The sequence below is a fragment of the Roseovarius salincola genome (assembly GCF_026891095.1).
Classification (GTDB): domain Bacteria; phylum Pseudomonadota; class Alphaproteobacteria; order Rhodobacterales; family Rhodobacteraceae; genus Roseovarius; species Roseovarius salincola.
Genome location: NZ_JAPTNL010000013.1, coordinates 56,664 through 111,271, shown reverse-complemented (window position 1 = coordinate 111,271; position 54,608 = coordinate 56,664). Strand labels below are relative to the sequence as shown.

54 protein-coding genes, 3 tRNA genes and 1 riboswitch (1 of these 58 only partly in view) are annotated in these 54,608 nt (G+C 64.9%); of the genes, 29 read left to right on the top strand and 28 right to left on the bottom strand.

Annotation, left to right across the window (positions count from 1 at the left end; all coding sequences use genetic code 11):
* The first annotated feature begins 503 nt into the window (after nt 1-503).
* Nucleotides 504-971 (top strand): MmcB family DNA repair protein, encoded by a 468-nt coding sequence (locus N5A93_RS14285; protein WP_268955773.1) that lies wholly within the window; start codon nt 504-506, stop codon nt 969-971.
* On the opposite strand, the gene N5A93_RS14280 is transcribed toward N5A93_RS14285, so the two are convergent.
* The gene (locus N5A93_RS14280; protein WP_085818256.1) at nt 943-1,131 is read right to left on the bottom strand and encodes a DUF6324 family protein; all 189 of its coding nucleotides are present in this window, start codon (nt 1,129-1,131) and stop codon (nt 943-945) included. The genes N5A93_RS14285 and N5A93_RS14280 overlap by 29 nt on opposite strands.
* A 169-nt stretch (nt 1,132-1,300) precedes the next feature.
* Between N5A93_RS14280 and N5A93_RS14275 the strand changes: the two genes are divergently transcribed.
* Nucleotides 1,301-1,377: transfer RNA gene (locus tag N5A93_RS14275), tRNA-His, on the top strand.
* A gap of 5 nt (nt 1,378-1,382) precedes the next feature.
* Here N5A93_RS14275 and N5A93_RS14270 read toward each other — a convergent pair.
* Nucleotides 1,383-1,694 (bottom strand): DUF6476 family protein, encoded by a 312-nt coding sequence (locus N5A93_RS14270; protein WP_268955772.1) that lies wholly within the window; start codon nt 1,692-1,694, stop codon nt 1,383-1,385.
* Here N5A93_RS14270 and N5A93_RS14265 point away from each other — a divergent pair.
* The 3 genes from N5A93_RS14265 (at nt 1,693) to N5A93_RS14255 (ending at nt 4,964) form a co-directional block, all read left to right on the top strand.
* Entirely contained in the window at nt 1,693-2,739 is a 1,047-nt protein-coding gene (locus N5A93_RS14265; RefSeq protein WP_268955771.1) for a pseudouridine synthase, read from the top strand. The two genes, N5A93_RS14270 and N5A93_RS14265, sit on opposite strands and share 2 nt — an antisense overlap.
* Before the next feature lie 137 nt (nt 2,740-2,876).
* On the top strand, nt 2,877-3,773 hold the full coding sequence (rpoH, locus tag N5A93_RS14260) for an RNA polymerase sigma factor RpoH (protein WP_268955770.1): 897 nt from the start codon (nt 2,877-2,879) through the stop codon (nt 3,771-3,773).
* A gap of 207 nt (nt 3,774-3,980) precedes the next feature.
* The gene (locus N5A93_RS14255; RefSeq protein ID WP_268955769.1) at nt 3,981-4,964 is read left to right on the top strand and encodes an alpha/beta hydrolase; all 984 of its coding nucleotides are present in this window, start codon (nt 3,981-3,983) and stop codon (nt 4,962-4,964) included.
* Here N5A93_RS14255 and N5A93_RS14250 read toward each other — a convergent pair.
* Complete coding sequence (locus tag N5A93_RS14250; protein WP_268955768.1) at nt 4,961-6,781, bottom strand: M3 family oligoendopeptidase; 1,821 nt, start codon at nt 6,779-6,781, stop codon at nt 4,961-4,963. The genes N5A93_RS14255 and N5A93_RS14250 overlap by 4 nt on opposite strands.
* A 149-nt stretch (nt 6,782-6,930) precedes the next feature.
* On the opposite strand from N5A93_RS14250, the gene N5A93_RS14245 reads away from it, so the two are divergent.
* A complete protein-coding gene (locus N5A93_RS14245; protein ID WP_268955767.1) occupies nt 6,931-7,761 on the top strand; it encodes a fumarylacetoacetate hydrolase family protein in 831 nt (276 codons plus the stop codon).
* On the opposite strand, the gene N5A93_RS14240 is transcribed toward N5A93_RS14245, so the two are convergent.
* Nucleotides 7,709-8,719: an alpha/beta hydrolase gene (locus N5A93_RS14240; RefSeq protein WP_268955766.1), complete on the bottom strand. Its 1,011-nt coding sequence runs from the start codon at nt 8,717-8,719 to the stop codon at nt 7,709-7,711. The two genes, N5A93_RS14245 and N5A93_RS14240, sit on opposite strands and share 53 nt — an antisense overlap.
* Nucleotides 8,719-9,006, bottom strand: coding sequence for an SCP2 sterol-binding domain-containing protein (locus tag N5A93_RS14235; protein ID WP_268955765.1), 288 nt, complete (start codon nt 9,004-9,006; stop codon nt 8,719-8,721). Before N5A93_RS14235 ends, N5A93_RS14240 begins: the two co-directional genes overlap by 1 nt.
* A 140-nt stretch (nt 9,007-9,146) precedes the next feature.
* Here N5A93_RS14235 and N5A93_RS14230 point away from each other — a divergent pair, with 140 nt between their 5' ends.
* The 5 genes from N5A93_RS14230 to N5A93_RS14210 all read left to right on the top strand — a co-directional run bounded on the left by N5A93_RS14230 (nt 9,147) and on the right by N5A93_RS14210 (nt 14,130).
* Nucleotides 9,147-9,656 (top strand): tetratricopeptide repeat protein, encoded by a 510-nt coding sequence (locus tag N5A93_RS14230; protein WP_268955764.1) that lies wholly within the window; start codon nt 9,147-9,149, stop codon nt 9,654-9,656.
* Between the two features lie 18 nt (nt 9,657-9,674).
* Entirely contained in the window at nt 9,675-12,524 is a 2,850-nt protein-coding gene (locus N5A93_RS14225; RefSeq protein ID WP_268955763.1) for a helicase-related protein, read from the top strand.
* Nucleotides 12,525-12,535: 11 nt separating this feature from the next.
* Nucleotides 12,536-12,928, top strand: coding sequence for an RNA-binding S4 domain-containing protein (locus N5A93_RS14220; RefSeq protein WP_268955762.1), 393 nt, complete (start codon nt 12,536-12,538; stop codon nt 12,926-12,928).
* Nucleotides 12,929-12,983: 55 nt separating this feature from the next.
* Nucleotides 12,984-13,322 (top strand): ferredoxin FdxA, encoded by a 339-nt coding sequence (fdxA, locus tag N5A93_RS14215; protein ID WP_268955761.1) that lies wholly within the window; start codon nt 12,984-12,986, stop codon nt 13,320-13,322.
* 298 nt (nt 13,323-13,620) lie between these two features.
* A complete protein-coding gene (locus N5A93_RS14210) occupies nt 13,621-14,130 on the top strand; it encodes a CarD family transcriptional regulator (RefSeq protein ID WP_268955778.1) in 510 nt (169 codons plus the stop codon).
* Between the two features lie 57 nt (nt 14,131-14,187).
* Here the strand turns inward: N5A93_RS14210 and cobS are convergent, their stop codons facing one another.
* Entirely contained in the window at nt 14,188-14,943 is a 756-nt protein-coding gene (gene cobS, locus N5A93_RS14205; RefSeq protein ID WP_502263983.1) for an adenosylcobinamide-GDP ribazoletransferase, read from the bottom strand.
* Nucleotides 14,944-15,024: 81 nt separating this feature from the next.
* On the opposite strand from cobS, the gene cobT reads away from it, so the two are divergent.
* On the top strand, nt 15,025-16,041 hold the full coding sequence (gene cobT, locus N5A93_RS14200) for a nicotinate-nucleotide--dimethylbenzimidazole phosphoribosyltransferase (protein WP_268955759.1): 1,017 nt from the start codon (nt 15,025-15,027) through the stop codon (nt 16,039-16,041).
* A 100-nt stretch (nt 16,042-16,141) separates the two neighbouring features.
* Here the strand turns inward: cobT and N5A93_RS14195 are convergent, their stop codons facing one another.
* The 4 genes from N5A93_RS14195 to N5A93_RS14180 form a co-directional block, all read right to left on the bottom strand.
* Entirely contained in the window at nt 16,142-18,604 is a 2,463-nt protein-coding gene (locus tag N5A93_RS14195) for a hypothetical protein (protein ID WP_268955758.1), read from the bottom strand.
* A gap of 157 nt (nt 18,605-18,761) precedes the next feature.
* Nucleotides 18,762-20,042, bottom strand: coding sequence for an O-acetylhomoserine aminocarboxypropyltransferase/cysteine synthase family protein (locus N5A93_RS14190; RefSeq protein ID WP_268955757.1), 1,281 nt, complete (start codon nt 20,040-20,042; stop codon nt 18,762-18,764).
* Nucleotides 20,043-20,210: 168 nt separating this feature from the next.
* A complete protein-coding gene (locus tag N5A93_RS14185; protein WP_268955756.1) occupies nt 20,211-21,227 on the bottom strand; it encodes a GT-B fold glycosyltransferase domain-containing protein in 1,017 nt (338 codons plus the stop codon).
* 136 nt (nt 21,228-21,363) lie between these two features.
* Nucleotides 21,364-21,447 (bottom strand) — tRNA-Tyr (locus N5A93_RS14180).
* 134 nt (nt 21,448-21,581) lie between these two features.
* Between N5A93_RS14180 and rlmB the strand changes: the two genes are divergently transcribed.
* The 3 genes from rlmB to N5A93_RS14165 all read left to right on the top strand — a co-directional run bounded on the left by rlmB (nt 21,582) and on the right by N5A93_RS14165 (nt 23,375).
* Nucleotides 21,582-22,361: a 23S rRNA (guanosine(2251)-2'-O)-methyltransferase RlmB gene (rlmB, locus tag N5A93_RS14175; RefSeq protein WP_268955777.1), complete on the top strand. Its 780-nt coding sequence runs from the start codon at nt 21,582-21,584 to the stop codon at nt 22,359-22,361.
* An 18-nt stretch (nt 22,362-22,379) separates the two neighbouring features.
* Nucleotides 22,380-22,703 carry a hypothetical protein gene (locus tag N5A93_RS14170; protein WP_268955755.1) on the top strand — a complete coding sequence of 108 codons (324 nt, stop codon included), beginning with the start codon at nt 22,380-22,382 and terminating at the stop codon, nt 22,701-22,703.
* 198 nt (nt 22,704-22,901) lie between these two features.
* Nucleotides 22,902-23,375, top strand: a complete 474-nt coding sequence (locus N5A93_RS14165) for a CoA-binding protein (RefSeq protein ID WP_268955754.1) — start codon at nt 22,902-22,904, stop codon at nt 23,373-23,375.
* A gap of 77 nt (nt 23,376-23,452) precedes the next feature.
* On the opposite strand, the gene N5A93_RS14160 is transcribed toward N5A93_RS14165, so the two are convergent.
* The 3 genes from N5A93_RS14160 to hisF are packed head-to-tail and all read right to left on the bottom strand — an operon-like array spanning nt 23,453 to nt 24,812.
* Nucleotides 23,453-23,743, bottom strand: coding sequence for a Dabb family protein (locus N5A93_RS14160; RefSeq protein ID WP_268955753.1), 291 nt, complete (start codon nt 23,741-23,743; stop codon nt 23,453-23,455).
* Nucleotides 23,740-24,051, bottom strand: a complete 312-nt coding sequence (locus N5A93_RS14155; protein WP_268955752.1) for a phosphoribosyl-ATP diphosphatase — start codon at nt 24,049-24,051, stop codon at nt 23,740-23,742. The genes N5A93_RS14160 and N5A93_RS14155 overlap by 4 nt, the downstream gene beginning before the upstream one ends.
* Complete coding sequence (gene hisF / locus N5A93_RS14150) at nt 24,048-24,812, bottom strand: imidazole glycerol phosphate synthase subunit HisF (protein ID WP_268955751.1); 765 nt, start codon at nt 24,810-24,812, stop codon at nt 24,048-24,050. The genes N5A93_RS14155 and hisF overlap by 4 nt, the downstream gene beginning before the upstream one ends.
* A 102-nt stretch (nt 24,813-24,914) precedes the next feature.
* Here hisF and N5A93_RS14145 point away from each other — a divergent pair, with 102 nt between their 5' ends.
* Complete coding sequence (locus N5A93_RS14145; RefSeq protein ID WP_268955750.1) at nt 24,915-25,370, top strand: DUF302 domain-containing protein; 456 nt, start codon at nt 24,915-24,917, stop codon at nt 25,368-25,370.
* Here N5A93_RS14145 and hisA read toward each other — a convergent pair.
* Nucleotides 25,367-26,089 (bottom strand): 1-(5-phosphoribosyl)-5-[(5-phosphoribosylamino)methylideneamino]imidazole-4-carboxamide isomerase, encoded by a 723-nt coding sequence (gene hisA, locus N5A93_RS14140; RefSeq protein ID WP_268955749.1) that lies wholly within the window; start codon nt 26,087-26,089, stop codon nt 25,367-25,369. The two genes, N5A93_RS14145 and hisA, sit on opposite strands and share 4 nt — an antisense overlap.
* 138 nt (nt 26,090-26,227) lie before the next feature.
* On the opposite strand from hisA, the gene N5A93_RS14135 reads away from it, so the two are divergent.
* Nucleotides 26,228-26,614, top strand: coding sequence for a DUF2147 domain-containing protein (locus N5A93_RS14135; RefSeq protein ID WP_268955748.1), 387 nt, complete (start codon nt 26,228-26,230; stop codon nt 26,612-26,614).
* A gap of 57 nt (nt 26,615-26,671) precedes the next feature.
* Here the strand turns inward: N5A93_RS14135 and hisH are convergent, their stop codons facing one another.
* From hisH to N5A93_RS14100, 7 genes are all read right to left on the bottom strand, one after another.
* Nucleotides 26,672-27,310, bottom strand: coding sequence for an imidazole glycerol phosphate synthase subunit HisH (gene hisH, locus N5A93_RS14130; protein WP_268955747.1), 639 nt, complete (start codon nt 27,308-27,310; stop codon nt 26,672-26,674).
* Between the two features lie 5 nt (nt 27,311-27,315).
* Nucleotides 27,316-27,903, bottom strand: a complete 588-nt coding sequence (gene hisB / locus N5A93_RS14125) for an imidazoleglycerol-phosphate dehydratase HisB (protein WP_268955746.1) — start codon at nt 27,901-27,903, stop codon at nt 27,316-27,318.
* A gap of 182 nt (nt 27,904-28,085) precedes the next feature.
* A tRNA-Gly gene (locus tag N5A93_RS14120) sits at nt 28,086-28,160 on the bottom strand.
* 98 nt (nt 28,161-28,258) lie between these two features.
* The gene (locus tag N5A93_RS14115) at nt 28,259-28,393 is read right to left on the bottom strand and encodes a hypothetical protein (RefSeq protein WP_268955745.1); all 135 of its coding nucleotides are present in this window, start codon (nt 28,391-28,393) and stop codon (nt 28,259-28,261) included.
* A 149-nt stretch (nt 28,394-28,542) separates the two neighbouring features.
* The gene (locus N5A93_RS14110) at nt 28,543-29,346 is read right to left on the bottom strand and encodes a phosphodiesterase (RefSeq protein ID WP_268955744.1); all 804 of its coding nucleotides are present in this window, start codon (nt 29,344-29,346) and stop codon (nt 28,543-28,545) included.
* A gap of 39 nt (nt 29,347-29,385) precedes the next feature.
* A complete protein-coding gene (locus tag N5A93_RS14105) occupies nt 29,386-32,823 on the bottom strand; it encodes a pyruvate carboxylase (protein WP_268955743.1) in 3,438 nt (1,145 codons plus the stop codon).
* Between the two features lie 205 nt (nt 32,824-33,028).
* Nucleotides 33,029-34,177, bottom strand: a complete 1,149-nt coding sequence (locus N5A93_RS14100) for an alpha-hydroxy acid oxidase (RefSeq protein ID WP_268955742.1) — start codon at nt 34,175-34,177, stop codon at nt 33,029-33,031.
* Nucleotides 34,178-34,326: 149 nt separating this feature from the next.
* Between N5A93_RS14100 and N5A93_RS14095 the strand changes: the two genes are divergently transcribed.
* Complete coding sequence (locus N5A93_RS14095; RefSeq protein ID WP_268955741.1) at nt 34,327-34,794, top strand: hypothetical protein; 468 nt, start codon at nt 34,327-34,329, stop codon at nt 34,792-34,794.
* Nucleotides 34,795-34,879: 85 nt separating this feature from the next.
* A complete protein-coding gene (locus N5A93_RS14090) occupies nt 34,880-37,231 on the top strand; it encodes an ATP-dependent helicase (protein ID WP_268955740.1) in 2,352 nt (783 codons plus the stop codon).
* A 72-nt stretch (nt 37,232-37,303) separates the two neighbouring features.
* On the opposite strand, the gene N5A93_RS14085 is transcribed toward N5A93_RS14090, so the two are convergent.
* Complete coding sequence (locus tag N5A93_RS14085; protein WP_268955739.1) at nt 37,304-37,780, bottom strand: Lrp/AsnC family transcriptional regulator; 477 nt, start codon at nt 37,778-37,780, stop codon at nt 37,304-37,306.
* Between the two features lie 138 nt (nt 37,781-37,918).
* Here N5A93_RS14085 and N5A93_RS14080 point away from each other — a divergent pair, with 138 nt between their 5' ends.
* The 3 genes from N5A93_RS14080 (at nt 37,919) to N5A93_RS14070 (ending at nt 42,040) form a co-directional block, all read left to right on the top strand.
* Nucleotides 37,919-38,938 carry a 1-aminocyclopropane-1-carboxylate deaminase gene (locus tag N5A93_RS14080; protein WP_268955738.1) on the top strand — a complete coding sequence of 340 codons (1,020 nt, stop codon included), beginning with the start codon at nt 37,919-37,921 and terminating at the stop codon, nt 38,936-38,938.
* 79 nt (nt 38,939-39,017) lie between these two features.
* A complete protein-coding gene (locus tag N5A93_RS14075; RefSeq protein WP_268955737.1) occupies nt 39,018-41,393 on the top strand; it encodes a thiamine pyrophosphate-binding protein in 2,376 nt (791 codons plus the stop codon).
* Nucleotides 41,394-41,470: 77 nt separating this feature from the next.
* Nucleotides 41,471-41,657: riboswitch (cobalamin riboswitch) on the top strand.
* Between the two features lie 143 nt (nt 41,658-41,800).
* Complete coding sequence (locus N5A93_RS14070; RefSeq protein WP_268955736.1) at nt 41,801-42,040, top strand: hypothetical protein; 240 nt, start codon at nt 41,801-41,803, stop codon at nt 42,038-42,040.
* Here the strand turns inward: N5A93_RS14070 and N5A93_RS14065 are convergent.
* From N5A93_RS14065 to N5A93_RS14055, 3 genes are all read right to left on the bottom strand, one after another.
* Nucleotides 42,037-43,350: an ArgE/DapE family deacylase gene (locus tag N5A93_RS14065; RefSeq protein ID WP_268955735.1), complete on the bottom strand. Its 1,314-nt coding sequence runs from the start codon at nt 43,348-43,350 to the stop codon at nt 42,037-42,039. The genes N5A93_RS14070 and N5A93_RS14065 overlap by 4 nt on opposite strands.
* Before the next feature lie 279 nt (nt 43,351-43,629).
* Nucleotides 43,630-44,184 carry a DUF1127 domain-containing protein gene (locus tag N5A93_RS19510; protein WP_328406776.1) on the bottom strand — a complete coding sequence of 185 codons (555 nt, stop codon included), beginning with the start codon at nt 44,182-44,184 and terminating at the stop codon, nt 43,630-43,632.
* Nucleotides 44,185-44,574: 390 nt separating this feature from the next.
* Nucleotides 44,575-45,096: a peptidoglycan-binding domain-containing protein gene (locus N5A93_RS14055; protein WP_268955734.1), complete on the bottom strand. Its 522-nt coding sequence runs from the start codon at nt 45,094-45,096 to the stop codon at nt 44,575-44,577.
* Nucleotides 45,097-45,325: 229 nt separating this feature from the next.
* Between N5A93_RS14055 and N5A93_RS14050 the strand changes: the two genes are divergently transcribed.
* Nucleotides 45,326-45,649, top strand: coding sequence for a 2Fe-2S iron-sulfur cluster-binding protein (locus tag N5A93_RS14050; protein WP_268955733.1), 324 nt, complete (start codon nt 45,326-45,328; stop codon nt 45,647-45,649).
* A 44-nt stretch (nt 45,650-45,693) separates the two neighbouring features.
* Nucleotides 45,694-46,359: an FG-GAP repeat domain-containing protein gene (locus N5A93_RS14045; RefSeq protein ID WP_268955732.1), complete on the top strand. Its 666-nt coding sequence runs from the start codon at nt 45,694-45,696 to the stop codon at nt 46,357-46,359.
* 90 nt (nt 46,360-46,449) lie between these two features.
* Here the strand turns inward: N5A93_RS14045 and purD are convergent, their stop codons facing one another.
* Nucleotides 46,450-47,712, bottom strand: a complete 1,263-nt coding sequence (purD, locus tag N5A93_RS14040) for a phosphoribosylamine--glycine ligase (protein ID WP_268955731.1) — start codon at nt 47,710-47,712, stop codon at nt 46,450-46,452.
* A 75-nt stretch (nt 47,713-47,787) separates the two neighbouring features.
* Here purD and xseA point away from each other — a divergent pair, with 75 nt between their 5' ends.
* On the top strand, nt 47,788-49,395 hold the full coding sequence (xseA, locus tag N5A93_RS14035) for an exodeoxyribonuclease VII large subunit (RefSeq protein ID WP_268955730.1): 1,608 nt from the start codon (nt 47,788-47,790) through the stop codon (nt 49,393-49,395).
* Between the two features lie 15 nt (nt 49,396-49,410).
* Here the strand turns inward: xseA and N5A93_RS14030 are convergent, their stop codons facing one another.
* The gene (locus N5A93_RS14030) at nt 49,411-49,815 is read right to left on the bottom strand and encodes a hypothetical protein (protein WP_268955729.1); all 405 of its coding nucleotides are present in this window, start codon (nt 49,813-49,815) and stop codon (nt 49,411-49,413) included.
* A gap of 158 nt (nt 49,816-49,973) precedes the next feature.
* Here N5A93_RS14030 and N5A93_RS14025 point away from each other — a divergent pair, with 158 nt between their 5' ends.
* Together N5A93_RS14025 and ftsY are read left to right on the top strand one after the other, a co-directional pair.
* The gene (locus N5A93_RS14025) at nt 49,974-51,659 is read left to right on the top strand and encodes an NAD(P)H-dependent oxidoreductase subunit E (protein WP_268955728.1); all 1,686 of its coding nucleotides are present in this window, start codon (nt 49,974-49,976) and stop codon (nt 51,657-51,659) included.
* A gap of 71 nt (nt 51,660-51,730) precedes the next feature.
* Complete coding sequence (gene ftsY, locus N5A93_RS14020) at nt 51,731-53,053, top strand: signal recognition particle-docking protein FtsY (RefSeq protein ID WP_268955727.1); 1,323 nt, start codon at nt 51,731-51,733, stop codon at nt 53,051-53,053.
* Between the two features lies 1 nt (nt 53,054).
* On the opposite strand, the gene N5A93_RS14015 is transcribed toward ftsY, so the two are convergent.
* On the bottom strand, nt 53,055-53,567 hold the full coding sequence (locus N5A93_RS14015; protein ID WP_268955726.1) for an MgtC/SapB family protein: 513 nt from the start codon (nt 53,565-53,567) through the stop codon (nt 53,055-53,057).
* A 74-nt stretch (nt 53,568-53,641) separates the two neighbouring features.
* Here N5A93_RS14015 and N5A93_RS14010 point away from each other — a divergent pair, with 74 nt between their 5' ends.
* Both N5A93_RS14010 and N5A93_RS14005 read left to right on the top strand, forming a co-directional pair.
* Nucleotides 53,642-54,544 (top strand): EamA family transporter, encoded by a 903-nt coding sequence (locus N5A93_RS14010; RefSeq protein WP_268955775.1) that lies wholly within the window; start codon nt 53,642-53,644, stop codon nt 54,542-54,544.
* Between the two features lie 15 nt (nt 54,545-54,559).
* Nucleotides 54,560-54,608, top strand: partial view of an inner membrane-spanning protein YciB gene (locus N5A93_RS14005; protein ID WP_268955725.1) — the start only. 554 nt of this gene lie beyond the right edge of the window; only the first 49 of its 603 coding nucleotides appear in the window; it begins with the start codon at nt 54,560-54,562; the stop codon falls past the right edge of the window.

Sequence of the window (54,608 nt, the reverse complement as noted above, 5' to 3'; positions counted from 1 at the left end):
GTGCATCGCTGTATCGTCCGTTCTTCATCGTAAATCTCCTCAGATATCTTGCCGAGAAAATTCTACTTTTGAACACCACTGATTTTCGGGGGGATTACCCGGGCGCTCGGTTTTCCGCCGCGCGCCACGCGTGATGCGGTCACTTTTCGGGGCTGTTCTGAGGGGTTTTCGGCGTTTTGTACCAAACTTTCCGGGCACATGCCGATTTTGGTACGAAACCCGCGTACAAAACAGACGTTTTGTACGCGGGATCAAGTGGCGGGCCCGCACGCAACCGTTTGGTTCTCTCATTCCCGAGGACCTGTATATACAGGTGGGCGCCGGAGGTAACCAGACCACGGCCTGATCAGAGCCAGCTCCCTCGGAATTGCTTAAGGCCACCGGAATGCAACCGTTCACGAGAAGGGCAGCACCCGCCAATCCTCTAATTAGGGCTTAAAGGACAACGCGACAAGGGGGCGTCGGGGGGTTGCGCATGTTCTCCATATGTTCATACTGTCCTCATGGAACCGAACCCCGAGGAATTGGCGCGTCCCGGCCAGCTTCTGGCGCGTGGCGTGTGCCGCCATCTCTTGACGCATGACTTTGTTTCCATTGAGGAATTCACCCCCGAACGTGGACGGCGCGTGGATGTGATGGCGCTTGGTCCCAAGGGTGAGATCTGGATCATCGAGTGCAAATCATCGCGCGCCGATTTCGCCTCAGACAGCAAGTGGCAGGGCTATCTCGGCTGGTGTGACCGGTATTTCTGGGCGGTGGATGCGGCGTTTCCGGTGGATCTTCTGCCCGATGATACTGGGCTGATCATGGCCGATGCCTATGACGCCGAGATCCTGCGCATGGGGCCTGAAACCCGTCTTGCCGCTGCCCGGCGCACGGCCCTGACCCGCCGCTTCGCCCGCCACGCCGCCCGGCGCCACCAATCCCTTCGCGACCCCGGCCTCAGGAAGAGCGGGCCTGCGCCGCCTTGATCGCGGCCATGATCTCGGCGGCGATCTCCTCGGCCTCGTCGGGGGAAAAATCCATAGGGATTTCAATGCCATCGGCTTCGATGAACAGGCGCACCATGCCTTGGTCGGTCGGCCCGATCTGAAGATTGGCTTCGATATCGCGTTCGGTATTGATGCCCATGACGGCCTCCTGCACAGAGGTATGCGCCTACTCGTTTCTGCGTTGAATGGCAAGCCGGATGCGCCCCGCACCCTTCTGCGCCCCCGCTATGATCGCCCGCATAAAGCTGGCAAAACGCGCTTCAACAGGCTTGCATTCGCCGGTCGGGAAAGTTACATCGCGCCCGTGTGCCGCCTTAGCTCAGTAGGTTAGAGCGCTTGATTGTGGATCAAGAGGTCGCCCGTTCGAGCCGGGCAGGCGGTACCATCCCTTCACGACCCGTCCTGTGTTATCTGGACTGTGCGCTGCAATTGGCCAGTGACGCGGTCATAGATCAGGATGCGGTCGTCATCGGTGACCACGGCGAACCAGCCCCGCCCTTGGGTGAAGGCCTGCGCACTCGCGCCGCCTGGCAGTTCGATCGCCTCGGGCAGGTCGGGGCCCTTGTCGGCGAAGCGGGTGACAAGCAGGAAGATGATGACTAGAACCCCGGCAATCATCGTGCCCGTCAGGATCGTGACCAGCAGGCGCAGATACCTTAACATCGCCGGGTCGACCGGCTGAGGCTCGGGGCTGTTGTCCATGTCGTCCACCCTTGTTTCATTCCGGATCGCGGCCGATCCGCCACCCCGCCTTGATAAGGCGTTGTCCCGCGATGTGCCAGAGGACGCGGCACTGTCGCGCACGCGCCTTGCCCGGCTGATCGCCGAAGGCGCGGTCCGCGTGAACGGCATCCGCGTCAGCGAACCCAAGGCGCGTGTGGGCGAGGGTGACCTTGTCGAGATCACCGTGCCAGAGGCCGAGGAAAGCCATATCGGGGCGGAAGATATCTCGCTCGATGTGATCCACGAGGATGACGATTTGATCGTCATCAACAAGCCTGCGGGGATGGTGGTCCATCCCGCGCCTGGCAGCCCCGGCGGCACGCTGGTCAACGCGCTGCTGCACCATTGCGGCGAGACCCTTTCCGGGGTGGGCGGGGCCAAACGTCCCGGCATCGTGCATCGCATCGACAAGGACACCAGCGGTCTTCTGGTGGTTGCCAAGTCGGACCGGGCGCATCACGGGCTGGCCGCACAGTTCGAAAAGCACAGTGTCGAGCGGTATTACCGCGCTGTGGTTTATGGCGTACCCGACGCCGCCGATCCGCGGCTGCGCGGGCTGCGTGGCGTGGGGTTTGAAAGCGGCAACATCATGCGCATCACCACCCAGCTTGCGCGCCACCGCACCGACCGTCAGAAGCAGGCGGTGCTGTTTCAGGGCGGGCGCCATGCGGTGACGCGCGCCCGAGTGGTCGAAAGGTTCGGTCAGCCCGCTGTCGCCGCGCTGATGGAATGCTGGCTGGAAACCGGGCGCACGCACCAGATCCGCGTGCACATGGCCCATGCGGGGCACGGGTTGATCGGTGATCAGGTCTATGGCGGGCGGCGCAAACTGCCGCTGCGCGCCTTGCCGGATGCCGCACTGCAAACGGCACGCGATTTTCCTCGTCAGGCGCTTCATGCTGCGTTCCTGGGCTTCGAGCACCCCGTAAGTGCGCAGCATATGCGCTTCGAGGCGCCGTTGCCCGCCGACATGGCCGGGCTGATCGCGGCTTTGCGCGGCGGGGAATCCTGCACGGTTGCGTGAGCGCGATGTCACATTGTCGGAAAAGGAACTTTTGGGGCCCTCATCTGTTAATCTTTTACAGGTAAATCCTCTTGAAGCCGGGCTTCAGAGGCCCCATCTTTATGTTAACCCTATAAACATTGGGAGGGACACAAGAGTTGAGTAACTACGCAAATCTCCCGGCACCATCGCCGGAAGGCGGCTTGAACCGCTACCTTCAGGAAATCCGGAAATTCCCCCTTCTGGAGCCGGAGGAGGAATATATGCTCGCCAAACGGTGGGTCGAGGAACAGGATACCGAAGCCGCCCACAAGATGGTCACCAGTCACCTGCGTCTGGCGGCCAAAATTGCCATGGGCTATCGCGGCTATGGCCTGCCCACGGCCGAAGTGATTTCCGAGGCGAATGTCGGCCTCATGCAGGCGGTCAAGCGATTTGACCCGGAGCGCGGTTTCCGACTGGCCACCTATGCCATGTGGTGGATTCGTGCGAGCATCCAAGAATACATCCTGCGCAGCTGGTCGATGGTCAAACTGGGCACGACTAGCGCCCAGAAGAAACTGTTCTTCAATTTGCGCAAGGCCAAAGCCAAGATCGGCGCGCTTGAAGAGGGAGACCTGCGCCCCGAGAACGTCAAGCGGATCGCAACCGATCTCGGTGTGACCGAGGCCGAGGTCATCTCGATGAACCGGCGCATGTCGGGTGGAGATGCATCGCTCAACGCCCGTGTCGGCGCCGAGGGCGAAGGCACGATGGAATGGCAGGATTGGCTTGAGGACGAGGATGCCGACCAGGCCACAGATTACGAACGCCGCGACGAACTGGAAGCGCGCCGCGAGTTGCTGGCCAAAGCGATGGACGTGCTCAATGATCGCGAAAAGGATATCCTGACGCAGCGTCGGCTGAGCGATCAGACCATCACGCTGGAAGACCTGAGCAGCCAATACGACGTCAGCCGCGAGCGCATTCGCCAGATTGAGGTGCGTGCTTTCGAGAAACTTCAAAAGCGGATGCGCGACCTTGCCGGTGAAAAAGGAATGTTGCCCTCGGCCTGATCGCTTGGCGCAGGCACGAAATGGGGATAGCCTCTCCCGTAATACGGGAGAGGTTTTTTGATACCATTTAAGGTAATGATTTCCTTAAGGAACACGACACGCGCGTGGCAGGCGATTCTGGTTGGTGCCGTACTTCTGGCTGCAGCCTGCGCGCCGCGACCGACAGCGGATCGTGGTCCCCTGACTGCTGATGCAACGATAGAGCATGTGTATGTCGCCACGCAGCGCGACCTGACTCGCCCGCGCCAGACGTTCGGTCAGCCGCGCAATGAACAGTTGAACTTCTTCAGGGCCACAGTATCCATTCCGCCGGTTCACGCGCCCGGCAAAATCGAATGGCCCAAGCGGGGGCAACCGGCGGACCCGGGGCTGAATTTCGTGGTTACCGATACCAAGGTCTATGACCGGCCCGACAACTTCGTGCGCGAGATGAAGCGCGATGCAACGATGCGCGAAACCATGGTCTTCGTGCATGGTTACAACAACACCCTGTCGGACGCGATGTATCGACTGGCACAGATCCAGGCCGATTTCGATCTCGGCATGTCCTCCGTCCTGTTCTCGTGGCTGTCGGCGGGAGATCCGCGCGGCTATATCTATGATCGTGACAGTGTTCTTTACGCCCGCGACGATCTGGAAAGGGTGCTCAAGAAGATCACAGCATATGATGACAGCTCGATCCTGCTGGTGGCGCATTCGATGGGATCGCATCTGGTCATGGAGGTCATGCGTCAGGCCGCTCTGCGTGGTGACCGGGCATTGCTGTCACGCATCAATGGTGTGATCCTGATGTCGCCCGATCTCGACCCCGACCTCTTCCGCAGTCAGGTCGAGGCGATCGGGAAGCTGCCGCAGCCGTTCCTGATTTTCGTATCGCGCGAGGACCGGGCGCTATCGCTGGCCAGCTTCATCACCGGGCGAAAACCGCGCCTCGGCGTGATCGATGGCCCCGAGACGGTCGAAGGGCTGAACGTGAATGTGATCGATTTCACCGCGCTCGCCGATGGCGAGGGGTTGAATCACTCGGTGCCTGCGACGTCCCCTGCGGCGATTTCGTTGCTTCGGGGCATGTTCTCGCAGGCTTCGACGGGCGGTGGCGGATTCGACGATTACATGGTGCTCGAGGCCCCACCGCCCGAAACCGGGGCATTGCCGATTCCGGGTGGCGGCACGATCGGTCGCACACGTTAGTCTTCCATCGCTTCCAACTCGTCGATCAGGCGCGAGATCATGCTCAGCCCCTTGTCCCAGAAGGCCGGATCGCCAGCATCGAGGCCGAAGGGCGCCAGCAATTCCTTGTGGTGCTTCGATCCGCCTGCCTTGAGCATTTCGAAATACTTGTCCTGGAACCCTTCGGGGTTTTCCTCGTAGACGGCGTAAAGCGCGTTCACCAAGCCGTCTCCAAAGGCATAGGCATAGACATAGAAGGGCGAATGGACGAAATGCGGGATATAGGCCCAGAAGGTCTCGTAGCCGTCCATGAAGTCGAAGGCGGGTCCAAGTGATTCGGCCTGGACCGACATCCACAGGGCGTTGATGTCATCGGGCGTCAGTTCACCGCCGCGGCGCGCATCGTGCAACTTGCACTCGAAGTCGTAGAACGCGATCTGGCGCACCACCGTGTTGATCATGTCCTCAACCTTGCCCGCCAGCAGGACCTTGCGTTCGGTCTGGGTCGAGGCTTTTTCAAGCATTTTGCGGAAGGTCAGCATCTCGCCGAAGACGCTGGCGGTTTCGGCCAGTGTCAGCGGGGTGTTGGCTAGCAACTCGCCCTGATCGGCGGCCAGAACCTGATGGACACCGTGGCCGAGCTCATGCGCCAAGGTCATGACGTCGCGCGGTTTGCCGAGATAGTTCAGCATCACATAGGGGTGCACGTCGGTGACCGTGGGATGGGCGAAGGCACCCGGCGCCTTGCCGGGTTTGACGCCGGCGTCGATCCAGCCCTTCTTGAAGAACGGATCCGCCAGATCACCCATGCGCGGATCGAAGGCCGAATAGGCCTCCATCACGATGTCGCGCGCCCCGTCCCAATCGACGATCTTCTTGTCCTCGATGGGCAAGGGCGCGTTGCGATCCCAGACCTGCATCCGATCAAGGCCCAGCCACTTGCGCTTGAGTTCGTAATAGCGGTGGCTCAGTTTCGGATAGCCCGCGACAACGGCATCGCGCAGCGCTTCGACGACCTCGGGTTCAACATCATTCGACAGGTGGCGCCCGGTCTGGGGCGTGGGCATGCCGCGCCAGCGGTCGATCACTTCCTTTTCCTTGGCCGAGGTGTTGTGGACGCGGGCGAAAGTGCGGACGTTCTGCCCGAAGACGCGGGCCAGTTCACGTGCTGCACTCTCGCGCTTGGCGCGTGTCTGATCGGTCAGCAGGTTCAGCGTGGCCTCGATGCCCAGTTCCTCGCCATCGACGGTGAAGCTCAAACCCGCGATCGTCTCGTCGAAAAGCCGCTCCCAGGCGTCGCCGACAACACCAAGATCGTGCAGGAATCTTTCAAGCTCGTCGGATAGCTGGTACGGTTTCATCGCGCGGATGCGGTCCAGCACCGGCTTGTAGCGGGCAAGTTCGGCGTTTTGCGCATACATCGCACTCAGCGCGGCCTCGTCCAGCCGGTTCAGCTCAAGCGAGAAGAATACCAGCGGTGTCGTGTAGGTGGTGATCTTTTCCTGGCAATCCGAAAGGAACTTGGCGCGTCCGCCATCGGTGGTCTGCTGGTAATAGCGCAACCCGGCATAGGACATGATGCGCCCGGCGATATTGCTGATCTTCTCGTCGCGCCGGATACATTCCAGCAATCCATCCGCATCCAGCTCGGTGAGCTTGCCTTCGTAATCGGCGGCGAAATCGGCGCAGGCCTTTTCCAGCCAGTCCAGATCGCGCTTGAGTTCGGCGGCCTCGGTGCTGGCGTAGAGATCCGTCAGATCCCATTCCGGAAGGGCGCCCAGGTTGTCGTCACCGGAACCGGCATTGGCGTCGTGGGCGGGAACGGGCAGATGGAACATGCGAGAGCCTCCTTTTTGTCAGGTGACACACATATGCGGGGCAGGGGGGCGGCTCAAGCCTTGATCAGGGGATATCGCAATGCGCTCCCTTGCAAGGCGCCGGCCAGCGGTTATCTTGCGACGGCACGTAATGGACATGGGGGCACGCGATGCGTTTCGCACGATATGGAGAGCCGGGACTGGAACGCCCCGGGGTGCTGGATGATGAAGGGCAGTTGCGCGATCTGTCTGGGGTCGTGCCCGATATCGTCGGGGCGGTGCTGACTGACCTGCCTCGGATCGACCCCGCCACGCTGCCACTTGTCGAGGGGGCGCCGCGCCTTGGCCCGCCAGTGGGGCGCGTGGGCAAGTTCATCGGGATCGGTCTCAACTATTCCGACCATGCTGCGGAAACCGGAATGGAGCCGCCCGAACATCCGATCGTGTTCATGAAGGCGACATCCTCGATCATCGGTGCGAACGATACGGTCAGCCTGCCACGCGGCTCGCGGCATTCGGATTGGGAAGTGGAACTGGGCGTGGTGATCGGCAAAATGGCGAAATACGTGAGCGAGGCCGACGCGCTCGATCATGTGGCGGGCTATTGCATCGTGAATGACGTTTCCGAGCGCACCTTTCAGGCAAAACGCTCCGGCCAGTGGACCAAGGGCAAGAGCTGCGACACCTTTGGCCCGATCGGCCCCTGGCTGGTGACGCCAGACGAGGCGGGCGATCCGCAAGATCTGAACCTGACGCTGGATCTGAACGGTGAGCGCATGCAGACCGGTCATACCGGCAAGATGATCTTCAGCGTGGCGCAGATCATCGCACATCTGAGCGAGATGATGAGCCTGCAACCCGGAGACGTGATCGCCACCGGCACCCCGCCCGGAGTCGGGATGGGCATGTCGCCCAGGCGGTTCCTGTCAGAGGGCGACGTGATGGAGCTTACGATTGACGGGCTTGGGCGTCAGCGGCAACCGGTCGCGCGTGATCCATAGTCGGGGATTTCTCGTGCGCGACATCCCGAGGCGCGTCAAGGAACCTGCCGATCAGTTCCATCACGTCGCCGCGCATTTCGGGCGTGTCCATCAGCACCTCGTGGCGGCCAGCCGCTATGACCTCGAACCGCCCGTCGGGCCAGCGCGACATGCGCTCGATGATCCGGGCGGGGTCGACGATGTCTTCCTCTGACCCCAGAACCGTCAAGCATGGCAGCTCGGGTGAAGGTTCGCGCGCCAGTGCGCGGGTTTCGCGCAGGGCCTCGTAGAGCCAATGCAGGCTGGGGCCACCAAGGCCAAGCTCGGGATAGGCGAGCGCCTGGTCGATCATGTATTGATACATGTCCGGGCAGCCGGTTAGCTTGTTGGTCGCGAAGGGTTCGGTCAGCACATAGTTTTCCGGGTCGGTGCCGGGAGCGTATCGCTCGCCCATGCCCAGTTTGCTGCTGGTCCATGACAGGGACCAGGCAAGCGGGCGCAGCGAACCGGAGATCTTGATACCCCACATCGGGCCGGAAAAGACGCAGCTTTGAACTGGCAGGCCCTCCAACACTGCCCGCAGCCCGATGCAGCCGCCCATGGAATGCGCCAACAGATGCCAGGGGCGCGGAAGGTCGAGCGCCTCGGCGGTGGCGATCATGGCGTTCACGTCATGCTGGTAATCTGTGAACCGCATCACATGACCGGACATGGCATCGCCCGTCAGCCTGTCCGAAATACCCTGACCGCGCCAATCCAGCGCCAAGGTCGCGTAACCGCGCTTTGCGAGGTCGCCCGCGGTGCGCCCGTATTTCTCGATATACTCGGTGCGCCCCGGAAACAGAAGCACCGTTCCGCGCGGTTTCGAGCCGCCCCACAACCCCGCCCGCACGCGCACCCCGTCCGCGGTGATCAGCCACCAGGCCGCACCATCGGTCGGGCCATCGGCCACGTCTGCGAAGAAGGGGGCTTTTTCCATCAGGCCAGGACACTGCCCAGCTTCATGGCCGTTCCCATGTCGCCATCGACGCTGAGCTTGCCCGACATGAAGGCCGCCGTCGGGTCCATGTCGCCATCGAGGATCGCCTGAAAGGTGTCGGCATCCGCGGTCAGCGTGACCTCGGCCTCTTCGTCGGCGGCGCGTGCGCCATCGCCGTCGACCATGATCGAACCTTCGTTCTCGATCACGAATTTGGCGTTGCCATCGAACCCGTCGCTCATTTTCCCGTTGAGGGCGTTGACTGCGCTGTCGATTAGGTCGCTCATGTGGTGATCCTCCTGGTGATCTTCGTGGTTTGTCGTTCCGGGGGGTGTGAATCCGGTTTCCACTCGCTACATTCAGAGTCGTTATGAGCGCAACCATGCATCACCTCAATCGTATCGTCGCGGCACTTCTTGCTGTAGTCATGTTTTCCCTACCTTCCGCCGCGTCAGACGCTGCGCGGCTGGATGGGCTGTTCGAGGCACTCAAGACCGCTGAAACCCCGGCCGAAGCGCGTCGCGTTGCCCGCGATATCGAACATGCCTTCACCCAATCAGGGTCGCCCGCGATGGATCTGCTGCTCAAGCGGGGCAATGGCGCCCTCGAGGCGGGTGATTCGGAAGAAGCGATCGGGCATTTCACGGCGCTGACCGATCATGCGCCGGATTTCGCCGAAGGCTGGCACATGCGCGCGGTGGCGCTTGCGCGGGAGGGGCTGTATGGCCCGGCGCTCGCCGATGTGGAGCGCGCCCTGTCGATCACGCCACGGCACTTCAACGCGATCTACAGCCTCGGCGCCGTGCTGAAAGAGGTGAATCGCCCTGGCATGGCATATGAGGCTTTTTCGCGCGTTCTCGAGATTCACCCTCATCACGAAGCCGCCCGCGCGGCGATAGACCGTCTCGGTCCCGAAGTCGGCGGGCGCGACCTCTGATCTGAACGGAGATGGCCGATGGCCGAGCAGTCAAGAACCCTCGCGGTTCTGGGCCCCACCAATACCGGCAAGACGCATTTCGCGGTAGAACGGATGCTGGGGTATCGGACCGGGATCATTGGTTTGCCCCTGCGCCTGTTGGCGCGGGAGGTCTATGACCGGATCGTCGCGTTGCGCGGACCCTCGGTAGTGGCGCTTGTCACCGGCGAAGAGCGCATCGTGCCCGAGCGCACCCAATACTGGGTCTGCACCGTTGAGGCGATGCCCGAGGGGCTGGGAGCCGATTTCGTAGCTATCGACGAGATTCAGCTTTGCGCCGATCCCGAGCGCGGCCATGTGTTTACGGATCGCCTGCTTAAGATGCGCGGTCTGCGTGAAACCCAGTTTCTGGGGTCGCACACGATGCGGGGCGCGATCGCCGCACTGGTACCGGGGGTGGAATTCCTTAGTCGTGAGCGGATGTCGCAACTTTCCTACTCAGGTTCGAAAAAGATAAGCAAAATGCCTGCAAGGAGTGCAATTGTGGGCTTCTCGGTCGATAATGTATATGCGATTGCCGAAGTGCTGCGCCGCCAGAAGGGCGGTGCGGCGGTGGTGATGGGCGCGCTCAGCCCACGTACGCGCAACGCGCAGGTGGCGCTTTATCAAAATGGCGACGTAGATTACCTGGTGGCCACCGATGCCATCGGCATGGGGTTGAACCTTGATATCGACCATGTGGCGTTCTCGTCCCTGAGCAAGTTCGATGGGCGGCGGATGCGGCCTTTGGCGCCCAACGAACTGGCACAGATCGCGGGCCGGGCCGGGCGCGGCATGAGCCATGGCACCTTCGGTGTGACCGGCGAGGCGCCCGCACTGCCCGACGAGGTGGCGCGTGCGATCATGGACCACCGCTTCACACCCATCCGCAAGCTGGAGTGGCGCAATGCCAAGTTGCCCTTTGGCAATGTCGATGCGCTGATCGCCGCGCTCGAGGCCCGGCCCGAGGATGAGAGGTTGAGCCGCGCCCGCGAGGCCGACGATCTGTGCGCGTTGAAAAACCTGTCGCAGGTGGCGTCCGTGCGGGCACGCGCCGGCGACGGGCCTTCGGTGCGCCTGTTGTGGGATGTCTGCCGCGTGCCGGATTTTCGGGGCATCAGCCAGGCCGAGCATGCCAGCCTGCTGGAAACCATCTTCAACGACCTGCACGAACATGGTCACATCCCCGGCGGCTGGCTTGCGCGCCAGATCCGCCGCATCGACCGGACGGACGGAGATATTGACACGCTGTCCAAACGTCTCGCCTATATTCGGACCTGGACCTATGTTGCGCAGCGAAAAGGCTGGGTCGATGACGAAACCCATTGGCGCGGCGAAACGCGCGCGGTAGAAGACCGCCTGTCGGATGCGCTGCACGAGCGTCTGACCCAGAGATTTGTGGACCGGCGCACATCCGTGCTCTTGCGCCGGCTCAAGCAGAAGGAGGCCATGGTGGCCGATGTGAACGAAAACGGCGAGGTGACGGTCGAAGGCGAATTCGTCGGGCGTCTTGAGGGATTCCGGTTCATCCAGGACAAGGGTGCGCCCGGACAGGAGGAAAAAGCGGTGCGTCAGGCCAGCCTGCAGGCGTTGGCCCCGCATTTCCACCTCAAGGCTGACCGGTTCTACAATGCCCCGGACACCGAGATCGACTACACCGAACAGGGCGGGCTGATGTGGGGCGAGCAGGCGATCGGCAAGCTGGTTGCGGGCGCGGACCCGCTGAAACCGCAGGCCGAAGGTTTCGTCGACGACGTGGCGGGCTCTGAGGTGGCGCAGAAAGTGCAACGCCGGTTGCAGCATTTCATCGACCGCAAGGTGGCGACCCTCTTCGAACCGCTGCTGAATATCCAGCGCGACGAAAACCTGAACGGGCTGGCGCGAGGTTTCGGGTTCCGGCTGGTCGAGAATTTCGGCATCATTCCGCGCGGCGACGTGGCCGACGACGTGAAGGCCCTTGATCAGGACGCGCGCGGCGCGCTGCGCAAGCACGGTGTGCGCTTTGGCCAGTTCACGATCTTCATGCCGCTTTTGCTCAAGCCTGCGCCGACGCGGCTTAGGCTGTTGCTGTGGTCGCTGTCGCAGGGGCTCGAAGAGTTCCCAGAGGCGCCGCCGCCTGGTCTTGTGACCGTGCCGGCAGGTGCCCCCGGCGCCGTGCCGCGCGGTTATCATTCGATGGCGGGCTACCGCGCGGCCGGAGAGCGGGCGATCCGTATCGACATGCTTGAGCGGTTGGCCGACATGCTGCGCGCAGAAGACAGCCGTGGCGGGTTCGAGGCCACGGCCGACATGCTGTCGATCACCGGCATGACGCTGGAGCAATTCGCTGATCTGATGAACGGCCTTGGATACAAGGGCGAACGTGGCGAGCGCGAAAAGGTGAAACCGGTCGATCAGGCTGTGAAGGAAGCCCCGGCAGACGAGGCAGCAAGCGCTGAGACGACGGCCCAAGCCAAGGCCGAGGCCATTCCCGATCAAGGCGAAGCCCCGATTGCCGCCGACCCCGCCGAGAAATCCGAGCAGGTCGAGGGCATTCCCGCCGCCAGCGAAGGCGAGGTCCTGCCCGGCGAAGCCCCTGCCGCCGAACCTGCCGAACCCGAGATCGAGGTGTTTTACACCTTCACCTGGGCCGGACGCGGCGGACGTGCGCGCAACGAGGGGCGCGCCAAGCCCAAGGGCGGTGGCGGCAAACCGCGTGGCAAGGGCGGCAAGCCCGGCGGAGGCAAGGGCAAACCGCGTGGCGATAACGGCCCCAAGACCTTCTCGGCACGTCCAGACCGCAAGAAAGATCAGATCGATCCGGACAACCCCTTTGCCGCGGCTCTTATGGGGCTGAAGGACAAAGGCTGAGCGGTCGGCCCGTGCAGCAGCAGGATATCAACACCGACGCCAGAGCCCGCATCGACAAGTGGTTGTGGCATGCCCGTTTCTTCAAGACGCGTGGCCTTTCGGCGAAGCTGGTTTCTGGCGGCCATGTGCGGGTGAATGGCGACAAGATCGCAAAGGCCGCGCATTCTGTGGGGCCGGGCGACGTTCTGACCTTTCCGCAGGCCCGGCAGGTGCGGGTGATCCGTATCCTCGCGCTTGGCGCGCGGCGCGGCCCTGCCGCCGAGGCGCAGGCGCTTTATGAGGACCTGACACCCCCGGCGGAGCGGCTAAATGTCCCAGCCGGACCCAAATATGAAGGAAAAGGTCGTCCGACCAAGCGTGATCGGCGCAAACTCGATCTCAACCGCCGGGATGCGCTTGATTGATCCCCGGCTGTGGATTAGGTGAAACCCACTAGCGGCAGAGACGTGAGAAACTGCAATGACCTATGTCGTGACGGACAACTGCATCGAGTGCAAGTATACTGACTGTGTCGAGGTGTGCCCCGTGGATTGTTTCTACGAGGGTGAGAACATGCTTGTGATCCACCCCGACGAATGCATCGATTGCGGTGTGTGTGAACCAGAATGTCCTGCGGATGCGATACGTCCCGATACCGAACCGGCAATGGAAGAATGGGTCGAGTTCAACCGTAAATACTCGGAAATGTGGCCCGTGATCATCACCAAGAAGGATCAGCTGCCAGAGGCAGAGGATCGAGACGGTGAAGATGGCAAGCTGGCCAAGTATTTCTCGGAGAAACCGGGCGAGGGCGGCTGAAGACGCCCGCGCGATTCGGGGTCGGCGCATCCGGGCACCTGATATTTTACACGAAGACACGCCCTCAAGGCATTGAAGATACGGTCAAAGCGCGACGACTTTAGTACGGGCACTTCCGAAAGCACGTTTTTTGTGCTACATACTTGTTACAAATGAAGATCGCTGCCTGACATCCATCCTCCCGCCATGCCGACAGGAGATGGATATTTTTGCGCTGTTTTTGCGTCTCACGGGGCTGAACGCCAATGAGCCGAATTCCCGGTGCGCCGAAACAGACAGCTGTTTGAGGAAGACCCGAATGAGCAAATCGAAGAAGTCCGAGTTTCGCCCTGACGACTACGTTGTCTACCCCGCGCACGGGGTTGGCCAGATCGTGTCGATCGAGGAGCAGGAAATCGCCGGCATTAAACTGGAACTGTTCGTGATCTCCTTTGAGAAGGACAAGATGACCCTGCGCGTGCCGACGAACAAGGCAACCGAAGTGGGGATGCGCGGCCTGTCGAGCCCCGATGTGGTCTCCAAGGCCATGTCCACGCTCAAGGGGAAGGCCAAGGTGAAACGCGCGATGTGGTCGCGCCGTGCTCAAGAGTATGAACAGAAGATCAACTCTGGCGACCTGATCGCCATCGCCGAGGTCGTACGCGACCTGCACCGGACCGACGATCAGCGCGAGCAGAGCTATTCGGAGCGCCAGCTCTATGAGGCCGCACTTGAACGTCTGACCCGCGAAGTGGCCGCGGTCAGCGGTGGCGACGAGGTGCAGGCGGCCAAAAAGGTCGACGATGTTCTGGTTTCGCGCGCCGCTTAACCTAGCGTTACACAGATGAATGAAGGCCGTGCCCGAATGGGCACGGCCTTGTTCATGCTACGTGAGCAGCAGTAAAAGAACCGCGATTTCAGAGGCTTGCTGCGCCGCGCCAAGTATGTCGCCGGTCTGTCCGCCGATCTTTCTGTAGGCGGTCATTCCCACCCCGAGTGCCGCAAGCCCGGCGATAAGCGTCGCGGAGATAGCACCGAAGCCGAGCAGCAGGAGCGAGAGGGCAAAGGCCAGTGCGGCGGCGAGCCAGGCGGTTTGCGGCGGGCAAGGGCCGCTGCTATGCGACAGGCCCGAGCCGCGGGCATTGGGCAGGGCGGCCATCAGGGCGGGCAGGGTGGCGCGCGACAAGAGGCTGGCAACCAGGATCGCGCTGAGGGCTGCACCGGGACCGACCGAGAACAGAGCCCAGAGGGCTGCCCAACGTGCTGAAAACGCGAATAAAAGAGCCAGAACGCCGTATGTGCCGATCTGGCTGTCCTGCATGATCTCAAGGCGGCGGAGGCGGTCCCAGCCGCCCCAGAGTCCATCGGCGGTGTCGGCCAGTCCGTCCTCGTGCATCGCGCCGGTCAAGACAACCATAAATACCAATGAAATCAGAGCAGTAAGGCCGAATGGAAGGCCAATCCAATGGGCGATGATCCCGGCGTTTCCCGCGACCCCGCCAATGATCAGACCAATCAGCGGATAGGCCCAGGCGGCGCGGGCGCCTCTGTCGAACCCGTCCACATGCACCGGAAGCCGACTGAGCAAAGCCATCGCGATGAAAAAATCCTGTTTCTTTACAATGGGTTCGTTATTTTTCATCGGAATCTGGCCTTTTGGGGCTGCGTCTCACAGGTGCCGCTGCGATACACAGGTTGAAAAGAGCATGCAACGGGGATCACGATGCGCCAAGACTTTACCTCGCTGGCAGAATTTATTGATATTCTTCAAGAGCTTCCGCCGCCCCAAAGAGCGGCGCGCGAGGCAGCAGTGGCCCGCGATGCCTGCCTGACCAAGCCGCCCGGATCGCTGGGCCGGTTGGAAGATATCGCGGCCTGGTATTGCGGGTGGCGCGGGGATGAACGGGCACGGGTAGAAGCGCCGCAAGTCATTGTTTTTGCAGGAAACCATGGGGTCACGGCGCAGGGTGTTTCGGCCTTTCCGGCAGAGGTGACGGGCCAGATGGTGGCCAATTTCGAGGCCGGCGGCGCGGCGATCAACCAATTGGCCGAGACCTTCGGAGCGGGGCTGAGTGTGCATGCTTTGGGGCTGGAAACGCCGACGCGGGACTTTACACAAGGCCCGGCGATGAGCGAATCCACCTTTGTCGAGGCGCTGGCGAAAGGCTGGCAAGCTGTTGATTCAAAAGCGGATTTGCTTGTCGTCGGCGAGATGGGAATCGGCAACACCACCAGTGCGGCGGCGATTTCGCTGGCGTTATTCGGGGGTGAGGCTAGGGATTGGACGGGGGCCGGCACCGGGGTTGCGGGCGCGGCGCTGACCCATAAAGCCGAGGTCGTGGCACGCGGTGTCGAGACCAATAAATCATGTGAAAACAATGGATTGGAAGCCCTGCGCTGTCTGGGCGGACATGAGATCGCGGCGATGGCGGGTGCGATGGTGCGCGCCCGGACATTGCGTATCCCATTGATTTTGGATGGTTTTATCTGCACCGCGGCGGCGGCCTGCCTGCATGTGGCGCAGCCGGGGGCGCTGGATCATGCGCTGGCAGGCCATGTGAGCGCCGAGGTCGCGCACCCCAAGCTATTGAAAATACTTAATAAAGAACCTATCCTGTCGCTGGGGATGCGACTGGGCGAGGGCTCGGGCGGGGCGCTGGCGCTGGCGATCGTCAAGGGCGCTCTGGCCTGTCATTCGGGCATGGCGACATTCGCCGAGGCGGGGGTTTCGGAGGGCTGAAGAGTGTACGAAACGTCCGTTTTGTACCCCGGTTTTGTACCGAAACCGGGGACCGGCGCGCGCGTTTGGTACAAAACCCGCATGTGAGCGCCCGCCGGGGTCAGCCCTTGGGTATTTTCAGCACGATATTGCGGCCGCGTTTCTGGTAGCGCAGTTCGCTTTCGCCGATGGCGGCGACCTGCCCGCCATCGAGCTTGTCGCCGACCTGGACCTTCTGGTAGCGGCCATTTGCCAGACGCACGAGCGCGCGGCGATTGGAGGGGCTGCCATAGACCCCGATCAGGTTCACCTGCCGCAGCGAGATGGCGTTCTGTTCGGTGGCCGCGCGCGCCACGGTGGTGGCCGTGGGCGCACTGGGCGCGACCCGCTGCGTCGCGCTGACCGGGGTTGAACGGTCGCTGGTGCGGGTATTGGCCACGATCTTTTCGAAATTGCCGGGGCGCATGTTCGGTTTGAGCGAATATGAAACCGCCTGCGGCGTCGCCGAGGCGAAAGGGTCGGGTTCCTGCGCGGCCTCGGTCAGGGCGGCATTGACGGCCTCGGAATCGACGATCAGCGGCGGGTCGGCGGCGGCCTGCTGTTGGCGGGCGATACCTTCGGGGCGCGTTCGGGGGCGCAGGGCAGCGAATTCTGCGCGGCTGCGCCCGCCAACGCCAAGACGCCCGCGTTCATTCTGTTCGGTGAGGTTGTCGGGGCGCGTGCGCGGGCGCACCGAGAAGAGGCGCAGGGTTTCGGCCTCGGGCAGGGCGGTGGCGATGGAAGCCCCGCTGGGCCGGTCCGGGATGTTGCCGGGTGTCAGCGCCGGGCGGCCGGCATAGACAAGCACGCCCTGGGGTGTGAGCGCACCGTCGGGCGTGGCCACCACCAGGCCCCGCTCGTCCATCACGAAGCGGGTGCCGGGGGCAACCGGATCGGCGGGGCGTTCGGGCGCGGTGTCGGGTTGCAGCGCATCGACCGCGGGCAGGGCCACGGCATCGCTGGAGCGCACCGGCGTGTCGATCGAGGTCTGGTAGAAATCATCCAGCGTCATCAGGCCGGGGGCGCTTGGGGCTTCGGGGGCCTGTTGCCAGATGCCGGTTGCGGCGTAGCGGGCGAGCAGTTGGTCGGAAGAAAGCTCGGTCCCGGGGGTTTGTGCCAGCTCCGGTTGTGCGGGGCTGTCCTCGGCTGCCGGGCGTGAGGCAAGATCGGGCGCGGATTCGGGCTCGGGTTCGGGCACGGGTTGGAGTGCCGGATCGCTTGCGATGTCGCCGGCGTCGCTTTCATCGATGTCGGCCGGGGAGTCCTCGGGGGCGGGTACAAGCGCGATCTGCGATTCGGGTTTCGAGCGGAACAGGCCCGAGATGCCATCGTCCATGAAGACCGAGGCCCAGGCGGCGACCGCGACGAGGAAGAGCACCAGCGCGGCCGTCAGCGCCAGACCCAGGTAGCGCGGCTTGCCGCCCACGGGTGCGGATTCGCGCGCGCCGAATATGGTCATGCGCTGCTTTTCGTCGGCGGGGGGCGGCGGGGCGGCGGTGACGCTGCTGACGGCGGCGTCGCGCTGCGTGAAGAAGGCCGCCGCCGGATCGTCTTTGAGCGCGTCCGATGAGGTGGCGCTGTCGCTGTCGCCGGTGTGGAGCCGGTCGCCGGGTGTGGCGCGCAGGTCGGGCGCGTCATGGCTGCGCGCGCAATCCCCGGGGCGTCCGGTGACGGGAGGCGCGGCGCTGTCGGCGGGGGCGATCGTGGTAAGGCCGCGCGCCGCGCCTTCGAGGCGGCGGGACGCGGGCGCGGGATCGTCATCGCGGCTGGCGCGCACCGAGCGGAAGGAGGGGGCCGGTTCTTCGCCCGCGTTGGGGGCGGGCGCGTCCTGCGCCGGGCTGTCCGTTCCTTCGGCGGATTCGGTCGCGGGCGCTGGTTCGGTCGCGGTTTCTGGTTCGGGTTGATCTTCGGGTTGCGGTTCGGGCGGCTGTTCGGGTTGCGGCGCGGGCTGTGCGGCGGGGGTGGGCTCCGGTTCATTGGCAAAAGAGGGGGTGGGCGCCGCGCCGATGATTCGAATCGCCGCGCTGTCGCGTTCGAGCAGCGCGCCCGATGGTATATATTGTTGGGCCTGCGCGGCTTCCCCGAACCAGGGTTCGCCGACAAAGCGGCCGTTCGCGGGCATGGCAACGAAACAGACCGGGTTGAATCCGTAGCGGGCCGCGAATTCCTCGGCCTCGTCGAGGGTTTCGCGGGCGACGGCGGCGACATGGACCTGACCGGCCTCGAAGGACCAGTCATAGGCGAGATCGTCGATCGCGTAGGGGGTGGCGCCGGAAAGCCGGTCGTGCACCGCCTGTTCCAGCGCTTCGCCGCTGGCGCCGTCGGGATCGAAATCGAGATATCGGATCTGGTCCTCGGGGATCACCAGCTTGGAGGTCATCCCGGCAGAATCAAGCGCCAGCCCCTTGTCGCGCAGCTGCGCCAGCGCGCCGTGCAGGTCGGGGTCGTCAAAGGAGACCTCGCCGACGCTGTGCCAGCCCGGATAGGCCCGGTGCAGAAGGGCCAGGCCGTCGAACGAGAGTGTGAGGGCGAAATTCGGTTTCATTTGCACCGCAGTAGCATCGGGTCAGGGCCGGTGGGAGTCCACCGCCCAGGCCCCGGATTTTACAGCAGCTTCCCGCCGAGGGAAAGGGATGTGCGGCTTCGCGCCGAAGAGGTGCCGCGCCAGGGCCGGAGATGCGGCCCTGGCGGTGGGTTGGCGGTCAGGCGGTGGCCTTGGCGAGCGCCTGGTCGAGATCGGCGATGATGTCGTCGGAATCCTCGATCCCGATCGAGATCCGCACCACGTCGGGCGATGCGCCCGCCGCCTTTTGCTGTTCGGGCGAAAGCTGGCGGTGGGTGGTCGAGGCGGAGTGGATGATCAGCGAGCGGGTGTCGCCCAGATTGGCCACATGCGAGAAGAGCTCGAGGCTGTCGACCAGCTTGACGCAGGCGTCATAACCGCCCTTGAGCGTGACGGTGAAGAGCCCGCCCGCGCCCTTGGGGCAGATCCGCGCGCCGCGGTCGTGATAGGGCGAGGAGGGCAGGCCGGCATAGGTGACCGCCTCGATCCGGTCGTCGTTTTCCAGCCACTGCGCTACGGTCATCGCGTTCTCGCAATGGCGCTGCATGCGCAGGCTGAGTGTTTCGATCCCCATCAAGGTGTAATGCGCCGCCTGCGGGTTGAGGGTCATGCCGAGGTCGCGCAGCCCGATGGCGATGCCGTGGAAGGTGAAGGCCAGCGGGCCGAAGGTCTCGTGGAACTTGAGGCCGTGATAGGCGGGTTCGGGTTCGCTGAGCGAGGGGAACTTGCCGGAGGCGGACCAGTCGAAGGTGCCGGAATCGACCACGACGCCGCCGGTCACGGTGCCGTTGCCGGTCAGGAACTTGGTCATGGAATGCACGACCAGCGTGGCGCCATGTTCGATCGGGCGGCACAGGTAGGGCGTGGCGGAGGTGTTGTCGACGATGAGCGGCAGCCCGGCCTTGTCACTGATCGCGGCGATGGCGTCGAGATCGGTGACATAGCCGCCCGGATTGGCGATGGATTCGCAGAATACCGCGCGTGTGTCGTCGTCGATCGCCGCCGCAACGGCGTCGAGATCGTCGAAATCGACGAATTTCGCGGACCAGCCGAAGCGCTTGATCGTCTGGCTGAACTGGGTGATCGAGCCGCCATAGAGCCGGGTCGAGACCACCACGTTGAGGCCCGGCCCCATGAGCGGAAAGAGCGCCATGATCTGCGCGGCATGGCCCGAGGAGCAGCAGACCGCCCCGGCGCCGCCCTCGAGCGTGGCGACGCGTTCCTGGAGCACGGCGACAGTGGGGTTGGTGAGGCGCGAATAGATATAGCCCACTTCCTGGAGATTGAAGAGCGCCGCGGCATGTTCGGCATCGCGGAACACGTAGGCGGTGGTCTGGTAGATCGGCGTCTGGCGCGCGCCGGTGGCCGGATCGGGCCGGGCGCCCGCGTGGATCTGCAATGTGTCGAAGCCGTATGCCATGTCTTTGGCCCTCCCTGTGGAACTCGCTGAGCGAATGTGTAGGGCATCGCGGGCGGGCTCACAACTGGCATGGCAAGGTGGAGGGGGGTGCCTTCGGGCCAGGTCCGGGGGGCCGGCCCCCCGGACCCCCCGAGGTATTTGCGGCCAGATGAAGGGGGGCGGCGCGCCTTAGCGCATCCAGAAGCCGTTGCGCTTGATGGTGTTGCGGATCGCCTGTTCCTTGCGGGGGAGATCGTCGCGGTCAAAGAGGGCGCGCACCTTCTGGCCGCGGCCGTGATAGACCATGAACTTGATCGGATCGTGGGATTTCAGCACCTTCTTGATGCGGTTGGGCGCGCAGACCTGCTCGAGCACTTGAACCGCATGGTCGGATTCGCGCGCATAAAGGAGCGGCAGCATGCGGTAATGGCAGCTGACCGCGCCGTCGAGCAGCCCCGCGGGCAGCGTGTCGCGCCCGCCGCCCAAGGCATGGATTACCAGCGGCAGCGCCACCTGGTCGAGCCAGGGGTCGAGCGACTGGCAGATCAGTTCGGGGGGCGGGTCGTCGCGGATCGAGAGCGCATAGTCGAGAAAGCGCTGCCCGAATTCATGCGGGCATTCGTAATAGAAGAACCCGGCATTGAAATAGAGGTAGCGGCGCCAGAATTCATCGGGCCAGGCGGGATCGAGCGAGGACTGAAAATCGAGACCGAACCTGTCATAGAGCGCTTTCCAGGTGGCTGTGTAGCCGGGGCCGTAGAGCTGGATCTCGGGCCAGGTGCCTTCGCGGCGCAGAGACGCGCTGGGGCGGGCGAAGTCGAAGGGCACCGCGGCGAGATCGCCGGTGATCAGCGTGTCGGTGTCGAAGAAGACGAAAGGCTCGCCCTTGGGCAGCGCGAAAAGCGCCTCGATCTTGTTGCCATAGGGGTAGGACTGGCCGAAATGGCGCGATGCAAAGGGGATGATCTCGGCGCCCATTTCGGCGAGCAGGGCGCGGGTGTCGTCGCCGCGAATGGTGGGGTCGCTGGTCCAGAGCGGGCCGGGCTGGGGTTCGGCGACGAAGAGGCGACCGGAGAAGGCGGGGGAACTGGCGCGCAGCGATGCCGCGAAGATCAGCGCCTCGTATTGCAGCCGCCCGCCCTGCGCGACGATCAGGATGTTGAACGCCGCTTGGGGCGTGGGTCTGGTTTTCGCCTTGGCGGCCATCACTCGCACTCTGCCCGGTATTTTGCCTCTGGGGGCACTATAGGGGCATCGCGGCGCGGGCAGAAGGGGGAACGCGCGTCTGAACGGCGCAGGCCTTGATCCGGGTGGCGATGGAATGAAGGAGGAGAGGAGAAAGTGGTGGGCGACCCAGGAATCGAACCTGGCGTGCGTCTCCGCGAGGGAGTTACAGTCCCCTGCCACACCTTGCGGCCTGTCGCCCACTGACCAGGACATTGCCCCGGACGTGAGGGCGTATTTAGGAAAGCGGGTCTGGGGCGTCAACCCGAAAATGGCTTGCGCCGCCCTGCGTGGCCACGCATTGTCGCCGCGCATCAGGAAAGGGCGAGCATGGCCGTGAAGAAACCCCGCTGGGTGATCGAGAAGGAACAGGCGAAAAAGGCGGCGGGCGCCGAGACGGTCTGGCTTTTCGGGCTGCATGCGGTGCGCGATGCGCTGATGAATCCGGCGCGCGAGAAGTTGCGCCTGATCGTCACGAAGAACGCCGCCGACAAGCTGCAAGAGGCGATCGGCGCCGCCGGGATCGCGCCCGAGATGGCCGATCCGCGCAAGTTTCCGGCACCGCTTGACCCGCAATCGGTGCATCAGGGCGCGGCGCTGGAGGTGAAGCCGCTGGATTGGGGCAGCCTGGAAGATATCTGCGCCGCCGCGCCGGGCGAGGCGCCGCCACGGGTGCTGTTGCTGGACCGGGTGAGCGATCCGCATAACGTGGGGGCGATCCTGCGCTCGGCGGAGGTGTTCGGCGCCTGCGCGGTGATCGCGACGCGCCATCATTCGGCGCCCGAGACCGGCGCGCTGGCCAAGACCGCGAGCGGGGCGCTGGAGCGCCAGCCCTACCTGCGGGTGACGAACCTGGCGCGGGCGATCGGCGCGTTAAGGGACATGGGTTACCTGGTGCTGGGCCTTGCGGGCGAGGCCGAGGCCGATATCGAGACCGCGCTTGACGGGCGCCGCGACGGCGCGGTGGCGCTCGTGCTGGGGGCCGAGGGGCCGGGATTGCGCGAGAAGACGCGCGAGAGCTGCGACGCTTTGGCGCGAATCGGTTATTGGGGCGACTTCGGGTCGCTCAATGTCTCGAACGCGGCGGCGGTGGCCTTATATGCTTCCAGACGCTGAACAAGGGCACGGGACGACATGTACCGCAAGATCGCCACATGCAATTATTGCGGCACGCGCGCGGTGCTGGTGTTGGCGCCGGGACGCCACGAGCTGAGCTGCCCGGCCTGCGGCGCGCCGCTGCACGAGATGAAGGCCATGCCGCAGCGTGCTGAAAGCGTGAAGAAATCCAGCCCCGCGCCGGTGATGGAAAAACCACGCAAGACCCGCCGTGCCGGGTTCGAATCCCGTTCTTGTGACACGCGTCGCAAGGGGGAATACAAGGCCAGGAAGAAACGCAAATCGCTGAGGCGCAAGATCTGGGGCGAAGTGTGGGACATCGTCGAGGACCTGTTCGATTGAGCGGTGGGGCGGTCGCGAAGACGTGATCACAAAGCCTTTACAAACTCTTTTTATCTTCGAAAGCGTTCCTATCTATGACTTGGAAGCGCTGATACGGAACATCGGCGTTTCACTTCACTGTCCCTCGTTCCGCGACTGGCGCCCAAGGTTTTCCTTGGGCGCTTTTTTATTCAGTGCAGGCAGGCTATGTTGCGCGCCATGAACGAAGAGTATTCAGACGCCTTTCTGCGCGAGATCCTGACCCGCACGCGGCGCGTGGCGGTGGTGGGCGTGTCGATGAACCCGGTGCGCCCGAGCTATTACGTGGCGCGTTACCTGAGCCTCAAGGGGTTCGAGGTGGTGCCGGTCAATCCGGGCCATGCGGGCGAGATGCTGTTCGGGTCGCGGGTGGTGGCCAGCCTGGGGGAGATCGGGGGCAAGGTAGACATGGTGGATATTTTCCGCCGCTCCGAGCATGTGGGGCCGATTGTCGACGAGGCGCTGGCGGCCTTTCCCGGACTGGGCACGATCTGGATGCAGATCGGGGTCGTCAATGAGACGGCGGCCGGGGTGGCGCGGGCCCGCGGGGTGGATGTGGTGATGAACCGCTGCCCCAAGATCGAATATCAGCGCCTCTTCGGCGAGCTGCGGATGGGCGGGTTCAATACCGGGGTGATTTCCTCGAAACTGTAGGGAAAGGGGGCGCTGCCCCCGTCGCGCATGGCGCGACTCCCCCGGAGTATTTGGGGAACAATGAAAGTGCGGGCCGTTCAGCCGGCGTCGATATCGGCGGCGATGCGGGTGTCGCGCAGGGGGCGCACGCGGTCGATCGAGGCCTGGTAGAGCGGATGCGCCTTGTAGGCGGCGAGGTCGGCCTCGGAATCGAATTCGGCGTAAACCACGAAATCGACATCGGCATTGGAGAGCAGGTCGGCGCGCAGGTTGGGGCGGACCTCGAAATGGCGGGCATGGGGGATGCCCGAAAGCAGGTTGAGGCCGGTCTCGATTTCGGTGAGATCGGCCGCGTCGCGGGCGGTGAAAAAGACGATATGGCGGATCATCGCGGGCGGGCGGCCTTTTCCTGAAGGCCCGAGCGGGACTGGCGGCGGGCGAGTTCGTCCATCACGTCCGCGAGCGCCACGTCGCGCGCGTGCAGCATCACCATGAGGTGATAGAGCACGTCGGCGGCCTCGGATGTGAGGCGGTCGGAATCATTGCGCACGGCTTCGATCACGGCCTCGACGGCCTCTTCGCCGAATTTCCGGGCGGCGTGTTCGGGGCCGCGCGCCAGAAGCTGCGCCGTCCAGCTTTCGTCGGGGGGCGCGCTGGCGCGGGTGGCGACGATCTGTTCGAGTTCCTCGAGGGTCATGCGCCTGTCCTTGTGGGGATGCCGTGAGCGGCCATGTGATCCTTGGCCTGCTGGATGGTAAAGGTGCCGAAATGGAAGATCGAGGCGGCCAGCACGGCGCTGGCGCCGCCCTTTGTCACGCCGTCGACGAGGTGGTCGAGCGTGCCCACCCCGCCCGAGGCGATCACGGGGATGTCGACCGCGTCGCTGATCGCGCGGGTGAGCGGCAGGTTGAAGCCTTCGCGGGTGCCGTCGCGGTCCATCGAGGTGAGCAGGATTTCGCCCGCGCCCTTGGATTCCACCAGGCGGGCGAATTCGACCGCGTCGATGCCGGTGGGCTTGCGCCCGCCATGGGTGAAGATGTCCCATTTGCCGGGACTGACCGTCTTGGCATCGATGGCGACGACGATGCATTGGCTGCCGAACTGGTCGGCGGCGCGGCGCACCACGTCGGGATCGGCCACGGCGGCGGAATTGAAGCTGACCTTGTCGGCGCCCGCCAGCAGCAGGGCGCGCACGTCCTCGGTGCTGCGCACGCCGCCGCCCACGGTGAGGGGGATGTAGCATTGTTCGGCGGTGCGGCTGACCACGTCGAGCATCACGCCGCGATTCTGGTGGGTGGCGTGGATGTCGAGGAAGCAGAGCTCGTCGGCGCCCGCGGCGTCATAGGCGCGCGCGGCGTCCACCGGGTCGCCCGCGTCGCGCAGGTTGACGAAGTTCACGCCCTTGACGACGCGGCCATCGGCGACGTCGAGGCAGGGGATGATGCGGATCTTGAGCATGGCGGGTCCGGGTTTCTGGTGTCACGGAATTGTTTATGGGCAAAGCGCGCGGGTTTCCAGAGGGTAGGGGCGTGACATTCAGGCATGTGAAAGGAGAATGCGATGAGACGGATTTTGGGAGCGATGATGCTTGCGGCAATGGCGCAGGGGGCGGCGGCCTCGGAAGAGGACATCCTGCGGATGCAGGCGGGCGGCGATGTGGGCGCCACGATGGATGCGTTGGTGGAGGCCGTCGAGGGCGCGGGCGCCACGGTGTTCGCGAGGGTCGATCACGGGGCGGGTGCCGCCGGTGCCGACATGGAGCTGGCGCCGTCGCAACTGCTGATCTTCGGCAACCCGAAGCTGGGCACGCCGCCGATGCAGGCCAATGCGCTGGCGGGGCTTTACCTGCCGCTCAAGGTGCTGATCTACGAGGATGGCGAGGGGCAGGTCTGGCTGGCCTATGAGGACCCCGGCGCGACGCTGGACGATCTGCCCGGCATCGAGGAGAACGCGGGCTATATCCAGAAGATGCGCGGCGCGTTGGGCAAGCTGACCGAGAAAGCGGCGGGGCGCTAGGCGCGCATGACCGCAAGCGCCTCGGCCAGGTCGATCGCGCCATCATAGAGCGCGCGCCCCGAGATCGCGCCGTTGAGCGGTGCGCCACAGGTCTTGAGCGCCTCGAGGTCGGCGATGGAGCTGACCCCGCCCGAGGCGATCACCGGGATCGACACGGCATTGGCCAGCGCGGCGGTTTCGGCCACGTTCGGGCCTTGCATGGCGCCGTCGCGGTTGATGTCGGTATAGATGATCGCGGCGACGCCCGCGTCCTCGAAGGATTTCGCGAGGTCGGTCGCGAGCACGTCGGTTTCCTCGGCCCAGCCCTTGGTCGCCACGCGGCCCTTGCGCGCGTCGATCCCCACGGCCACCTGGCCGGGGAAGGCGCGCGCCGCCTCGCGCACGAGGGCAGGGTTCTCGACCGCCACGGTCCCGAGGATCACCCGTGCGAGCCCCTTGGAGAGCCAGCGTTCGATGGTGGCCATGTCGCGGATGCCGCCGCCAAGCTGGGCGGGCACCTTGCAGCGTTCGAGGATCGCTTCGACGGGGGCGGCGTTGACGGGTGTGCCGGCAAAGGCGCCGTTGAGATCGACGAGGTGCAGCCACTCGCAGCCCGCGCGCACGAAATCCTCGGCCTGAGCGGCGGGATCGTCGTTGAAGACCGTGGCTTGCGCCATCTCGCCCTTGAAGAGGCGCACGGCCTGGCCGTCCTTGAGGTCGATGGCGGGGTAGAGGATCATGCGAAACATCCTTGCAAGCTGACGCTGGGCGCCATTTGGCATGGGGCCGCGTGAAATGCAACGCGACCCCACGTCAGACTTGATTCGCACCGGCGGCAAAGGCAGCGTTCGCGCATGACATGAGGGAGGAGTTCCATGATGAAACAACTGGCAGTCGCGGTCGCGGCGCTTGTGACCAGTGCCGCCATGGCCGTCGCCGACCCGGTGCTGGGGACCTGGCAGACCGAGGTGGATGACGGGGCGTTCGCCCATGTGGATATCCAGCCCTGCGGCGAGAATATCTGCGGCACCATCGCGCGCACCTTCCGCGATGGCGCGGAGTTTCAATCCGACACGATCGGCAAGATGCTGGTGCGCAACATGGAGCCTGCGGGCGAGGGGCATTACAAGGGCAAGGTCTGGCGCCCGTCGAATGGCAAGATCTATATCGGCAAGATCGACCTCGAGGGCAATTCGCTTTATCTGCGCGGCTGCGTGGCGGGCGGATTGATCTGCGCCAAGCAGACCTGGACGCGCGTGCAATAGATAGCCGGGTGGCGGATTCTTCCCGCCACGCCATGCGCGCGCGTCAGCCCGGAAAGTTCAGGGTTTCCAGGTCAGGAAATTGGCGATCATGCGCAGGCCGGTGGCCTGGCTTTTCTCGGGGTGGAACTGGGTGCCGACGATATTGTCGCGCCCCACCACGGCGGTGATCGCACCACCGTAATCCACATGCGCCAGAAGGTGCGAAGCGTCGGCGACGCGGAAATGGTAGGAATGGACGAAATAGGCGTGATTGCCGGTGGCGATCCCGTCGAAGATCGGGTGGGGGTGGTCGATCACCAGATCGTTCCAGCCCATATGGGGCACCTTGAAGGAGGCATCCGACGGCGTGATGCGTTCGACCGTGCCGGAGATCCAGTCGAAACCGTCGGTGGCGCGGTATTCCAGCCCGCGCGTGGCCAGCATCTGCATGCCGATGCAGATGCCCATGAAAGGCTGGCCGCGCGTGATCACGGTTTCCTCGATCGCCTCGAACAGGCCGCGATGGTCAAAGAGCTGATCGCGGCAGGCGGGAAAGGCCCCGTCGCCGGGCAGCACGACGCGGCTGGCGCGGCGCACGGTGTCGGGGTCGGAGGTGACGGTCACCTCGCCCGCGCCGGATTCCTGCGCCATGCGCTGAAACGCCTTGGCCGCCGAATGGAGGTTGCCCGATTCATAGTCGATGATGACGGTGGTCATGGCGCTTACAGCGCCCCCTTGGTCGAGGGCACGGCGTCGGACATGCGCGAATCGGGTTCCACCGCCGCGCGCAGGGCGCGGGCGACGGATTTGAAGGCGGCCTCGGCGATGTGGTGGCTGTTGATTCCGTGCAGCGCATCCACATGGAGCGTGATGCCGCCATGGGTGCTGATGGCCTGGAAGAATTCGCGCAGGAGTTCGCAGTCGAAGCTGCCGATCTTCTGGGTCGGCAGCGCGACATTCCAGACAAGATAGGGGCGCCCCGACAGGTCAAGTGCGGCGCGCAGCAGCGCGTCATCCATCGCCAGCAGGCAATCGCCGTAGCGGCGGATGCCGCGCTTGTCGCCAAGCGCCGAGGCGAGGGCCTGTCCCAGGGCGATGCCCACGTCCTCGACGCTGTGGTGGTCGTCGATCACGGTGTCGCCGTCGCAGCGGATGGTCATGTCGATCAATGAGTGGCGCGCCAGCTGGTCGAGCATATGGTCGAAGAACCCCACGCCGGTGCGGTTGTCATAGCGGCCGGTGCCGTCGATGGCGACCGTGACGCTGATATCGGTCTCGGCGGTCTTGCGGGTGATCGTCGCGCTGCGCATGAGCCATGGTCCTTCGTGCTTGTGCCGCGCCCTTATAGGCGCGTGCGCGGGCTGCGCCAATAGGCGCGCGACGCTGCGCGGGCGAACGGGCAGGACTGCAACAGGGGAAAGGGGATAACCGGGCAAAACGACGGCGGCGCCATGGGCGCGGCGCTGTCACACCGGTCGGGGAAGAGAGAAATTGGAGCGGGTGATGAGATTCGAACTCACGACATTTACCTTGGCAAGGTAACGCTCTACCCCTGAGCTACACCCGCATCCTTGGGTGAGGCGTGAGATATAAAGTCTTGGCGCGGCCTGCAAGCCCAAATTTCGGGCGCTGGCGAAAAAATTCCCGCAGCCGGGGACGCTGACGTCAGTGCCCGTAGCGAAAGACCATTTCGGCATAGACCAGCGCGGACCCCAGGAGAAGCAGGCCCAGAAACAGCAGAGGCCGCCATTTGGGCGGGCGCGAGGGCCGGGCTGTGTCGTCATGTTCCGGGCGGGGCATGGCGTGCCTTTGTGCTGTGGGTGGCGCGGGGGGAAAGACCGCGCCGTCAATCAAGGGTAGAAAGGCGCGCGAGACCGGGCAAGACAGTTTGCCGGGGCGGCAAAGCCTTGCCGGAACGGCCAAGCGCGATGCGCGGCAAATTGCCGGTGTCAGCCGGGATAGCGGCTCGCCGTGGCCGGGGGCAGGCCGACATCCTGGCTGTGGACGACGACCCCGTCCGGCGTCAGCAGGAGGATCCCGTAAGCGCCCGGTTCGTCCACTGAAAGGTGGCAGTCGCGCGAGTCGAGCTGCATCGGCATCTGGTGGCAGGGGCTTTTGAAGATGGCGGTCGGCAGGCCCGCGGCGCTGCCCGAGATGGCGCGGTGGATATGGCCGCTGACGATCTGCGCGACCTTGCCATGACGGATCAGCCTAGAGAGCAGCGCATCACGGTCACGCAGCCCGATATCGTCCATCGCCGCGAATCCGGTGTCGATGGGCGGATGGTGGGTGAAGATCGTCACATGCCGCCCCGCCGCGCCCGAAAGCGCCGCATCAAGCCAGTCGAGCCGCGCGGGACAAAGCCAGCCGCTATGGAGGTCGGGCGCGTCTTCGTCCAGCGTGTCGAGCAGGATCAGCCGGTGGTCGCCCAGGTCGTGCCATTGCTGGCAAAAGCCGTCGGCGGTGCGCGGATGGCCGGGAAAGGCCGCGTTGAAGGCGGCGCGCCGGTCGTGATTGCCCAGCATCAGGCTGACCGGCAGCGGGCAATCCGCCAGGTTCGCGCGCAGGCGGGCATATTCGGCGGGTGCGCCGCTATGGGTCAGATCGCCCGTGATGACGATGCGCGCGGCATCGGGGTGATGGGCCAGCGCATGGGTCAGCGCCTGCGAGAAGCGCGCCGCCGGGTCCAGCCCGATGATCGTGTCGCCATCGGGCAGGATGTGCAGATCGGTGAAGACAAGAACCTTGTGCATGGGTCGTGCCCGCCTTCGCGGCGCCGCCTGTCGTTGCGCCTATTCCAGTTCCACCAGCAGGTCCTTGGCGTCGATCTGGCCGCCGGGTTGGACATGCAGCGCCTTGACGGTGGCGTCGCGCTCGGCGTGGATGCCGGTTTCCATCTTCATCGCCTCGATGGTCAGCAGCATGTCGCCTTGCTTGATCTTCTGGCCGACACTGACCGTGACGCTGGCCACCACGCCGGGCATGGGCGCGCCGACATGGTCGGGATTGCCCTGTTCGGCCTTGGGGCGGGCGGCGGTGGCGGCCTTGGCCTTGCGGTCAGGGACGCGGATCACGCGGGGCTGGCCGTTGAGTTCGAAGAACACCTTGACCTCGCCGTCCTCGCCGGTTTCGCCGACCGTCTGCAGGCGGATCTCGAGGATCTTGCCTGGGTCGATTTCGGCGCTGATCTCCTCGCCGGGTTCCATCCCGTAGAAAAAGGCACGGGTGGGCAGGGTGCGCACCGGGCCATAGACGCGGTGGCGGCCCATGTAATCGAGAAAGACCTTGGGATACATGAGATAGCCGTTGAGGTCCTCGTCGTCGATGAGTTTGCCTTCGAGCTCCTTGATCACCGCGGCGCGGGTCTCTTCGAGATCGACCGGCGCGAGATGCTTGCCGGGGCGTTCGGTGTTGGGCTTTTCGTCCTTGAGCACCTTGCCGACGATCCCTTCGGGGAAGCCGCCGGGGGGTTGCCCCAGATTGCCGCGCATCATGTCGATCACGGAATCGGGGAAGGCGACATCGGTGTCGGGGTCTTCGACCTCGGCGCGGGTAAGCCCCTGGCTGACCATCATCAGCGCCATGTCGCCCACCACCTTGGAGCTGGGGGTGACCTTGACGATATCGCCGAACATCTGGTTCACCTCGGCATAGGTGCGCGCCACTTCGGGCCATCTGTCCTCGAGCCCCATGGAGCGGGCCTGCGCCTTGAGGTTGGTGAACTGCCCGCCGGGCATTTCATGCAGGTAGACTTCGGAGGCGGGCGCGGCGAGGCCGGATTCGAAGGCGACGTATTGCGCGCGCACCTGTTCCCAGTAGTTCGAGATGTCGCGGATGCGTTCGATGTCGATTTCGGTGTCGCGCTCGGTATGCATCAGGGCTTCGACGATCGAACCGAGGCAGGGCTGCGAGGTGCCGCCAGAGAACGCGTCCATCGCCGCGTCGACCGCATCGACGCCGGCTTCGGCGGCAGCCAGGATCGTGCCGCCCGCGATGCCGCTGGTGTCATGGGTGTGGAAATGCACGGGGATTGAAAGCTCGTCCTTGAGGGCCTTGACCAGCACCCGCGCAGCGGCGGGTTTCAGAAGGCCCGCCATGTCCTTGAGGCCGAGGATATGGGCGCCTGCGGATTCAAGTTCCTTGGCCATCGAGACGTAATACTTGAGGTCGTACTTGGCGCGGTCGGGATCGAGGATGTCGCCGGTATAGCAGATCGTGGCTTCGCAGATCTTGCCGGTGTCGATCACCGCATCCATGGCGACGCGCATGTTCTCGACCCAGTTGAGGCTGTCGAAGACGCGGAACACATCGACGCCGGTTTCGGCGGCCTGGCGCACGAATTCCTGCACCACGTTGTCGGGGTAATTGGTGTAGCCCACCCCGTTGGAGGCGCGCAGCAGCATCTGCGTCAGAAGGTTGGGCATGGCGGCGCGCAATTCGCGCAGGCGCTGCCATGGGCATTCCTGAAGGAAGCGGTAGGCCACGTCGAAGGTCGCCCCGCCCCAGCATTCGACCGAGAAGAGCTGCGGCAGGTTGGCCGCGTAGCTGGGCGCGACCTTGATCATGTCGATCGAGCGCATCCGCGTGGCCAGAAGGCTTTGGTGTCCGTCGCGCATGGTGGTGTCGGTCAGAAGCAGGCGCTTTTGCGCCAGCATCCAGTCGGCCACGGCGCGCGGGCCTTCGTTTTCCAGCAGGGTGCGGGTGCCGGGAGCGGGTGCCGCCAGCGGTTTGGGCGCGCGCGGCGGCTTGGAATCGGCGGGCTTGGCGCGGCCGGTGGTCTCGGGGTGGCCGTTCACGGTGATGTCGGCGATATAGGTCAGCACCTTGGTGCCCCGGTCGCGCCGCTTGTTGAAATTGAAGAGGTCGGGCGTCTCGTCGATGAAGGTGGTGGTGTATTCGTTGCTCAGGAACGTGGGGTGCTTGAGCAGGTTTTCGACGAAGGCGATGTTTGTGGATACGCCCCGGATGCGGAATTCGCGCAGCGCGCGGTCCATGCGCGCGATGGCGGCCTCGGGGGTCTGGGCGTGGGCCGTGACCTTGACCAGAAGCGAATCGTAATAGCGCGTGATCACGCCGCCCGCATAGGCGGTGCCGCCATCGAGCCGGATTCCCATGCCGGTGGCCGAGCGATAGGCGGTGATGCGCCCGTAATCGGGGATGAAGTTGTTTTGCGGATCCTCGGTGGTGATCCGGGTCTGGAGCGCGTGGCCGTTGAGGGTGATGGAGTCCTGGCTGCTCTTGCCGGTGGCTTCTTCGATGGTCTTGCCTTCGGCGATGCGGATCTGGGCCTGGACGATGTCGATGCCGGTCACTTCCTCGGTGACGGTATGTTCCACCTGCACGCGGGGGTTCACCTCAATGAAGTAGAACTGGCTGGTGTCCATATCCATCAGGAATTCGACCGTGCCTGCGCATTCGTAATCGACATGCTTGCAGATCTTGTAGCCCAGTTCGCAGATCTCGGCGCGTTGCAGGTCGGTGAGATACGGAGCGGGCGCGCGCTCGACGACCTTCTGGTTGCGGCGCTGGACCGAGCAGTCGCGCTCGAAGAGGTGATACATCTGCCCGTGCTTGTCGCCCAGGATCTGGACCTCGACATGGCGGGCGCGGGTGATCATCTTTTCAAGATAACCCTCGCCATTGCCGAAGGCGGCTTCGGCCTCGCGCCGCCCTTCCATGACCTTTTCGGCCAGTTCCTTTTCCGAGTGGATCGGGCGCATCCCGCGCCCGCCGCCGCCCCAGGACGCCTTGAGCATCAGGGGATAGCCGATCTCGGCGGCCTCGGCGCGGATCGCGTCCATGTCATCGCCCAGCACTTCGGTGGCGGGAATCACCGGCACGCCCGCTTCGATGGCGACGCGGCGCGCGCTGGCCTTGTCGCCAAGGGCGCGCATGGTGTCGGCACGCGGGCCGATGAAGGTGATGCCGTTGGCGACGCAGGCATCGACGAAATCGGGGTTTTCGGACAGGAGGCCATAGCCGGGGTGAATGGCGTCGGCGCCGCTGGCCTTGGCGACGCGGATGATCTCGTCGATGGCGAGATAGGCCGCGACAGGGCCGAGCCCCTCGCCGATGCGATAGGCCTCGTCGGCCTTGAAGCGGTGCAGGCCCAGCTTGTCCTCTTCGGCGAAGACGGCGACGGTGCGTTTACCCATCTCGTTGGCGGCGCGCATGATGCGGATCGCGATTTCGCCGCGGTTTGCAATCAGGATCTTCTTGAAGTCGCTCACGGGCTTCAGCCCCCCTTGCTATCGCTTATATGTCATCGGGCGCCGCTGTGGCGCGGGTTGCTGCGCTGCAGCGCCGATGGGTCAGTTTGTAGGAATTGTGAAGGCTTTGCGCAATGGCGCAGCGACGCCTTCCACCCGTTCGCGACATTTTCTGCCCGTTCGGGCGGGCAGGGCGAAGGGTGGTTTCGGGCACTCGGGCAGGGTGTCATTTTTCCGTGGCACCGATCAACAGCCGGTCATGCGCGCCCTTGAGGGATGTCAGCCCCAGTTGCCCCATATTGGCGATCAGGTCCTGGGTCAGGATGTCGGCCAGGTGGGCCGGGCCATCGGCCCCGAGCGCGCCGAGCGCATAATGCCAGGGGCGCCCCAGCATGACGAAATCGGCGCCGAGCGCGATGGCGCGCAGGATGTCGAGCCCGGTCTCGAAGCCGCCGTCGATCAGCACCGGCAGGCTGGTGGCGGCGCGGATGGCGGGCAGGGATTCGATGGTGGCGGGGGCGGCGTCGAACTGGCGCCCCGCATGGTTGGAGACCCAGATGGCGTCAATGCCTTCGCCCTCGATGCGCGTGGCATCGCCTGCATCGAGCACGCCCTTGACGATCATCGGCCCGTCCCAGGCGTCGCGCAGCCAGCGCAGGTAGTCCCAGTCGGGCGCGGTGCGCAGCAGGTAGCCTGCGTGCTTGTTGGAGGGCAGGCCACTGGTTTTACCTGCATATTCGTCGATCAGCCGCATCCGGGGCATGCCGTGCTGTGCGATGCCGAGCGCCCAGGCCGGGCAGCGCGCCACCTGCGCCATCAGGCGCGGGGTCAGCCGGGGCGGCGTGGTCAGCCCCGAGCGCACCTGGCGTTCGCGGCGGCTGGGCACGGGCACGTCCACGGTCAGGATAAGCACGCCGAAGCCCGCATCGCGCGCCCGCTTGAGCATGTCGGTGCGGATGTCGGGATCGCGGGGGGGATACATCTGGAACCATGCGTGATCGCCCAGATCGTCCTTGAGGTCGGCCGGGGTGCGCGTGGCGACGGTGGAGAGCGTGTAGGGGATGCCCGCCGTGGCGGCGGCGCGCGCCAGATGGGTTTCCGCCCCCGGCCAGATCATCCCCGACATGCCGACCGGCGCGATGCCGAAGGGGAGCGGCAGGGTCTGCCCGAAGAGGATGGCCGAAAGGTCGGGGGTGACCTCGCCATGCAGGATCGAGGGCAACATCAGCACCTCGTCGAGCTTGGCGCGGTTGCGCGACTTGGTGCATTCGGTGCCGGTGGCGCTGTCGAGATACTCCCAGACGAAACGCGGGATGCGCCGCAGGGCACGGGCGCGAAGATCAGAGAGGGCGGGATATGTCGCGTGCAGGTTCATGGCGCGCGAATGTAAGCGTTTACATGGTATTGTCCAGAGGGCTTGGAGCGGCCCCTTCGGACAGGTTTACCCTGTCCGGCGGTCTGGTTTGCCGCGAGGGCGGGCTTCTGTTAACGTTTTGTTAATCTTCGTTAACGAAAGAGGCGCCGATGGCGGGAGAAGTCGAGCTTGCGGCCCTGTTATGTGCCTTTCTGGCCGGGTCCGAACAGGAAACCCGGCAGTATTTCGACGTGAACGGCATGTCGCGCCATGTGCGGGTGGATTGCGAAACGGATGCCCATGTCATCGAGATCGGGCTGGATGGCAAGGCGTCGTCGCGCGACAGCGTGCATCAGGCGCTGTTCTTTGCGCATCTGACCGGCAAGACGCCTGCGGTGATCCTGATCGACCGGGACGGGTTCGAGGGGCGGTTCGAATATGAGATGCGCCATGTGACGCGTGCCGCCGGCGTGATCTATGCGCGTTGCCATGAGGATTTCATCATGCGCTGGGCGCGCACCCGAGGGATGCGCGGTGCCTATGGCAGCGCCGCGCAGGACGATCTGCCCACGCATTGGCCCGCCACATCGCTTTGCGATCTGGAGGCGTTGCGCGGCGGTGAGGAGCCGGGATCCTAGTGATGTCCGGCGTGCGTGAAAAGGGCGGGAACAATCCCCGAACATTCCCTTTAACTTGGATGCGCGCCGCGCTAGTCTGGCGCGCATGAGCAGTTTTGACGAATCCGAAGCCCCCGCGGCGGGCTCTCTTTCGGCGCGCGCGATGGCGGCGCGGCCGATGGCGCCATATCTTAAGGGGTTGAACCCCGCGCAGCGCGAGGCGGTCGAGGCGCTGGATGGCCCGGTCCTGATGCTGGCGGGGGCGGGCACGGGCAAGACCAAGGCGTTGACCACGCGGATTGTGCATCTGCTCAACACCGGCAAGGCGCGCCCGCATGAGATTCTGGCGGTGACCTTTACCAACAAGGCCGCGCGCGAGATGAAGAGCCGGGTCGGTCAGACCCTGGGCGAGGCCGTAGAGGGGATGCCGTGGCTGGGCACCTTCCATTCGATCTGTGTGAAGCTGTTGCGCAGGCATCAGGAGCTGGTCGGGCTGAGGTCGAATTTCACCATCCTCGATACCGACGATCAGATCCGGCTGCTCAAGCAATTGGTGCGGGCGGCGGGGATCGACGACAAGCGATGGCCTGCACGCGCGCTGGCGGGGGTGATCGACCAGTGGAAGAACCGCGCCTGGACGCCCGATAATGTGCCAGCGGGTGAGGCGAGCGCCTATGACGGCAAGGGGGTTGCGCTGTACCGGCAATACCAGACCCGGCTGCGCGAGCTGAACGCCGTCGATTTCGGCGATCTGCTGTTGCATGTGGTGACGATCTTTCAGGCCCATCCGGACGTTCTGGAGCAATACCGGCGCTGGTTCCGCTATATCCTTGTGGACGAATACCAGGATACCAACGTTGCCCAATACCTGTGGCTGCGGCTGTTGGCGGGCGGGCATGGCAATATCTGCTGCGTCGGAGATGACGACCAGTCGATCTATGGCTGGCGGGGCGCCGAGGTGGGCAATATCCTGCGGTTTGAAAAGGATTTCCCCGGCGCCAAGGTGATCCGGCTTGAGCAGAATTACCGCTCGACGCCGCATATCCTGGGCGCGGCGGGCGGCGTGATCGCGGCCAACAAGGGGCGGCTGGGCAAGGAGCTTTGGACCGAGGCCGAGGCGGGCGAGAAGGTGCGCCTGATCGGCCATTGGGACGGCGAGGAAGAGGCGCGCTGGATCGGCGACGAGATCGAGGCGATGCAGCGTGGCACGCGCGGGCTGCGGCCCTTTTCGCTGGATGACATGGCGATCCTTGTGCGCGCGAGCCACCAGATGCGGGCCTTCGAGGACCGGTTCCTGACCATCGGGCTGCCCTATCGGGTGATCGGCGGGCCGCGGTTCTATGAGCGGATGGAGATCCGCGACGCCATGGCCTATTTCCGCCTTGTCATCAGCCCTTCGGACGATCTTGCCTTCGAGCGGGTCGTGAACACGCCCAAGCGGGGCCTGGGCGAGAAGGCGGTTCAGACCATTCAGCGGATCGCGCGCGAGAACGGCGTGCCGCTGTTGGACGGGGCCGCGATGGCGGTGGAGCAGGGCGCGATCAAGGGCAAGGGCGCGCAGGCGCTGGGCAAGCTGGTCATGGACCTGTCGCGCTGGGGCCGGATGGCGGGCGAGGGCGAGCCGAGCCATATGGAACTGGCCGAAATCATCCTGGACGAATCCGGCTATACGGAGATGTGGCGGAACGACAAGAACCCGGATTCGCCGGGGCGGCTTGAGAACCTCAAGGAACTGGTGAAGGCGCTGGAGCAGTTCGAGAACCTTGCGGGGTTCCTCGAGCATGTCAGCCTGATCATGGAGAACGAGAGCGAGGAGCAGGCCGAGAAGGTCAGCATCATGACGCTGCATGCCGCCAAGGGGCTGGAATTTCCGGCCGTGTTCCTGCCGGGCTGGGAGGACGGGTTGTTCCCGTCGCAGCGCTCGATGGATGAAAGCGGATTGAAGGGGGTCGAGGAGGAACGGCGGCTGGCCTATGTGGGGATCACCCGCGCCGAGGAGGTCTGCACGATCTCGTTTGCCGGCAACCGGCGGGTATTCGGCCAGTGGCAAAGCCAGATGCCCTCGCGGTTCATTGATGAATTGCCCGAGGCGCATGTCGAGGTGCTGACCCCGCCGGGGCTTTATGGCGGGGGCTATGGCGCGGCGGCGTCGATGCAGGAGGAGAGCGGACTGGAGGCGCGCGCGGCGGAGGCGAATGTCTATAATTCGCCCGGCTGGCGGCGCCTGCAGGAGGCGCGCATGTCGTCGCGCCCGGGCGGGCAGACACGCGGCGCGGCGGTGATCGACGCGCAGGCGGTCAGTGCGCATGTGGTCGGCGAGCGCGTCTTTCACCAGAAATTCGGCTATGGTGCGATCATCGCGATCGAGGGCGACAAACTGGAGATCGCCTTTGAGAAGGCGGGCGTGAAGAAGGTGGTTGCGCGTTTCGTGACCGGCACGGATGACGTGCCGTTCTGAAGGGGGCGCTGCTCCCGTCGCGCGAGGCGCGACTCCCCCGGGATATTTGAAAACAGAAGAAGGCCGGGGCGGTCAGAACGGCAGGGGGGCGTTTTCCTTGACGTCCTTCATGACGAAGAAGGTGCGGATCTGGCGCACGCCGGGCAGGGTGATCAGCATCTTGCCGTGGAGCAGGTTGAAATCAGACATGTCGCGGACGCGGATTTTCAGCAGGTAGTCGAAATCGCCCGCCACGAGGTGGCAGTCGAGCAGTTCCTTCATTTCGGTCACGGCCGCTTCGAAGGCGGCGAAGCTCTCGGGGGTGGAGCGGTCGAGCACCACGCCGACCAGCACCAGCGCGCCAAGGCCGATGGAGACGGGGTTGATCTGGGCGCGCACGCGGGTGACGTGGCCTTCGTCAAAGAGGCGCTGGGTGCGGCGGTGGCAGGTGGCGGGACTGACATTCACCGCCTTGGCAAGCTCGGCATTGCTGAGCCGCCCGTCCGATTGCAGGCGGCGCAGGATGGCAAGGTCGATTCGGTCGAGGGGGGTGGTGGAAGAAGCTTTCATAATTAGTGATTTTATGAGTGAAGATTCATAAGAACAATGCGTTTGATTCGGATAAAGCGAAGTATTTCGTTCAAGTAAGAGAGCACCTTTCAGGCGATACGCCCTAGCATTTCTGGTGATGCAACCAGGAGACAGAGCATGTCGCTTCTTGAGAAATTCGAACGTTATCCGCTGACATTCGGCCCGACCCCGATCGAACATCTGCCGCGCCTGTCCGAGGCACTGGGCGGCAAGGTCGAGATCCATGCCAAGCGGGACGATTGCAATTCGGGCCTTGCGATGGGCGGCAACAAGCTGCGCAAGCTGGAATATATCGTGCCCGATGCCATCGCGAGCGGGGCCGATACGCTGGTCTCGATCGGTGGCGTGCAGTCGAACCACACAAGGATGGTGGCGGCGACGGCGGCGAAGCTGGGCATGAAATGCGTGGTGATCCAGGAAAAATGGGTGCCGCATCATGATGCGGTCTATGACCGCGTGGGCAATATACTGATGACCCGGCTGATGGGTGCGGATTCAAGGCTTGTGGAGGACGGTTTCGATATCGGCATCCGCAAGAGCTGGGAGGATGCGATCCAGTCGGTGAAGGATGCCGGCGGCAAGCCCTATCCGATTCCGGCGGGCGCCTCGGTGCACAAATACGGCGCGCTTGGCTATGTCGGTTTCGCCGAGGAGGTGGCCGCGCAGGAGGCCGAGCTTGGCTTTACCTTCGATTATGTCGTGGTCTGCGTGGTGACGGGATCGACGCAGGGCGGGATGATCGTGGGTTTCGCCGCGCAGGACCGGGCTGACCGGGTGATCGGGATCGATGCATCCTGCACGCTGGCGCAGACCCGTGCGCAGGTGCGCGGCATCGTCGACAATACCGCCAAGCTGGTGGGGCTGGGGCGGGCGGTCCGCGAGGACGAGATCGTCATCAATCCCGATTACGCGCATCCCGCCTATGGTGTGCCCTCGGAGGCCACCAGTGACGCCATCCGGCTGGCCGCGCGTACCGAGGCGATGATGACGGACCCGGTCTATGAGGGGAAATCCATGCAGGGTCTGATCGACCTCACGAAGAAGGGGTTCTTTCCGGACGGGTCGCGGGTTCTTTATGCGCATCTTGGCGGCGCGCCCGCTCTGAACGGATACAGCTATTATTACAAGGATGGCTGAAGCGGCGCGTTCGCGCGCGTCGCGCCCGGCCCGGCGCGGCAGTTTCCCACCTCAAGACACCATGAAACCCGGAGGTTCCATGCCGATTGACCGATCCATCGCTCATCTGAAGACCGTGGAACAGCGGCTGCTGTGGCTGTCGCACTGGATGATCCACAATGCCAAACATATCCGCCCCAGGGCCGACGGGATCAAGGTGGGCGGGCATCAGGCCTCGTCGGCGTCGATGGTGTCGATCATGACGGCGCTCTACTTCTCGGCGCTGAGGCCCGAGGACCGGGTCGCCGTCAAGCCCCATGCCGCGCCGGTGTTTCACGCGATGCAATATCTGATGGGCCAGCAGACGCGCGAGAAGATCGAGGCGTTTCGGGGCTTTGGCGGCGCGCAAAGCTATCCGAGCCGGACCAAGGATACTGATGATGTGGATTTCTCGACCGGGTCGGTGGGGCTTGGTGTCGGGATCACGGCGTTGGCGGCGCTGGTGCAGGATTTCATCGCGGCGAAGGCATGGGGCGATATCCGCAAGGGGCGAATGGTGGCGCTGGTGGGCGATGCCGAACTCGATGAGGGAAATATCTATGAGGTGTTGCAGGAGGGCTGGAAGAACGATCTGCGCGATACCTGGTGGATCATCGACTATAACCGCCAGTCGCTGGACGGGATCGTGCGCGAGGGGCTGTTCGGGCGGGTCGAGAAGATTTTCGACGCGTTCGGCTGGGACGTGGTGCGGATCAAGCATGGCGCGCTTCAGCGGGCCGCCTTCGAGGAACCGGGCGGTGCGGCCCTGCGCGACTGGATCGACAGCTGCCCGAATGCGCAATATGCGGCACTGACCTATATGGGCGGTGCGGTCTGGCGCGAGCGGTTGATGGAGGATCTGGGCGATCAGGGCGACGTGACGGCCCTGATCACGCGGCGCGATGACGCCGAGTTGGCGGCATTGATGGAGAACCTGGGCGGCAATTGCGTGGAGACCATGGCGACAACCTTTGCCGCCATCGACCACGACCGGCCCACCTGTTTCCTGGCCTACACGATAAAGGGCTGGGGCACGCCGATCGCCGGTCACAAGGACAATCACGGCGGGCTGATGACCAAGGCGCAGATGGCCGAATGGCAGGCGCATATGGGGGTGCCCGAGGGGCGGGAATGGGAGCCGCTGGCCACGGTCGCATACGTGGCGGGGCTGAATGCGTTCCTGTCGCGCGTGCCGTTCTTTGCCGAAGGAAAGCGACGATACAGCGACGAGCGCCTTGAGGTGCCCGATATAGCCTTGTCGCCGGAGCGCGAGATTTCGACCCAGATGGCGTTCGGCAAGATCCTCGACACGCTGGCGCGGGGCGAGAGCCGGTTTGCCGCGCGGATCATGACCACCTCGCCCGATGTCACCGGCACTACCGGGCTTGGCCCTTGGGTCAATGGCCGCAAGCTTTTCGCCAAGCAGGCGATGCCCGACGCATTTATCGAGCATCGCATCCCGTCCACGGCGAAATGGAATTTCGCGCCCGAGGGCCAGCATCTGGAACTGGGTATAGCGGAGATGAATCTCTTTTTGCTGTTGGGGGCGGCGGGGCTGTCGCACAGTCTTTGGGGGCGGCGGGTCATTCCCATCGGCACGCTTTACGATCCTTTCGTGGCGCGGGGGCTCGATGCGCTCAATTATGCCTGTTACCAGGATGCGCGCTTCATGATCGTGGGCACGCCGTCGGGTGTGACGCTGGCGCCCGAGGGCGGGGCGCATCAATCCATCGGCACGCCATTGATCGGGATGAGCCAGGACGGGCTCGCGGCGTTCGAGCCGGCCTTCGCAGATGAATTGGCGGTGATCATGGAATGGGCGTTCGACTACATGCAGCGCGATGGCGAGGGCGTGCCGGACGAGCGCACGTGGCTGCGCGACGAGACCGGCGGGTCGGTCTATTTGCGGCTGAGCACGAAGCCGCTGGAACAGCCGGGCAAGCGCGGTGACGATGCGTTCCGGCAAGGCGCCATCGACGGCGGCTACTGGCTGCGCAGGCCGGGGCCGAATGCATCGGTGGTGATCGCCTATCAGGGGACTGTTGCCGACGAGGCCATCGCGGCCGCCGGCATGATGGGCGAACATCGCCGGGATTTGGGCGTACTGGCGGTCACGTCTGCGGATCGGCTGAATGCCGGGTGGAGTGCTGCTCAGCGTGAGCGCGCGCGCGGCAATGACGCCGCGCAAAGCCATGTGGAGAAATTGCTGGGCGATTTGCCGGGGCATTGCGCCATCGTCACCGTGATCGACGGCCATCCGGCCACGCTGGCATGGCTGGGCGCGGTGGCGGGGCACAGGACAATCCCGCTGGGGGTCGAGCATTTCGGCCAGACCGGCACCATCGGCGATCTGGCGTGCCATCACCGGATCGACCGCCACGCCATTACCCATGTGATCGGTACGCTGACAAGAGGCAAGGGCGCGCCGGCCATGTAGCGCGCCGGCGGCGCAGGGGCGGGTCGCTTTGCGCCCGGCGCTGCCGCATTCGCGGCTTGCGCGACTCTGTCGGTTGGGTCAGGATCGGGGTCCGAGGTGCCCGCGTTCTGCGGGAGAATTGGGAAGCCGGTGCAAACCCGGCGCTGCCCCCGCAACGGTCAGGATGGGGGATGCGGCCTTGGCCACTGGATCGCGCGACGATCCGGGAAGGCGCCGTATCCGATCCCGCCAAGCCCGGAAACCAGCCTTGGACCAACGTCAAGCCGCGGGGGGCGGTGCGGGCGCCTGGCCCTTCCATGCAATGGCGGGGCCTTGCCGTCGGTTCTTTCCCTTCGCCCCAGACGGCCCGGGGTGTGGCCGCAGGATAGAACGCGATGTGTGTGACCCGGATCATTGATGGGTTGGAAATGAGCGAGGCGACGGGCCGGGAGGCCGATATCGCCGCGCGCATGGGGCTTCTCAAGTGGATTTTCGACAAGGCGGGCAGCGTGAGCCCCGCCGAAGCGCGCGCCGCGCTGCAAAGCCCGGCGGCGCAGAACCCGGTCAGCCCGGCGGCGCGCGCCTTTGTGGGGTTCCTGACGGATGCCAGCTTGTCGCTCAATCGCCGGGCGGGTGGGCGACGCCGTGCGCGCGGGCGGTTGAATTAACCGCCAAGCGGCCGCAGGCCGCACCACCGGGTGATGAAGAGCGCGATCACCTCGGTCGTGCGTTGCACCGAGGCCAGATCGACCTTTTCGTCAAAGCCGTGGATGCTTTCGGCGACGGGGCCGTAACAGAGGCTTGGGATGCCGTGGTAGAGCCCGTAAAAACGGGTATCGGTGAGTGCGGTCCACGAGTCCTCGGGCAGGCCGGCATCGCCGGTGACGGCGCAATGCGCCCCGGCCAGCGCCGCCTCGGGTTCGGCGGCATTTTCGAGCGCGTAGCCATCGGCCATGAAACCGGTCCATTCGATCTCGGGCGGGTTGTCGCGCAGGAAGGGATGCTCGGCGGCGGCCTCCTCGATAATGGCGATGATCTGCGCGCGGCGCTCGGACACGACGTCGCCGGGCAGAAGCCCCATGCGGCAATCCACGTCGCACCAGGCGGGCAGGCTCGAGGTCCAGTCACCGCCCGCGATCTTACCGGCGTTGAAGTTGACCGGGTGGTTGACATGCTTGTAAAGGGGGTGGCGGGCGGCGTCCTCTTCGTTCCAGCGCGCTTCCATCTTCTGGAGGGCTGCGATCAGGTGCATCGCGGCGGTGATGGCGCTTGAACCAGTGCCCGCATAGGCCACATGGGCGGGGCGGCCACGCACCTTCAGGCGGAACCAGATCGCGCCGACCTGCGCGCGCACCAGCCTGTGTGCCGTGGGTTCGGGGATGAAGGCGCAATCGGCCCGGTAGCCGCGCGCCAGCGTGGCCAGAGCGCCGAGTCCCGAGCTTTCCTCTTCGACGACAGATTGGTAATGCAGCCGCCCGGCGGGGGCATAACCCGCGCGCTGCAGCGCATCCACCGCGAAGAGGGCCGCGACCTTGCCCGCCTTCATGTCGCCCGCGCCGCGCCCATACATCCAGCCATCGCGCGTTTCGGGCGCGTAGGGCGGGCTTTGCCACATGCCAGGCGGCCCCTCGGGCACCACATCGAGATGGCCTTGCAGGATGAGCGAGCGCCCTTCGGGGGCTTGGGCGCTGTCGGGATCAAGCGTGCCCACGACCGAGCGCACCGAGGCGACCTCGCCGGCGCAGTCGCAAAACCCGGGCTCGTCGCGCAGCGTGTCGATCGGCGCGGTCCAGTCATCGACCTGCCAGCCACGCGCCCGCAGCGCACCGGCCATGAAATCGAGCGCGGCGTCTTCCTGGCCGCGGCGGCTGGGAATGCGGGTGAAACTGGTGAGGAAACGGACCTGGCGGTCGAAACCGTCGGCAACGGCGGAAATGATGGCGTCGCGCAGCGATGGATCGTCGGGGGAAAGGGTCATGTCTCGATGTCCTGATGGGGCTGCGCGGGATACGAGCAGAGATCAGCGAGGACAGTCAAGGGATTGGCGGAAAAGAAAAGCGGCGGTGCCAGGGAGGAGGAGAGGCACCGCCGCTTCATTTTACGAGCAGCCCAGGGAGGAGGAGAGGGCCTTTCGCAATCTGTACGGGTCCGAAGACCCGGGGTCTTAATGGCGGCGGCCCAGGGAGGAGGAGGGGGCCGCCGCCGTTCACAGATGCCTCAGGGAGGAGGAGAGAGACATCTGAATTCTCAAATCAGTTCAATCGCGCGTCCCGTAGACGACTTCATGCGCCTTGGCGCGAATGCCCGAGCGGGCAATCCCGAGATCCGCCAGCGTGCGGTCGTCCAGCTTGCGCAGTTCGTTCAGGGTGGTGCGATAGATGCGGTAATCCGCGAAGCGAAGCATCATGTGATGCAGCGCGGCGCTGAACTCCAGGCCGAGACCGGTTTCTGCTGCGCGGGTGTAGGACGCATAGGTCATTTTCGTTACTCTCAGGCTTCCGGCTGCGTTGCATGCCGTGTGTGTCGTTGTTGATATGAAGATAGCTAAATGCTGCGCCTGCACAATCCCCATCTCGAGCAATGCTGCTATGCAGCGAATGCATAAGCCACTATGACGTAACGTTAATCTCGAGTTCCATTTTTTGGGCGCTTCATGTCTGGCATCGGCGCTGGCATTTGTCTGTGGCGTGAAAACTGCCTCCTCTTGCAGCACCAGTAAGCGGAGATTGGGCATGTCGGAAACGCGCGGCGAAATTCCTGCGGCGTTCGAGCGGCTGAAGCTGCCGGGCGGTTGCGCGATATCGCGTGACATGGTGCGCGCGATCAGTGTCGAGAACGCTCAGATGCGATTCGTTCTGAAGCGCCGATCCCCCCACGACCCGGCAGCTGGAACCCGCGCGTGCCGCCGCCGAGCGGGTCGCGCATGTCCCGAATACCTGGCCTGCGCAAAAGCCCGCCGCAACGGCCCGCGGATCGCTGGCCATCCCACTGGCGGACATGGCCTTGATCTGGCGCGGTCCGATACTGATGGGGGCGTTGCAGCGGATGCTGAGCCAGGTGGATGCGGTGATCCGGATGTGCTGATCGAGAACATGAAGGCCGTCCATCGCCCCGAATGCGGCCATGAGGCGCGAAAGCTGTGTATCCCCTGCCTTGCGGCCTTGCCCATTTTTATAGACGCGGCTCGCCTGAAACGCGGCATTCAGTCCGCCCCGGGGCGCTCCACCGCCACCAGCCCGAGGTCGCGCGCCGAATCGAGCGACAGCACCCCGGTCGCCAGCCCGCGCGGCGTCTGGAAGGCACGCACGGCGGCGCGGGTGCGGGCATCCATTTGGCCGTTGACCGGGCCCTGGTAGAGTCCGCGCACCTTGAGCGCGCGTTGCAGCGAGGCGATGAAGTCCGGGGTGCGCGCATCCTCGCAGGGGGCGCGGAACCAGGTCACCTCGCGTTCGCGCAGAATGGCCTGCCGGGTTTCGGTCCGGTAGACGGCGGCCTTCTGCGGCTGGCCTTCGGTCGTGTAGCTGGCGGGGTCGAGCAGCACCTGTTCGGTGACGGTCTCGACGACCGCCGGGGTGACCTGCTTGCCCCAGCAGGTGCCCGGCGCGGCACCGGGTGGCGCCTCGCGCAGGCTTTGCGCCAGAGCGGGTTCGCGCGGTGGCTGGCCGGAGGTGCAGGCGGCGGCGATGAGGGTGGCCCAAAGAAGGGCAATGGAACGGGGCGTCATGCTCGGGCCTCGGGGCGGTGTTTTGCGGCCACTCTAGACGGTTTCACACCGCCGGGGAAGCGGCGGCGCGGCGGCGCGCGTTGTTGCGTCAATCGGTTCGAACAAATGCGGAACACGTTGATTTTGTCGCAACCCGGCCCTGCAAGGGTCGCAAATCGGTCTGGTCTGGACTAAATGGCTTGGCTAGGAACCCTACCAGTTCGGCACGTTTGAAAGAGAGCAAGAGTTCATGGCGAAGATCACCTATATCGAGCATAACGGCACCGCGCATGAGGTCGATGTGGCCAATGGCCTGACCGTGATGGAAGGCGCGCGCGACAACAACATTCCCGGCATCGAGGCCGATTGCGGCGGCGCCTGCGCCTGTTCGACCTGCCATGTCTATGTCCATCCCGACTGGGTCGAAAAACTGCCCGGCAAGGACGACATGGAAGAGGACATGCTGGATTTCGCCTATGAGCCCGATCCGCAGCGCTCGCGCCTGACCTGCCAGATCAAGGTCACCGATGATCTTGACGGGCTGGTCGTGCAGATGCCCGAGAAGCAGATCTGATGGCGCGGGCGGGGTGGCTTGCCGGCGGTGTCGCAGGGATTGTGATGCTCTGTGCGCCCGCCCTTGCACAAGAGATCACCGGCGCCACCTACGCCGAGCCGACCACGCGCTACGAACACGGCGTGCTTGGCGACGAGGTGGAATGGGGCGCACTCAGGCTCGATCTTTCGGATGGCCGCCAGCTGACCCTGACCCTGCCGGAGACTCACGTCTTTGAGGATATCGCGCCGCGCCTTGCCGATGTGAACGGTGACGGTGCGCCCGAGGTCATCGTCGTCGAGGCCAACCTTCGTCTTGGTGCGCGGCTGGCTGTCTGGGGCCCCGAGGGGCGGCTGGCAGCGACGCCTTATCTGGGGCGTCCGAATCGCTGGCTCGCTCCGGTGGGCGTGGCCGATGTCGATGGCGACGGCATGCCCGAGATCGCCTATATCGACCGGCCCCACCTGCTCAGGCTGCTCCGGGTCTGGCGTCTTGAGGACAACAAGCTCGTTCATGTGGCGGATGCGCCCAACCTGACCAATCACCAGATCGGCTGGGATCACATCCCCGGCGGAATCCGCGATTGCGGGGATGGCCCCGAGATCATCGTCGCCAGCAGGGATTGGTCGCGGGTCATGGCCGTGCAATTCGTGAATGACCGCCTTGAAAGCCGCGTGGTCGGCCCCGCCACCGGCCCCGACAGCCTGAACGCCGCCCTGACCTGCCGCTAGGCTTCATCTTGCCGGAAATACTCCGGGGAGCGCGAGGGGCCGCGCCCCTCGCATCGGTCGGATCGCATCAGCGATCCGAGCCCTTGCCGCTCAGAGCGCCCGCCAGCCGATATCGCGGCGGCAGAACCCTTCGGGCCAGTCGATCCTGTCGACCATCGCATAGGCCCGGTCGCGCGCCTGCATCAGCGACGCGCCGCGCGCCGTGACGTTCAGCACCCGCCCGCCCGCGGCGACGATCTGGCCGTCCTTTTGGGCGGTGCCCGCATGGAAGACCATGTGAAAACTGTCCTCGGCGCAATCCTCCAGCCCCTTGATCAACGACCCCTTCTCATAGGCGCCCGGATAGCCTTTGGCGGCCATCACCACGGTCATGGCGTGATCGTCGGCCCAGTTGACGCGCGCCTCGCCAAGGCGCCCTTCGGCGGCGGCCTGCATGAGGTCCAGCGCCTGCGCGCCAAGGCGCATCATCAGCACCTGGCATTCCGGATCGCCGAAGCGGACATTGTATTCCACCAGCCGGGGTTCGCCGTTCTCGATCATCAGCCCGGCGTAAAGCACACCCTGATAGGGTGTGCCGCGCCGCGACATTTCCGCGAGGGTGGGGCGGATGATCCTGTCGAGCGCCTTCTCGGCGATCGCGTCGGTCAGCACGGGGGCGGGCGAATAGGCGCCCATGCCGCCGGTGTTGGGCCCGGTATCGCCTTCGCCGACGCGCTTGTGGTCCTGTGCAGTGCCGATGGGCAGCGCGGTTTCACCGTCGCAGAGCACGAAGAAGCTGGCCTCTTCGCCGCGCATGAACTCCTCGATCACCACCTCGGCCCCCGCCGCGCCGAATTCGCCGGCGAACATGTCGTCGATCGCGGCCAGCGCCTGATCCTCGGTTTCGGCCACGATCACGCCTTTGCCTGCGGCCAGCCCGTCGGCCTTGACCACGATAGGTGCGCCATGCTTTCGGATATGGTCGCGTGCGGCGTCGGCCTCGGTGAAATGGGCATAGGCGGCCGTCGGCGCGCCCGCCGCGTCGCAGATCGCCTTGGTAAAGCGTTTGGAGGCCTCAAGCTCGGCCGCTGCCTTCGAGGGGCCGAACACCAGTATCCCTGCATCGCGCAGCCGGTCGCCGACACCGGCGGCCAGCGGCGCCTCGGGACCGACGATCACGAAGTCGATGGCGTTGGTGTCGCAAAAGCCCGCCACCGCGCCGCCATCCTCGATATCGAGCGTGGCGCATTCGGCGATCTGCGCGATCCCTGCATTGCCGGGCGCCACGATCAGCTTGTCGCATTTGGGGTTCTGCATCACTGCCCAGGCGATGCTGTGTTCGCGCCCGCCGCTGCCGAGGATCAGGATGTTCATGGCGCCGCTCTCTCCTGCTTGGCCTTGGATCACAGGCGTTCTAAGGTGGCGTGCAGGCAGACACAAGGCGCAGGCATGTCCGATCTGATCGACGATCCCCTGGAGGGCGAGAACGCCCCGGAATTCTCGGTGTCCGAAATCTCGGGCGCGGTAAAGCGCGTGATCGAGGGCGAATTCGCCCATGTGCGGGTAAAGGGCGAGGTCGGGCGCGTCAGCCGGCCGCGTTCGGGCCATGTCTACATGGACCTGAAGGATGACCGCGCCGTGCTGGCAGGGGTGATCTGGAAGGGCGTGGCGACGCGCCTTTCGGTGCAGCCCGAGGAAGGGATGGAGGTGGTGGCCACCGGCCGCCTGACCACCTTCCCCGGCCAGTCGCGCTATCAGCTGGTGATCGAGGATATCAAACCGGCGGGCACGGGCGCGCTGATGGCGATGCTGGAAAAGCGCAAGGCGCAACTGGCCGCGGAGGGGCTGTTCGCGCCCGGGCGCAAGCGCCCCTTGCCCTATCTGCCCGAAGTGATCGGGGTGATCACATCGCCCTCGGGCGCGGTGATCCGTGACATCCTGCACCGCCTGCGCGACAGGTTCCCGCGCAAGGTGCTGATCTGGCCCGTCGCCGTGCAGGGCGAGAGATGCGCGCCCGAGGTGACCCGTGCGATCCGGGGCTTCAACCAGTTCACGCCGGGGGGCGCCTTGCCCCGGCCCGACCTTCTGATCGTGGCGCGCGGGGGCGGCAGTATCGAGGATCTCTGGGGATTCAACGAGGAATCGGTGGTGCGGGCCGCTGCCGAAAGCGACATCCCGCTGATTTCGGCGGTGGGGCATGAGACCGACACGACGCTGATCGACCATGCCGCCGATCAGCGCGCGCCCACCCCCACGGCGGCGGCGGAACTGGCGGTGCCGGTGCGGCTGGACCTCTTGGCCTGGTGCGACAAGCAGGAGGCGCGGCTGACCCATGCGCTGACATCGGGTGTCGGCGCGCGCGGCCAGCGGCTGCGCGATCTGGCGCGCGCGCTGCCAAGGCCCGAGCGCCTGCTCGACACGCCGCGCCAGCGGCTGGATGCATGGTCCGACCGGCTGCCCGCCGCGCTGACCAGCCGGGTGCAAAAGCGCCGGGTCCGGCTGTTCGAAGTGTCGGGTGCGCTGCGTCCGGGCCTGTTGCAGTCGCGGCTGACATCGCGGCGCGATCTTTATGGTTCATGGGCGCTGCGGCTGGCGCCTGCGCTGCAACGCATGGCCGACGCGAAGCGCGAATCCCTGAACCGTCGGCTGGACCGGTTGAGCCTGCGCCCGATCCGGCGCGACATCACCCAAAAGCGCGAGCAGCTGGACCGGATCGGCCAGCGCCTGTCGGATGCGGGGCAGCGACAGATCAAAGGCTGGCATGAGCAGATCACGGCGATGGATCGCCTGCGCGAGACATTGGGCTACAAAGCGACGCTGAAGCGCGGCTATGCCGTGGTGCGCGGCGATGGCGCGGTGGTCACGACACGCGAAGCCGCCGCGCATGCAACTGCGCTGGAGATCGAATTCGCCGATGGCCGGCTTGATCTGGCGGGTGGTGGCGGCGGGGACGGGGCGGACGCCGCGCCCAAAGCGCCCCGGAAGGCGACTTCCAAGCCCGCCCGCAAGGCGGGTGGTGCGAAATCCGACCCCCCCGATCAGGGCAGCCTGTTCTGAGGCGGGGCGATCGCGCTAGACGCCGATTTCCGGCCCCGGACAGGACAGCGGCTCGTCGCTTTGCTCGACCTCGTAAAGCTCGCTTGCGAAAGGGTCGTTCACGAAACGTGCGACCAGCCCGCCGGGGCCTTTGGTGAAGGTCCAGCATTGCGGCTCGGGGCGGTTCTCGTAGACGAAACAGATCTGGCCGGAGTCCTCATACCATTCGCCTTCCTGGCATTCGCCATCGAGGAAGGACCAGCGCACGCGCCGGTCGCTCAGGTATTCCTCGGCGCCGTAAGCTGTGCCGTTGCTGCCATAATAAAAGGTCTTGCCACGGGTATAGGCGTCAAAGGCGTCGGCGCTCATCACCTCTTGCGCCCGCAGCGGCGGGGCAAGGAACACAAGGCTCAGGGCCAGGAGCGGGATCAGGCGCGGCATGGGGACAGTCTGGCAGAGACGCGCGGCGCAGGCCAGACGGTTCGGGTCACGTTTCAGAGGGGTCAACGTTTCCGGGGGCGCATATGTCGCTTTTGGCCACGCGTGGCGGTGTCGTGCTATGTATCTGTCGGCACGAAAGCAATTCGGAGACGCGCAGAATGGCACTCGACGAACGCAAGGGCGTCTGGAAATCGGGCAAGGGCAAGGGGCGTCACACCCCCAAGGGCCGCCAGTTGGAGGATCAGGCCTGGCAGGAGGTCTGCGATCTGCTGGGCGATGCTCCGCGCCGGCGCGATCTGTTGATCGAGTATCTGCACCTTGTCCAGGACAGGTTCGGCCATCTGTCGGCGGCGCATCTGCGCGCGCTGGCCGAGGAAATGCGCATCGCGCAGGCCGAGGTCTACGAGGTGGCGACGTTCTATGCCCATTTCGACGTGGTCAAGGAAGGCGAGAGCCCGCCGCCCGCGCTGACGATCCGGGTCTGCGATTCGCTCAGCTGCGAACTGGCGGGCGCGCAGCAGTTGAAAGCGGCGCTGGAAGAGGGGCTGGACCCTGCCGAGGTGCGGGTTCTGCGCGCCCCCTGCATGGGGCGCTGCGATACCGCACCGGTGCTGGAGCTGGGGCATCACCATATCGACGCGGCCACGCCTGAAAAGGTGCGCGAGGCCATCGCGGCGGGCGACACCCATGCGCATATCCCCGGTTACGAGGCGCTTGACGCCTACCGCGCGGGCGGCGGTTACGAGGTGCTGGAACAGCTGCGCAAGGGTGGCAATTTCGAAACCGTGCAGCAAAGCCTGCTGGACGCCGGTGTGCGCGGTCTTGGCGGCGCGGGGTTTCCGTCGGGCAAGAAATGGGGCTTCGTTCGCGCGGAAGCCGGGCCGCGCTACCTCGCCGTAAATGGAGATGAGGGCGAGCCGGGCACCTTCAAGGATCGCTTTTACCTTGAGCGCCAGCCGCATGTTTTTCTTGAGGGAATGCTGATTGCCGCCTGGGCGGTCGAGGCCGAGACGTGTTTCATCTACATGCGAGACGAATATCCCGCGGTGCTGGAAATCCTGCGCCGCGAGATTGCGGCGCTTGAGGCGGCAGGTCTGGTCGAAACGGGCTATATCGACCTGCGGCGCGGTGCCGGGGCCTATATCTGCGGCGAAGAGTCGGCGATGATCGAATCGATCGAAGGCAAGCGCGGATTGCCGCGCCATCGCCCGCCTTTCGTGGCTCAGGTCGGGGTGTTCGGCCGCCCGACGCTGGTCAACAATGTCGAGACGCTTTATTGGGTCGCGCGGGTGCTGCGCGAGGGCGGCGATATCCTGTCGGGTGTCGAGCGCAACGGCCGCAAGGGGCTGCGCTCCTATTCGGTGTCGGGGCGGGTGAAAAAGCCCGGCGTGCATCTGCTGCCTGCGGGGTCGACCATCACTGACATCATCGAGGCCGCCGGCGGAATGCTGGAGGGCCATGTCTTCAAGGCCTATCAGCCGGGCGGGCCGTCTTCGGGGTTGCTGCCCGCGTCGATGGACGACGTTGCGCTTGATTTCGACACGCTCCAGCCGCATGGCAGTTTCATCGGCTCGGCGGCGGTTGTGGTGTTGTCGGATCAGGATTCCGCCCGCGCGGCGGCGCTCAACATGCTGCGGTTCTTCGAAGATGAAAGCTGTGGTCAATGCACACCCTGCCGGGTGGGCTGCGAGAAGGCGGTCAAGCTGATGCAGGCCGACCGCTGGGATCAGCCATTGCTGGAAGAGCTGTGCCAGGCGATGGGGGATGCCTCGATCTGCGGGCTGGGGCAGGCCGCGCCCAATCCGATCCGCCTGACGATCAAGCATTTCCCCGACGAGGTCTGAAAACGCGCCGCAGGCTTCCATATCGCCGCGATCCGCATTAGGTGAGAATTGACAAGCGGATCGGAGGGCGCATGGCGTTTTTCAAGAAACTCAAGGAGCGGCTTTTCAAGTCGTCGTCCAAGCTCGAGGACGGGCTGGATGCGATCGTCGAAGAGGGCGGCGAGCATGAAGAGATCGCCGCGCCTGCCGAGCCGGAACCTAGGCCCGACCCGCAGCCCGAGCCCGAACCGGAGCCTGCGCCCGAGCCGGAACCCGAGCCAGAACCACAGCCCGAGCCGGAACCGCAGCCCGAGCCGGTGCCTGTGCCGCAGCCGGAACCGGCGCCACGACCCGCGCCTGAAGAACTGCCCGAGCCGCCCTCCGAGCAGCCCGCGCCGCCACCGCGCGAAGTGCCAGACCCGACCCCGCAGGAAGCGCCCGCACCGGCGCCCGAGCCAGCGCCTGCGCCGACGCCCGTGGAAATCCCCGTGGAAGACGCCGTCGAAGCCCCCGCCAGATCCGCGAAGCCGGGGATCCTTGGGCGGCTCCTGGGCCGTGGCGAGGCCAAGACCGTCACCCGCCGGGTGCTTGATGACGACATGCTCGAACAGCTTGAGGAGCTTTTGATCAGCGCCGATATGGGGGTCGATACCGCCTTGCGCGTGACGGCCAACATGGCCGAGGGGCGCATGGGCAAGAAGCTGTCGACGCAGGAGATCAAGAGCCTTCTGTCGCAGGAGATCACCCGCATCATGGAGCCGGTGGCGCGCCCTATGCCGCTATATCCCAAGGTGCCGCAGGTGGTGCTGGTGGTCGGGGTCAACGGCTCGGGCAAGACCACGACGATCGGCAAGCTGGCCAGCCAGTTCAAGGCCGCGGGAAAGCAGGTGGTGATCGCCGCCGGGGACACGTTCCGCGCCGCCGCCGTGGAGCAGTTGCAGATCTGGGGCGACCGTGCCGGGGTGCCGGTGCTGACCGCGCCCGAGGGATCGGACCCGGCGAGCCTGGCCTATGACGCGATGGAAAAGGCGCAGGCCGATGGTGCGGATCTGTTGATGATCGACACGGCCGGGCGCTTGCAGAACCGCGCCGACCTGATGGAGGAACTGGCCAAGATCGTCCGGGTCATTCGCAAGAAGGACGAAAGCGCTCCGCATAACACGCTGCTGGTGCTGGATGCCACGACCGGCCAGAACGCGTTGAGCCAGGTCGAGACCTTCCGCAAGCTGGCCGATGTATCGGGGCTGGTGATGACCAAGCTGGACGGCACCGCCAAGGGCGGTGTGCTGGTGGCGCTGGCCGACAAGTTCGGCCTGCCCATTCACGCCATCGGCGTGGGCGAGCAGATTGACGATCTGGCGCCGTTCGATCCCGAGGAATTCGCAGATGCGCTGACCGGCCTGGACCGGTCATGAGTCAGTCCGAAGGCGCGTCCTGCTCGGCATCGCCCGTGGGTTCGGCCGTCTTGAGCGCGAAGAGCACGACCAGAACGATCGCCGTCGCCATGAGCGCCAGTGGCATCTGCCCTGCGCCGCAGGCCAGCCCGATCGCCCCGGCCAGCCACATCGACGCGCCGGTGGTGATGTTGTGGACCTGCCCGCGCGAGGTGAAGATCGTGCCCGCCGCCAGGAAGGCGACGCCGGCTGTCACCGCCTCGATCAGGCGCAGCGGATCGACGCGGAGCGCATCCTTGTCGCCAAAGGGGACATGCGCAAGCTGCTGGCTGACGATGATGAACAGGCAGGCGGCGATCGAGACCAGCATATGCGTGCGCAGCCCGGCCGGCTTGCGCACCCATTCGCGCTCGAACCCGATCAGCCCGCCAAGCACCAGCGCCGCCATGAGCCGCGTGGCGGCAACCAGGGGCGGCACGGCGGCGAAGGTGCCGGAAAGCTCTTCTGAGATCACGTCGAGCGCCTGTTCGATCATCAATCCTCCGTCAGGCGAATCCCTGCCATCATCCAACCCTAGCAGGTTTGCAGCATGGGTGCAGTGACATGGGGTTGAGCGCCTGGCTGATATCGCTCGAGGGGACGGCGGCAGGGCATCATCTGGCCATGGCGCTGGCGCTGCTGGCGGCGCTTTTGCATGCGGTGTTCGGCGCGCTTCAGAAAGGCCGCCACGATCCCTGGCTGAGCCGGGGCGCGATCGACGGGAGCTATGCGCTGATGGCCGCGCCCTTCGCGTTCTTCGTCGTGCCCTGGCCCGAGCCGCATATGTGGCCGATCTTTGGCTGGGCCTTCGCGATCCACCTGGCCTACAAGATCCTGCAGGCCAATGCCTATGTGAAGGGCGCCTATACGGTGGTCTATCCCGTGGTGCGCGGCACCGGCCCGTTGTTCACCGTGATCGGCGCCTATCTGCTGTTCGGCGAGCGCTTCACGCCGGTGCAATGGCTGGGCGTGGCGGTGTTGCTGTCGGGCATCTACGGGCTTGCGGTCTATAATCTGCGCAATCTTGAGGTGAACCGCGAGAATCTGCCCGCTGCGCTGATGCTGGCGGTGGCGACGGGGATGTTCGTGGCGCTTTACACGACCTATGATGCCTATGGCATCCGCGCGTCGGCCGATCCGTTCACTTTCCTGGCGTGGTTTTTCATGATCGACGGGATCGTGCTGCCGTTCTATGCGCTGCTGCGATGGCGCCGCATGCCCGCGCCACCCCATCCGGGGCCGCTCTTGCTGCGGGGCATGGTCGGGGGCGTCGTGGCGTTCTTTTCCTTCGGGTCGATCATGCTGGCGACGCGGCTGGACAAGGTGGGCGAGGCGGCGGTGCTGCGCGAGACATCGACGGTCTTTGCCGCGCTGATCGGCTGGCTGGTGCTGCGCGAGACCGTCGGGCCGCGCCGGATCGCCCTTATGGCATTGATCGCGGCGGGCGCTGTGATAGTTGAGTTGGGCGGATAGGAGACGAGGCCTGTGATGGAAGAGCGAAAGATCAATCCGATGCTGAAGACCGGGCTGGAGTTGG

Excerpts from the sequence above, each read along its gene's own strand:
- cobS (WP_502263983.1), bottom strand. The coding sequence starts at position 14,943 with ATGAAAAATAACGAACCCATTGTAAAGAAACAGGATTTTTTCATCGCG.
- N5A93_RS14075 (WP_268955737.1), top strand. The coding sequence starts at position 39,018 with ATGCCGATTGACCGATCCATCGCTCATCTGAAGACCGTGGAACAGCGG.
- N5A93_RS14155 (WP_268955752.1), bottom strand. The coding sequence starts at position 24,051 with ATGACCCTCGAGGAACTCGAACAGATCGTCGCCACCCGCGCCAGCGCG.
- N5A93_RS14160 (WP_268955753.1), bottom strand. The coding sequence starts at position 23,743 with ATGATCCGCCATATCGTCTTTTTCACCGCCCGCGACGCGGCCGATCTC.
- N5A93_RS14050 (WP_268955733.1), top strand. The coding sequence starts at position 45,326 with ATGGCGAAGATCACCTATATCGAGCATAACGGCACCGCGCATGAGGTC.
- N5A93_RS14100 (WP_268955742.1), bottom strand. The coding sequence starts at position 34,177 with ATGAACCTGCACGCGACATATCCCGCCCTCTCTGATCTTCGCGCCCGT.
- ftsY (WP_268955727.1), top strand. The coding sequence starts at position 51,731 with ATGGCGTTTTTCAAGAAACTCAAGGAGCGGCTTTTCAAGTCGTCGTCC.
- N5A93_RS14135 (WP_268955748.1), top strand. The coding sequence starts at position 26,228 with ATGAAACAACTGGCAGTCGCGGTCGCGGCGCTTGTGACCAGTGCCGCC.
- N5A93_RS14165 (WP_268955754.1), top strand. The coding sequence starts at position 22,902 with ATGAACGAAGAGTATTCAGACGCCTTTCTGCGCGAGATCCTGACCCGC.
- N5A93_RS14185 (WP_268955756.1), bottom strand. The coding sequence starts at position 21,227 with ATGGCCGCCAAGGCGAAAACCAGACCCACGCCCCAAGCGGCGTTCAAC.
- N5A93_RS14195 (WP_268955758.1), bottom strand. The coding sequence starts at position 18,604 with ATGAAACCGAATTTCGCCCTCACACTCTCGTTCGACGGCCTGGCCCTT.
- N5A93_RS14240 (WP_268955766.1), bottom strand. The coding sequence starts at position 8,719 with ATGGAAAAAGCCCCCTTCTTCGCAGACGTGGCCGATGGCCCGACCGAT.
- N5A93_RS14170 (WP_268955755.1), top strand. The coding sequence starts at position 22,380 with ATGTACCGCAAGATCGCCACATGCAATTATTGCGGCACGCGCGCGGTG.
- N5A93_RS14065 (WP_268955735.1), bottom strand. The coding sequence starts at position 43,350 with ATGACCCTTTCCCCCGACGATCCATCGCTGCGCGACGCCATCATTTCC.
- xseA (WP_268955730.1), top strand. The coding sequence starts at position 47,788 with ATGTCCGATCTGATCGACGATCCCCTGGAGGGCGAGAACGCCCCGGAA.
- N5A93_RS14270 (WP_268955772.1), bottom strand. The coding sequence starts at position 1,694 with ATGGACAACAGCCCCGAGCCTCAGCCGGTCGACCCGGCGATGTTAAGG.
- N5A93_RS14265 (WP_268955771.1), top strand. The coding sequence starts at position 1,693 with ATGTCGTCCACCCTTGTTTCATTCCGGATCGCGGCCGATCCGCCACCC.
- N5A93_RS14230 (WP_268955764.1), top strand. The coding sequence starts at position 9,147 with ATGTTTTCCCTACCTTCCGCCGCGTCAGACGCTGCGCGGCTGGATGGG.
- N5A93_RS14110 (WP_268955744.1), bottom strand. The coding sequence starts at position 29,346 with ATGCACAAGGTTCTTGTCTTCACCGATCTGCACATCCTGCCCGATGGC.
- N5A93_RS14115 (WP_268955745.1), bottom strand. The coding sequence starts at position 28,393 with ATGCCCCGCCCGGAACATGACGACACAGCCCGGCCCTCGCGCCCGCCC.
- N5A93_RS14250 (WP_268955768.1), bottom strand. The coding sequence starts at position 6,781 with ATGTTCCATCTGCCCGTTCCCGCCCACGACGCCAATGCCGGTTCCGGT.
- N5A93_RS14055 (WP_268955734.1), bottom strand. The coding sequence starts at position 45,096 with ATGACGCCCCGTTCCATTGCCCTTCTTTGGGCCACCCTCATCGCCGCC.
- hisH (WP_268955747.1), bottom strand. The coding sequence starts at position 27,310 with ATGACCACCGTCATCATCGACTATGAATCGGGCAACCTCCATTCGGCG.
- hisF (WP_268955751.1), bottom strand. The coding sequence starts at position 24,812 with ATGCTCAAGATCCGCATCATCCCCTGCCTCGACGTCGCCGATGGCCGC.
- N5A93_RS14025 (WP_268955728.1), top strand. The coding sequence starts at position 49,974 with ATGGCACTCGACGAACGCAAGGGCGTCTGGAAATCGGGCAAGGGCAAG.
- N5A93_RS19510 (WP_328406776.1), bottom strand. The coding sequence starts at position 44,184 with ATGTCACGCGATATCGCGCAACCGCCCGGCAGCTTCAGCCGCTCGAAC.
- N5A93_RS14090 (WP_268955740.1), top strand. The coding sequence starts at position 34,880 with ATGAGCAGTTTTGACGAATCCGAAGCCCCCGCGGCGGGCTCTCTTTCG.
- fdxA (WP_268955761.1), top strand. The coding sequence starts at position 12,984 with ATGACCTATGTCGTGACGGACAACTGCATCGAGTGCAAGTATACTGAC.
- N5A93_RS14235 (WP_268955765.1), bottom strand. The coding sequence starts at position 9,006 with ATGAGCGACCTAATCGACAGCGCAGTCAACGCCCTCAACGGGAAAATG.
- N5A93_RS14145 (WP_268955750.1), top strand. The coding sequence starts at position 24,915 with ATGAGACGGATTTTGGGAGCGATGATGCTTGCGGCAATGGCGCAGGGG.
- N5A93_RS14085 (WP_268955739.1), bottom strand. The coding sequence starts at position 37,780 with ATGAAAGCTTCTTCCACCACCCCCCTCGACCGAATCGACCTTGCCATC.
- N5A93_RS14095 (WP_268955741.1), top strand. The coding sequence starts at position 34,327 with ATGGCGGGAGAAGTCGAGCTTGCGGCCCTGTTATGTGCCTTTCTGGCC.
- N5A93_RS14280 (WP_085818256.1), bottom strand. The coding sequence starts at position 1,131 with ATGGGCATCAATACCGAACGCGATATCGAAGCCAATCTTCAGATCGGG.
- N5A93_RS14045 (WP_268955732.1), top strand. The coding sequence starts at position 45,694 with ATGCTCTGTGCGCCCGCCCTTGCACAAGAGATCACCGGCGCCACCTAC.
- N5A93_RS14190 (WP_268955757.1), bottom strand. The coding sequence starts at position 20,042 with ATGGCATACGGCTTCGACACATTGCAGATCCACGCGGGCGCCCGGCCC.
- N5A93_RS14080 (WP_268955738.1), top strand. The coding sequence starts at position 37,919 with ATGTCGCTTCTTGAGAAATTCGAACGTTATCCGCTGACATTCGGCCCG.
- N5A93_RS14285 (WP_268955773.1), top strand. The coding sequence starts at position 504 with ATGGAACCGAACCCCGAGGAATTGGCGCGTCCCGGCCAGCTTCTGGCG.
- N5A93_RS14245 (WP_268955767.1), top strand. The coding sequence starts at position 6,931 with ATGCGTTTCGCACGATATGGAGAGCCGGGACTGGAACGCCCCGGGGTG.
- N5A93_RS14225 (WP_268955763.1), top strand. The coding sequence starts at position 9,675 with ATGGCCGAGCAGTCAAGAACCCTCGCGGTTCTGGGCCCCACCAATACC.
- N5A93_RS14070 (WP_268955736.1), top strand. The coding sequence starts at position 41,801 with ATGAGCGAGGCGACGGGCCGGGAGGCCGATATCGCCGCGCGCATGGGG.
- N5A93_RS14030 (WP_268955729.1), bottom strand. The coding sequence starts at position 49,815 with ATGCCGCGCCTGATCCCGCTCCTGGCCCTGAGCCTTGTGTTCCTTGCC.
- N5A93_RS14210 (WP_268955778.1), top strand. The coding sequence starts at position 13,621 with ATGAGCAAATCGAAGAAGTCCGAGTTTCGCCCTGACGACTACGTTGTC.
- N5A93_RS14015 (WP_268955726.1), bottom strand. The coding sequence starts at position 53,567 with ATGATCGAACAGGCGCTCGACGTGATCTCAGAAGAGCTTTCCGGCACC.
- hisA (WP_268955749.1), bottom strand. The coding sequence starts at position 26,089 with ATGATCCTCTACCCCGCCATCGACCTCAAGGACGGCCAGGCCGTGCGC.
- cobT (WP_268955759.1), top strand. The coding sequence starts at position 15,025 with ATGCGCCAAGACTTTACCTCGCTGGCAGAATTTATTGATATTCTTCAA.
- purD (WP_268955731.1), bottom strand. The coding sequence starts at position 47,712 with ATGAACATCCTGATCCTCGGCAGCGGCGGGCGCGAACACAGCATCGCC.
- hisB (WP_268955746.1), bottom strand. The coding sequence starts at position 27,903 with ATGCGCAGCGCGACGATCACCCGCAAGACCGCCGAGACCGATATCAGC.